The sequence below is a fragment of the Nocardiopsis sp. ATB16-24 genome (genome assembly GCF_030271535.1).
Lineage (GTDB): Bacteria > Actinomycetota > Actinomycetes > Streptosporangiales > Streptosporangiaceae > Nocardiopsis.
The window spans coordinates 1-57,249 of record NZ_JASCXJ010000003.1 but is presented as its reverse complement, the minus strand read 5'-3'; the positions used below and the strand labels follow the sequence as shown (position 1 = coordinate 57,249).

Annotated in this window: 51 protein-coding genes and 1 pseudogene (1 of these 52 only partly in view); 24 read left to right on the top strand and 28 right to left on the bottom strand. The window is 70.0% G+C overall.

The features are described from left to right. From PFX91_RS04505 to PFX91_RS04480, 7 genes are all read right to left on the bottom strand, one after another. Positions 1-341, bottom strand: the 5' end (the start) of a protein-coding gene (locus tag PFX91_RS04505; protein ID WP_285729625.1) for a hypothetical protein. The gene continues 1,798 nt to the left of window position 1, outside the view; only the first 341 of its 2,139 coding nucleotides appear in the window; the start codon lies at positions 339-341; the stop codon falls past the left edge of the window. A 383-nt stretch (positions 342-724) separates the two neighbouring features. Continuing rightward, positions 725-1,030, bottom strand: a complete 306-nt coding sequence (locus tag PFX91_RS04500) for a DUF1416 domain-containing protein (protein ID WP_285729624.1) — start codon at positions 1,028-1,030, stop codon at positions 725-727. After that, on the bottom strand, positions 1,027-1,872 hold the full coding sequence (locus PFX91_RS04495) for a sulfurtransferase (protein ID WP_285729623.1): 846 nt from the start codon (positions 1,870-1,872) through the stop codon (positions 1,027-1,029). The genes PFX91_RS04500 and PFX91_RS04495 overlap by 4 nt, the downstream gene beginning before the upstream one ends. A gap of 506 nt (positions 1,873-2,378) precedes the next feature. Further along, positions 2,379-2,465 carry a putative leader peptide gene (locus PFX91_RS23090; protein ID WP_352231633.1) on the bottom strand — a complete coding sequence of 29 codons (87 nt, stop codon included), beginning with the start codon at positions 2,463-2,465 and terminating at the stop codon, positions 2,379-2,381. 96 nt (positions 2,466-2,561) lie between these two features. Next, a complete protein-coding gene (locus tag PFX91_RS04490; protein WP_285729621.1) occupies positions 2,562-2,906 on the bottom strand; it encodes a thioredoxin family protein in 345 nt (114 codons plus the stop codon). A gap of 107 nt (positions 2,907-3,013) precedes the next feature. Beyond that, complete coding sequence (locus PFX91_RS04485) at positions 3,014-3,712, bottom strand: LmeA family phospholipid-binding protein (RefSeq protein WP_285729619.1); 699 nt, start codon at positions 3,710-3,712, stop codon at positions 3,014-3,016. A gap of 254 nt (positions 3,713-3,966) precedes the next feature. After that, positions 3,967-5,103, bottom strand: coding sequence for a putative quinol monooxygenase (locus PFX91_RS04480; protein ID WP_285729617.1), 1,137 nt, complete (start codon positions 5,101-5,103; stop codon positions 3,967-3,969). A gap of 265 nt (positions 5,104-5,368) precedes the next feature. Here PFX91_RS04480 and PFX91_RS04475 point away from each other — a divergent pair, with 265 nt between their 5' ends. After that, positions 5,369-6,166, top strand: a complete 798-nt coding sequence (locus PFX91_RS04475) for an HAD family hydrolase (RefSeq protein WP_285729616.1) — start codon at positions 5,369-5,371, stop codon at positions 6,164-6,166. Positions 6,167-6,258: 92 nt separating this feature from the next. On the opposite strand, the gene PFX91_RS04470 is transcribed toward PFX91_RS04475, so the two are convergent. The 4 genes from PFX91_RS04470 to hemL form a co-directional block, all read right to left on the bottom strand. Then, positions 6,259-7,200, bottom strand: a complete 942-nt coding sequence (locus tag PFX91_RS04470) for an NAD-dependent epimerase/dehydratase family protein (RefSeq protein ID WP_285729615.1) — start codon at positions 7,198-7,200, stop codon at positions 6,259-6,261. Between the two features lie 224 nt (positions 7,201-7,424). Beyond that, positions 7,425-7,523 carry a 30S ribosomal protein bS22 gene (locus PFX91_RS04465; protein ID WP_013155353.1) on the bottom strand — a complete coding sequence of 33 codons (99 nt, stop codon included), beginning with the start codon at positions 7,521-7,523 and terminating at the stop codon, positions 7,425-7,427. Positions 7,524-7,736: 213 nt separating this feature from the next. Beyond that, positions 7,737-8,372, bottom strand: coding sequence for a histidine phosphatase family protein (locus PFX91_RS04460; RefSeq protein WP_285729614.1), 636 nt, complete (start codon positions 8,370-8,372; stop codon positions 7,737-7,739). Between the two features lie 37 nt (positions 8,373-8,409). Continuing rightward, the gene (gene hemL, locus PFX91_RS04455) at positions 8,410-9,705 is read right to left on the bottom strand and encodes a glutamate-1-semialdehyde 2,1-aminomutase (RefSeq protein WP_285729613.1); all 1,296 of its coding nucleotides are present in this window, start codon (positions 9,703-9,705) and stop codon (positions 8,410-8,412) included. Positions 9,706-9,982: 277 nt separating this feature from the next. Between hemL and rraA the strand changes: the two genes are divergently transcribed. Beyond that, positions 9,983-10,471 carry a ribonuclease E activity regulator RraA gene (gene rraA, locus PFX91_RS04450; protein WP_285729612.1) on the top strand — a complete coding sequence of 163 codons (489 nt, stop codon included), beginning with the start codon at positions 9,983-9,985 and terminating at the stop codon, positions 10,469-10,471. A 95-nt stretch (positions 10,472-10,566) separates the two neighbouring features. Here the strand turns inward: rraA and PFX91_RS04445 are convergent, their stop codons facing one another. The 8 genes from PFX91_RS04445 to PFX91_RS04410 form a co-directional block, all read right to left on the bottom strand. Next, positions 10,567-11,223: a bifunctional DNA primase/polymerase gene (locus tag PFX91_RS04445; RefSeq protein WP_285729610.1), complete on the bottom strand. Its 657-nt coding sequence runs from the start codon at positions 11,221-11,223 to the stop codon at positions 10,567-10,569. Positions 11,224-11,319: 96 nt separating this feature from the next. After that, positions 11,320-12,318 carry a porphobilinogen synthase gene (hemB, locus tag PFX91_RS04440; protein WP_285729608.1) on the bottom strand — a complete coding sequence of 333 codons (999 nt, stop codon included), beginning with the start codon at positions 12,316-12,318 and terminating at the stop codon, positions 11,320-11,322. A gap of 53 nt (positions 12,319-12,371) precedes the next feature. Then, on the bottom strand, positions 12,372-14,060 hold the full coding sequence (locus tag PFX91_RS04435; protein WP_285729607.1) for a bifunctional uroporphyrinogen-III C-methyltransferase/uroporphyrinogen-III synthase: 1,689 nt from the start codon (positions 14,058-14,060) through the stop codon (positions 12,372-12,374). A 91-nt stretch (positions 14,061-14,151) separates the two neighbouring features. Beyond that, positions 14,152-15,114: a hydroxymethylbilane synthase gene (hemC, locus tag PFX91_RS04430; RefSeq protein WP_285729605.1), complete on the bottom strand. Its 963-nt coding sequence runs from the start codon at positions 15,112-15,114 to the stop codon at positions 14,152-14,154. Between the two features lie 4 nt (positions 15,115-15,118). Next, the gene (locus tag PFX91_RS04425; RefSeq protein ID WP_285729603.1) at positions 15,119-16,615 is read right to left on the bottom strand and encodes a glutamyl-tRNA reductase; all 1,497 of its coding nucleotides are present in this window, start codon (positions 16,613-16,615) and stop codon (positions 15,119-15,121) included. Between the two features lie 136 nt (positions 16,616-16,751). Continuing rightward, complete coding sequence (locus PFX91_RS04420; RefSeq protein ID WP_285729601.1) at positions 16,752-17,447, bottom strand: redox-sensing transcriptional repressor Rex; 696 nt, start codon at positions 17,445-17,447, stop codon at positions 16,752-16,754. 305 nt (positions 17,448-17,752) lie between these two features. Then, positions 17,753-18,019 (bottom strand): glutaredoxin family protein, encoded by a 267-nt coding sequence (locus tag PFX91_RS04415; RefSeq protein WP_285729599.1) that lies wholly within the window; start codon positions 18,017-18,019, stop codon positions 17,753-17,755. Between the two features lie 26 nt (positions 18,020-18,045). Continuing rightward, the gene (locus PFX91_RS04410; protein WP_285730068.1) at positions 18,046-18,303 is read right to left on the bottom strand and encodes a MoaD/ThiS family protein; all 258 of its coding nucleotides are present in this window, start codon (positions 18,301-18,303) and stop codon (positions 18,046-18,048) included. A gap of 106 nt (positions 18,304-18,409) precedes the next feature. On the opposite strand from PFX91_RS04410, the gene PFX91_RS04405 reads away from it, so the two are divergent. The 6 genes from PFX91_RS04405 (at position 18,410) to pstB (ending at position 24,828) form a co-directional block, all read left to right on the top strand. Then, positions 18,410-19,174 carry a winged helix-turn-helix transcriptional regulator gene (locus PFX91_RS04405; protein WP_285729598.1) on the top strand — a complete coding sequence of 255 codons (765 nt, stop codon included), beginning with the start codon at positions 18,410-18,412 and terminating at the stop codon, positions 19,172-19,174. Positions 19,175-19,450: 276 nt separating this feature from the next. Beyond that, positions 19,451-20,530: a hypothetical protein gene (locus tag PFX91_RS04400; RefSeq protein WP_285729597.1), complete on the top strand. Its 1,080-nt coding sequence runs from the start codon at positions 19,451-19,453 to the stop codon at positions 20,528-20,530. Positions 20,531-20,646: 116 nt separating this feature from the next. Beyond that, a complete protein-coding gene (gene mshD / locus PFX91_RS04395) occupies positions 20,647-21,639 on the top strand; it encodes a mycothiol synthase (protein ID WP_285729596.1) in 993 nt (330 codons plus the stop codon). 306 nt (positions 21,640-21,945) lie between these two features. Further along, positions 21,946-22,908: a phosphate ABC transporter permease subunit PstC gene (pstC, locus tag PFX91_RS04390; RefSeq protein WP_285729595.1), complete on the top strand. Its 963-nt coding sequence runs from the start codon at positions 21,946-21,948 to the stop codon at positions 22,906-22,908. Beyond that, positions 22,908-23,993, top strand: a complete 1,086-nt coding sequence (gene pstA, locus PFX91_RS04385; RefSeq protein WP_285729594.1) for a phosphate ABC transporter permease PstA — start codon at positions 22,908-22,910, stop codon at positions 23,991-23,993. Before pstC ends, pstA begins: the two co-directional genes overlap by 1 nt. A gap of 55 nt (positions 23,994-24,048) precedes the next feature. After that, entirely contained in the window at positions 24,049-24,828 is a 780-nt protein-coding gene (pstB, locus tag PFX91_RS04380) for a phosphate ABC transporter ATP-binding protein PstB (RefSeq protein WP_285729593.1), read from the top strand. 230 nt (positions 24,829-25,058) lie between these two features. On the opposite strand, the gene PFX91_RS04375 is transcribed toward pstB, so the two are convergent. After that, entirely contained in the window at positions 25,059-25,676 is a 618-nt protein-coding gene (locus PFX91_RS04375) for a DUF47 domain-containing protein (RefSeq protein WP_285729592.1), read from the bottom strand. 410 nt (positions 25,677-26,086) lie between these two features. Here PFX91_RS04375 and PFX91_RS04370 point away from each other — a divergent pair, with 410 nt between their 5' ends. The 3 genes from PFX91_RS04370 (at position 26,087) to purM (ending at position 29,228) form a co-directional block, all read left to right on the top strand. Continuing rightward, positions 26,087-26,563, top strand: a complete 477-nt coding sequence (locus PFX91_RS04370) for a sterol carrier family protein (protein ID WP_285729591.1) — start codon at positions 26,087-26,089, stop codon at positions 26,561-26,563. A 9-nt stretch (positions 26,564-26,572) separates the two neighbouring features. Then, on the top strand, positions 26,573-28,069 hold the full coding sequence (gene purF / locus PFX91_RS04365) for an amidophosphoribosyltransferase (protein WP_285729590.1): 1,497 nt from the start codon (positions 26,573-26,575) through the stop codon (positions 28,067-28,069). Between the two features lie 97 nt (positions 28,070-28,166). Then, a complete protein-coding gene (gene purM, locus PFX91_RS04360) occupies positions 28,167-29,228 on the top strand; it encodes a phosphoribosylformylglycinamidine cyclo-ligase (protein ID WP_285729589.1) in 1,062 nt (353 codons plus the stop codon). Between the two features lie 152 nt (positions 29,229-29,380). Here purM and PFX91_RS04355 read toward each other — a convergent pair whose 3' ends face one another. Then, positions 29,381-29,602 carry a DUF3073 domain-containing protein gene (locus tag PFX91_RS04355; RefSeq protein ID WP_285729588.1) on the bottom strand — a complete coding sequence of 74 codons (222 nt, stop codon included), beginning with the start codon at positions 29,600-29,602 and terminating at the stop codon, positions 29,381-29,383. Positions 29,603-29,835: 233 nt separating this feature from the next. Here PFX91_RS04355 and PFX91_RS04350 point away from each other — a divergent pair, with 233 nt between their 5' ends. Both PFX91_RS04350 and bldC read left to right on the top strand, forming a co-directional pair. After that, complete coding sequence (locus PFX91_RS04350) at positions 29,836-30,687, top strand: DUF8083 family protein (RefSeq protein WP_285730067.1); 852 nt, start codon at positions 29,836-29,838, stop codon at positions 30,685-30,687. Positions 30,688-31,384: 697 nt separating this feature from the next. Further along, positions 31,385-31,588 (top strand): developmental transcriptional regulator BldC, encoded by a 204-nt coding sequence (gene bldC, locus PFX91_RS04345; protein ID WP_013155387.1) that lies wholly within the window; start codon positions 31,385-31,387, stop codon positions 31,586-31,588. A 150-nt stretch (positions 31,589-31,738) separates the two neighbouring features. Here bldC and PFX91_RS04340 read toward each other — a convergent pair whose 3' ends face one another. Beyond that, positions 31,739-33,094, bottom strand: coding sequence for a hypothetical protein (locus PFX91_RS04340; RefSeq protein WP_285729581.1), 1,356 nt, complete (start codon positions 33,092-33,094; stop codon positions 31,739-31,741). 376 nt (positions 33,095-33,470) lie between these two features. Then, positions 33,471-34,724 (bottom strand): cell wall protein, encoded by a 1,254-nt coding sequence (locus PFX91_RS04335; RefSeq protein ID WP_285729580.1) that lies wholly within the window; start codon positions 34,722-34,724, stop codon positions 33,471-33,473. A 521-nt stretch (positions 34,725-35,245) separates the two neighbouring features. On the opposite strand from PFX91_RS04335, the gene PFX91_RS04330 reads away from it, so the two are divergent. From PFX91_RS04330 to PFX91_RS04315, 4 genes are all read left to right on the top strand, one after another. Further along, entirely contained in the window at positions 35,246-36,142 is an 897-nt protein-coding gene (locus PFX91_RS04330; RefSeq protein ID WP_285729579.1) for an N-acetylmuramoyl-L-alanine amidase, read from the top strand. Between the two features lie 79 nt (positions 36,143-36,221). Beyond that, complete coding sequence (locus tag PFX91_RS04325) at positions 36,222-36,539, top strand: hypothetical protein (RefSeq protein WP_285729578.1); 318 nt, start codon at positions 36,222-36,224, stop codon at positions 36,537-36,539. A 28-nt stretch (positions 36,540-36,567) separates the two neighbouring features. Next, on the top strand, positions 36,568-37,338 hold the full coding sequence (locus PFX91_RS04320) for a DivIVA domain-containing protein (RefSeq protein WP_285729577.1): 771 nt from the start codon (positions 36,568-36,570) through the stop codon (positions 37,336-37,338). 217 nt (positions 37,339-37,555) lie between these two features. Beyond that, positions 37,556-38,488, top strand: coding sequence for a M48 family metallopeptidase (locus PFX91_RS04315; protein WP_285729576.1), 933 nt, complete (start codon positions 37,556-37,558; stop codon positions 38,486-38,488). A 28-nt stretch (positions 38,489-38,516) separates the two neighbouring features. On the opposite strand, the gene PFX91_RS04310 is transcribed toward PFX91_RS04315, so the two are convergent. Together PFX91_RS04310 and PFX91_RS04305 are read right to left on the bottom strand one after the other, a co-directional pair. Then, positions 38,517-38,987: an NUDIX hydrolase gene (locus PFX91_RS04310; RefSeq protein WP_285729575.1), complete on the bottom strand. Its 471-nt coding sequence runs from the start codon at positions 38,985-38,987 to the stop codon at positions 38,517-38,519. Between the two features lie 10 nt (positions 38,988-38,997). Further along, positions 38,998-39,587, bottom strand: a pseudogene (locus PFX91_RS04305) (GNAT family N-acetyltransferase). Between the two features lie 125 nt (positions 39,588-39,712). Here PFX91_RS04305 and PFX91_RS04300 point away from each other — a divergent pair. Continuing rightward, complete coding sequence (locus tag PFX91_RS04300) at positions 39,713-40,951, top strand: ROK family transcriptional regulator (RefSeq protein ID WP_285730066.1); 1,239 nt, start codon at positions 39,713-39,715, stop codon at positions 40,949-40,951. Between the two features lie 14 nt (positions 40,952-40,965). On the opposite strand, the gene PFX91_RS04295 is transcribed toward PFX91_RS04300, so the two are convergent. Next, positions 40,966-43,761: a glycoside hydrolase family 3 protein gene (locus tag PFX91_RS04295; protein ID WP_285729574.1), complete on the bottom strand. Its 2,796-nt coding sequence runs from the start codon at positions 43,759-43,761 to the stop codon at positions 40,966-40,968. A 193-nt stretch (positions 43,762-43,954) separates the two neighbouring features. Between PFX91_RS04295 and PFX91_RS04290 the strand changes: the two genes are divergently transcribed. From PFX91_RS04290 to PFX91_RS04280, 3 genes are read left to right on the top strand one after another with little or no spacing between them, the layout of a single operon-like run. Next, complete coding sequence (locus tag PFX91_RS04290) at positions 43,955-45,616, top strand: extracellular solute-binding protein (RefSeq protein WP_285729573.1); 1,662 nt, start codon at positions 43,955-43,957, stop codon at positions 45,614-45,616. Then, complete coding sequence (locus PFX91_RS04285; protein WP_285729572.1) at positions 45,609-46,652, top strand: ABC transporter permease; 1,044 nt, start codon at positions 45,609-45,611, stop codon at positions 46,650-46,652. The genes PFX91_RS04290 and PFX91_RS04285 overlap by 8 nt, the downstream gene beginning before the upstream one ends. Next, complete coding sequence (locus PFX91_RS04280; protein WP_285729571.1) at positions 46,649-47,560, top strand: carbohydrate ABC transporter permease; 912 nt, start codon at positions 46,649-46,651, stop codon at positions 47,558-47,560. Before PFX91_RS04285 ends, PFX91_RS04280 begins: the two co-directional genes overlap by 4 nt. Positions 47,561-47,873: 313 nt before the next feature. On the opposite strand, the gene PFX91_RS04275 is transcribed toward PFX91_RS04280, so the two are convergent. Together PFX91_RS04275 and PFX91_RS04270 are read right to left on the bottom strand one after the other, a co-directional pair. After that, on the bottom strand, positions 47,874-50,594 hold the full coding sequence (locus PFX91_RS04275) for a cellulose binding domain-containing protein (RefSeq protein ID WP_285729570.1): 2,721 nt from the start codon (positions 50,592-50,594) through the stop codon (positions 47,874-47,876). 140 nt (positions 50,595-50,734) lie between these two features. Beyond that, on the bottom strand, positions 50,735-53,035 hold the full coding sequence (locus tag PFX91_RS04270; protein WP_285729569.1) for a glycosyl hydrolase family 95 catalytic domain-containing protein: 2,301 nt from the start codon (positions 53,033-53,035) through the stop codon (positions 50,735-50,737). Positions 53,036-53,117: 82 nt separating this feature from the next. Between PFX91_RS04270 and PFX91_RS04265 the strand changes: the two genes are divergently transcribed. From PFX91_RS04265 to PFX91_RS04255, 3 genes are all read left to right on the top strand, one after another. After that, positions 53,118-55,121, top strand: coding sequence for a beta-galactosidase (locus PFX91_RS04265; RefSeq protein WP_285729568.1), 2,004 nt, complete (start codon positions 53,118-53,120; stop codon positions 55,119-55,121). A gap of 54 nt (positions 55,122-55,175) precedes the next feature. After that, positions 55,176-56,333 carry a xylose isomerase gene (xylA, locus tag PFX91_RS04260; protein ID WP_285729567.1) on the top strand — a complete coding sequence of 386 codons (1,158 nt, stop codon included), beginning with the start codon at positions 55,176-55,178 and terminating at the stop codon, positions 56,331-56,333. A gap of 199 nt (positions 56,334-56,532) precedes the next feature. After that, entirely contained in the window at positions 56,533-57,108 is a 576-nt protein-coding gene (locus PFX91_RS04255) for a hemerythrin domain-containing protein (RefSeq protein ID WP_285729566.1), read from the top strand. Positions 57,109-57,249 lie beyond the last annotated feature (141 nt).

Genomic DNA, 57,249 nt, shown 5'->3' with positions numbered 1-57,249 from the left:
CGGCTCTGGACGAGGGCGAAGGCGAGGGGGGCGGCGATGGCGGCGCAGGCGAGCACACCACCGAGGGCGAGGCTGCCGGGGAGGACCCGCAGCGTCCACAGCAGGGGGAACAGCAGGGCGAAGAGGACGAGCCCGGCCAGGGCGAAGTGGAGGGGGCGGTTGGTCCGGGCCTCGTTGTCGCGTTGGGAGGCGATCCACTCCTCGCTGAGGGTCGCGGTGTCGGCCGGGGTCGGCCGACGCGGCGCCGGTCCCGGTGGCGGCAGGAGCACGGTGTACCGCCAGCCGACGTAGGTACGTCCGCCCTCTCCTGGTGACGCGCCGCCTGCTCGGGGGGTGGGCACCGTCCGAACACCTCCTGTCCGACCGCGGTGGAACGGCCGGAGAATCGTCCACGCCGGACTCCGGCGGGGACCGGAGCGTGGGCAGAATGGTGTCACCGCCCCGTGTGCTTGTCACGGTCCCGCCGGAGAGTCGGGGAGATCGGGTGTGTCCACGGACACGGCGACCCGGGTTCAGTGAAGCAGGGCGGCGGAACGCTTTCCAGCCCCGCCGCGCCCGGGGACCTCGTTCCGCACGGTCGCGGACACGGTCTCCACCCGGGTCGGTCCCGTCCACGACGTGGGCGGGTGGCCGCAGCGCGAGGCGCCGGCGCCGGACGGTTCCCCGTCGGCACCGGCGCCTCGCGCTGTTCCTCGTCTCGGGAGTGAGGAGGCGGACCAGGGCTCTAGGCCTGGACCCGCAGGTCGATGACCTTGCCCACCTCGGCCTTGACGTCGTATTCGCCGGTGAAGCCTCGGGAGGCCAGCACCCGCACCTTCCAGTCGCCGTCGGCGGCGAAGAAGCGGAACGTGCCCTCCTCGCCGGTGGCCACCTCTCCGACGAAGTCGTCGGAGGAGTTGAGCAGTCGGGCGTAGGCCCCGCTCAACGGCTCACCGTCACGCGTCACCGTGCCCTGGATGACCGCCTGGCCACCCGCGTCGACATCGGCGAGTGCCACCCCGCCGACCGGCGCACCACATCCGTTACTCACTTGGGCTCGGCCTCCCCCACCTCGACCGGCACGCCCACCAGCGAGCCGTACTCGCTCCACGAACCGTCGTAGTTCTTGACGTTCGGAATTCCGAGGAGCTCCTTGAGCGCGAACCAGCTGTGGGAGGAGCGCTCTCCGATCCGGCAGTAGGCGATGATGTCCTTGTTCAGGTCCACCCCCGCCTCGGTGTAGAGCTCGCGCAGTTCCTCGTCGCTCTTGAAGGTGCCGTCCTCGTTGGCGGTCTTGGCCCACGGGATGTTGCGCGCCGTGGGGATGTGCCCGCCCACCTGTGCCGCCTCCTGGGGCAGGTGCGCCGGGGCGAGCAGCTTGCCGGTGAACTCGTCGGGAGAGCGGACGTCCACCAGTTCCTTCGTGCCGATGGCCTGGACCACCTCGTCACGGAAGGCGCGGATGGAGGTGTCCTGCTCCTTGGCCTCGTACCGGGTCGGGGTCCGCTCGGGGACCTCCGTGACCAGCTCGCGGGAGTCGAGCTCCCACTTCTTGCGACCGCCGTCCATCAGGCGGACGCTCTGGTGGCCGTAGAGCTTGAAGTACCAGTACGCGTAGGCCGCGAACCAGTTGTTGTTGCCACCGTAGAGAACGACCTGGTGGTCGTTGCCGATGCCCTTGGCCGACATCAGCTTCTCGAATCCGGTGCGGTCCACGAAGTCGTGGCGGACCGGGTCCTGGAGGTCCTGCCTCCAGTCGAGTTTGACGGCTCCGCGGATATGCCCCTTGTCGTAGGCGGACGTGTCCTCGTCGACCTCGACGATGACCACGTTCTCGTCATCCAGGTGAGCCTCCACCCAGTCGGCGTCCACAAGGACGTCGGAGCGGCTCATAGGGAACCTCCTGCTTGTTTCTCGTGCGGTGTCGCGTGTACGTGTCGGTGTCCCCGGACCTCGGGTCCGGGGGTGAGGGTCTTGGTGGGTCTCAGACCGCCCTTCCGCCCGCCGACGGGCGGACGAGAAGGCGGGTGCCGCCGTCGGCGTGGCGACCGGGCATGGCGGGGAACGCGGGGGCGGACGCCGTGCCCCGTGCGAACGGAAGCGTCCGTGCCCTCTTCCAGGAGGGCGCGGAGCCGGCTGCGGGGTGTACGACGTGGGAGGTCGACGGGCCGTGGGCCGATCGGCGCTTCCCCAGGAACGTCGCGGCGATCCACGGCGGAGCCTGGGACCGGAGGGTCCGGGGGCTGCCGGCCGTCGGGGCCGTGACCGATACGGGGGTTGTCAGACCGGCGGCGAGAAGCCGCCCGCGAAGATCGACCTGCATTGCTTGATGTCCCCACATGCGTACACGGAGCGGATACCAGTCGCACGGAGAAGGCGCGGGGCCGAGCCCCGTCCGCCTAGGGACACAGACAGAGCGCGGTGGCGACGCGGCAGAAGTCCACTGCCCGTCGCTTCGTCAGATACGCGCTCGTCAAGGAAGTCACACCTCAGAAGCTACAGTGCCCGTCACACCTTTGTCACGGGTGGGTTTGGTCACAGGGGGGATATCCGCCCCGGTGAGGTGTTCGTCGGGGGTCGGCTCAGGGTATGGCCGCGCCGAGCGCGGCGATGACGTCCGCCTTACGCGGCTGTCCGGCGGCCCGGCACACCGTGCGACCCGCGTCGTCCAGGACCAGCACGGTGGGCGTGCGCAGGATGTCCAGGCGGCGGACGAGGTCGAGCCGGGCCTCGGCGTCCACCTCCACATGGGCCACGCCCTCGACCATGCCGGCGACCTCGTCCAGGATCCGTCTCGTGGCCCGACAGGGCTGACAGAAGGCCGTGGAGAACTGCACGAGCGTGGCCCGGGTCCCGAGTTCGGCGCCGATGTCCTCGGCGGTGAGCGTCCGTTCCTGCGGGCGTGCCTCGCGTCCCGTTCGGTCCATGTCGGCTCCCTTCCTCGACCCGCTTTCGCCTCCGTCGTACCGCGCCTCCGCCGGGCTCCGGTGCTCCGGACGCCGCCGTCCCGGCACGGCGGCGTCCGGAGCGCTCCTCAGGCGGACTCCGCGCCCATGAGCGCGACGTTCTCGGCGTTGCCGCTGACCCGCAACCCGCTGGAGGTGGCCTCCATGTCGGTGACGGTCAGACCGAAGGGCAGCCGGGGCGCCTGGGCGCTGAAGGTGAGCATGCTCGTGGCCATACCGCTGAGATCGGCCGGGGCGTCACCGACCTGGATGTCGACGGGGGTGAGGGTGACGGTGTCGCCCTCCACCGCGAACTCCCCGCCCGCGCTGACCGAGGTGCTCAGGCCGAACTCCGGAAAGGCCAGCTCACCGGTGATACGGGGTTCGCCGCCCTCGGTGGTGACGGTCATCCCCTCGGGCAGGTAGGCGTTGAAGTAGGTGTAGGGGACGGTCAGCGACCCGTCCAACCGTCCGGCCACCACGCTGGGCTGGTCGAGCAGGTCGGCGAGCGGCGCCTCGACGTCGCCGGCGGTGACGTCGATCTGCTCGACGGTGACGTCGTCCATGGTGGCGGAGGCCGCGGTGATGTTGATCTCGGAGTAGGTCCCGCTGATCGCCTGGGGCAGGAAGGCCCAGCCCTCGAAGGCCACCTCCGGCTCCTCGTTCATCTGGAACTGTTCCGCGACACGGCTCGCGAGCATGTTCTGGGCGAAGCTGCGGGCCCCGATGTCGGCCGCCACCGCGAGCGCCGCCAGGAGGATGAGGGAAACGACGAGGAACTTACGCATCGGAGATCCCAGCACACTTTCTTTCGTTCCGGCGCGCTCTCGGCTGGGGGGGCGTCCCGCCGGTCGTGGTCACACGCCATCGATGCCCGACGGGCACCGGTCATGAAAAACCTGTAGGGAAGGGTACTTCACCCTGGTTGGGACGCCGGTGGACTTCTCGCGGTTCATCTCCCCTGGACAAGTACACCGGTTCGAGACATTCCCCGTCGCGGATCCTGGCGACGGCAGGGCCTTCGGAGAAGCGGGAACGGTCCTCAGCGGGGCATCAGCATGGCGGCGAGGCCGTCGCTGGCCGCCGCACCCGAGAGGGAGAGTTCGATCACGTTCGTGGCGACGACGTGCTGGGTGCTGAGACGGGCGAACTCCAGGACGTGCGGCTGCTGCTCGTGCTCCTCCTGCGCCAGCTCGTCGCGGTAGATCGCGTAGACGATGCGCTGTAGCGGGGCGCTGGGCACCGTGTGACAGGCGAACAGCAGCGTGTCGGGCTCGTGCTCGCAGACCTGGGCCACGACGGCGTCGGCGAGGCGGTCGAAGCCCGCGCCCTGCCCCTCGGCGAGGGTGTAGATGGTGATGACGCCCCGCAGTTCGGCGGGGGGAGCCTGACGGACCGGCGGACCGTCGTAGTAGTCGTCGTAGGGGTCGGCTGCACGGCGCTTACGGCGCACGGGCTCCTCCATGAGGTCGTCGTCGAGGTCCTCGTCCGCGTCGTCGTAGTAGTCGTCCTCGTCGTCGTAGCGGTCGCGGCGGGGACGCGCGGCCAGGGCCGCGGCGCCCCACAGGGCGGAGATCGCGCCGAACATCAGCAGCGGCCCCAGTGCTCCCAGGCCCAGACGGCCCACGAGGACGGAGAGCAGCACCGACAAGGCGACCAGTCCCAGCACCGACAGGTCGGTGGTGCGGCTGTCGGAGGCGCGTCTGGCGACCGTGACGGCCGCGGTGACGAGGAGGACGACGACGAACGCCTGTGTGACGTTGACGAGCGTGCGCGGAATGAGGTCGTAGTGCTCGCCCAGGGCGGGGTAGGAGTCGCCGAAACGGGTGCTCAGCCGGTCGACGGACATCACCACCAGGGGAACGATGGTGAGCGCGCTGAGGAACAGGCGCGAGGTGAACCGGCCACGGGGCGAGCGAACGCCGTACTCGAAGGCGCCCCAGGACATGTAGAGCGGTCCGATGAGGCTGATGCCGATCTGTAGCAACCGGAAGGTGAGCTCGCCGAAGTCGAACAGCGCACCGATCACGCCGGCGCTGAGCCCCACCGTGGTCCCCAACGCCGCGATGAGCCACCCGACGGCCGCCACACTGGGGCGGCGCTGGGCATACGCGGCCAACGCGGCGGTGGCGCTCCAGCCCACCAACGCGCTTATGAATGCCAGTCCTACCGTCACCATCCCGACAATGATGCTCCACGTTGGCGGGTGGATGTGTACTCGGTGCAGGTATGGGGGATTCGTTTCGGATGCGATCTTGCAGCAGGGAGGCCACAACGGGGGTCCACACTGTGATCTTCACCACCCGACCTACCGACGCATCCCGGCGGTCGCACCGGAACTCACGGGTGGCCATAGGCTCGCATGCGCGGGGAGCGCCGCCCCGGCGCCGGCAGACCCGTCCACACCGGCGGAACGCCTCCTCCGCCCAAGCCAGGAGATAACCGTGTCACACGACGCCGCGCCCCCACCTCCCCATGGCCGCGGGGCCGCCTTCTTCGACGTGGACAACACCCTGATGCGGGGTGCGTCGATCTACCACTTCGCCCGCGGGCTGGCCTCCCGTGACCTGTTCACCACCCGTGACCTCCTGCGGTTCGCCTGGGGGCAGACGGTGTTCCGGGTGACGGGAAGCGAACAGCCCGAGCACATCAACGCCGCACGCGAGGCCGCGCTGGCCTTCGTGGCGGGACACGACGTGAACGACCTGGTCGCCCTGTGCGAGGAGATCTACGACGAGACCATGGCCGACCGCATCTGGGAGGGCGCCCGGGCCCTGGTCCAGGGTCACCTGGACGCGGGACGCCCGGTGTGGCTGGTGACGGCGACACCCGTGGAACTGGCGCAGATCATCCGGCGGAGGCTGGGGCTGACCGGTGCGCTGGGCACCGAGGCCGAGAACATCGACGGGGTGTACACGGGGCGGTTGAACGGGGACCTGCTGCACGGTCCGGCCAAGGCCGTGGCCGTACGCGCACTGGCGCGGAGGGAGGGGTGGGACCTGGACTCGTGCTCGGCCTACAGCGACTCCTCCAACGACCTGCCGCTACTGTCCCTGGTGGGCCGTCCGCACGCGGTCAACCCCGACCCCGACCTCCTCCGACACGCGCGCACGCACGGATGGCCCGTACACGACTTTCGACGACACCGGACCACGCTGCGGGTGGCCGTGCCGGCCGCCGTGGCGGGGGCCGTCGCCGGCGCGATGGCGCTGCGCGCGGTCAGACATCGCAGAGCGGTCTGAGGAGGAATCCCTCGGACGACCCGAAAGCTCTCAGATGCCCCTGACGGGCGTTCGACCATGTTCTCCGCCCCAAGGGACCTGAAGAGGGTCGCTCAGCGCCCCAGCGTCATCCTGGCGAGCGCGAGGACGTGGACGGCCCGCAATCCTCCGCGCGCGGACGAACGGTCGACGCGGCAGCTGTGGGCGAAGGTCTCGAACGCCTCCGCCGAACTGTAGGCCGGTGACCAGCCCAGGACCTGTTCCAGGGAGTCGGAGTCCATGCCGACGGCGTTCAGACCGGCGTGTACGGCGCGGGAGGCACTGGAGCTGGCGTACTCGATCCGTCCGTGCCTGGCCAGTCCGCGCAGTACCCGAAGGCCTCGGGCCGGGACGGGAAGTCGCTGGCCGCCGACACGACGCAGGCAGTGGGAGAGCGGGACCGAGTCCGCGCCCGCCACGTCGAAGAATCCCGTACCGTCGCTGAGCGCCATGCGCACGAGCGCCTCGGCCCCGTCGTCCTCGTGCAGGAACTGTACGTGCGGGTCCCTGCCGAGCACCGTCGGCACGAACCGCGAGTCCAGGTAACGGGTGAGGGGAGTGCGCACCGAGGGACCGATGAGATTGGCGAAGCGCAGCACCGCCACGGACAGATCCGGACGGCGGCGTTGGAGGCCGCGGGTGTGCCGCTCGACCTCGGCCGCGTCGTCGGCGTCCAAGGTGGCGCTGGAGCGCACCACCAGGCGCCTGATCGTGGAGGAGCGTTGGGCCGCGCCGAGCACCCGCATGGTGCCCAGGAGGTTCTCCTCCCGGTTCGGGCTCCTGTGGGTGTCCAGACCCAGGTGCAGGACCAGGTCGGCCCCCGAGTCGGCGACGATCCCGTCCAGGCTTCCGTCGTGCAGGTCCACGTGGGCGTACTCGATCCCGCGCGCGTCGGCGGGCGGCGGCGAGGAGTCGGCACCGACCACCCGGCGCACACCGGGTTCTTCGCTCAGGGCCTGCGCGACTCTGGCGGCCAAGGGGCTGGAGACCCCGGTGACGAGTACGACACGAGTCATGGCGACACGTTCCTTGGGAGGGGACAGGAGCTGTTCCGGTGGGTCCGCGCACCGCTCGTCCCGAGGGCGGCTCGGCGGTCTCGGCCCGTGAGGCACAACAGCGCCTCGACCAGAAAATTCCCTTGTCCCGGCAAAGGCCGGGCAAGGACGAAGGTGTCTCCGCGTCCGGGGACGTGCCACGGGCACGTCCACGCCCGCGGAGAGACGTTCGCCGCGATGCAGCTCTACTTCTTGTTGCGACGCGCCACACGCGTGCGCTTGAGCAGCTTACGGTGCTTCTTCTTCGCCATCCGCTTGCGTCGCTTCTTGATGACGGAACCCATGGGATCACCTTCTCGCTGAGGAGGGCTACGGACATGCCGGACCGCTGAGCGGTGAGAACCGGCAAGGGGTCCGGATGCGGCTGTCAGGCACCGACGCGCCCAAGGCACGGGGGTGGCCGGTGCGACCGGGATGCACCCTGAGGGGTGCCGCTGGAAGCACACGTCCACCGCACCCGAAGCCCCCAGCTTACCGTTATGAGTGCGCGCTCGGGCTCATGCCCCCGGCAACGGCGGCTCGTCCTTGTACAGAACGGCGGCCGGTTCCGCGTAGCTGACGCTGGTCAACCGTTGTTCGGTGAAGGTCAGCGACGTCACGCTCGCCAGATTGCACTCGCGCAGGTCGGGCCGGTGCCACAGACGCCTGCCCTCGGCCGCGCGCCGGGCCATCCAGATCGGCAGCTGATGGCTGACGCACACCGCCTCCCGCCCCCAGGCGGCGCGACGGGCGACCTTGATGACCTCCACCATGCGGGCCACGATCTCGGTGTAGGGCTCTCCCCACGAAGGCAGGAACGGGTTGTAGACCCGACTGAAGACGCGGGGGTCGCGTACGGAGCGTCGCGACAGCGTCATGCCCTCGAACTTGTTGGCCGCCTCGATGAGGCGGTCGTCCAGGGTGACGGGCAGGCCGGTCGCCTTCTGGAGGGGGACGGCCGTCTCCTGGGTGCGGTCCAGCGGCGAGGAGAACAGGGCGGCGATGTCGTGTCCCTCGAACCACTCCGTCGCCATCTCGGCCATCTGCCGGCCTCGGTCGCTGAGGTGGAAGTGGGGAAGCCTTCCGTAGAGCACCTTGTCCGGGTTGTGCACCTCTCCGTGCCGCAACAGGTGTACGACGGTGGTCGTCGTCATGTTCTCGTCTTTCCTTCGGGGTCGGGGACGGGGTGGGTCAGCCCTGGGCCTCGGCCGCGGCACGGGCCGCCTTGGGCAACGCCGAGACGACCCTGTCGACGGCGGCGTCGTCGTGCGCCGCGGAGAGGAACCACGCCTCGAAGGCGGCGGGGGGCAGGTACACGCCCTGGTCGAGCATGGCGTGGAAGAACGCCGAGAAGACCGCGGTGTCCGTGGTGCGCGCGGTGTCGAAGTCGACGACGTCCCGGTCGGTGAAGAACACCGTGAAGAGGTTGCCGCCGCTGTGGAGGCGGTGGACGACCCCGGCCGCGTCGAGTGCTCGGGACACCTCGTCCCTGACCTGTTCGGAGACCTTGTCGATGTGGGCGTAGACCTCGGGCGTGGCGCCGCGCAACGTGGCGAGTCCCGCGGCGGTGGCCAGCGGGTTCCCCGACAGGGTGCCCGCCTGGTAGACCGGGCCGTTGGGGGCCAGACGGTCCATGATCTCGGCACGGCCTCCGAACGCGGCCGCGGGCAGGCCGCCGCCCATGACCTTGCCGAAGGTCATGAGGTCGGGGGCGACCCCCTCCAGGCCGTACCAGCCCGAGCCGCTCACACGGAACCCGGTGAGGACCTCGTCCAGGACGAGCAGGGCGCCGTGGGCGTGGGCGATCTCCTTGAGGCGGGCGTTGAACCCGGGCTTGGGCGGGACCACGCCCATGTTGGCCGGGCAGGCCTCGGCGATGACGCAGGCGATCTCGTCGCCGTGCTCGGCGAAGGCGTTCTCGACGGCTTCGACGTCGTTGTAGGGCAGCACGAGGGTGTCGGCCGCGCTGGCGCCCGTCACCCCCGGGGAGTCGGGCAGGGCGAAGGTGGCCAGACCCGATCCCGCGGCGGCCAGGAGCGCGTCGACGTGGCCGTGGTAGTTGCCCGCGAACTTGACGACCTTGCTACGTCCCGTGAAACCCCGTGCGAGACGGATCGCGGACATGGTGGCCTCGGTCCCGGAGTTGACGAGACGGACCTTCTCCACGGGGGCGCGTGCGACGATCAGCTCCGCGAGCTCCACCTCACCGGGCGTCGGCGCTCCGTAGGAGGTTCCCGCCGCGACCGCACCGTGGAGGGCCTCCACGACGGCGGGAGCGGCGTGGCCCAGGATGAGCGGCCCCCAGGAGCACACGAGGTCGACGTACCGGCGGCCGTCGGCGTCGGTGAGGTAGGGACCCTCCCCCTTGACGAAGAAGGGCGGTGTGCCCCCGACCGCGCCGAAGGCGCGTACCGGCGAGTTGACCCCCCCGGGAACGACGGCGGAGGCACGCTGGAAAAGCTCTGCTGAAGTCTGTTGAGTACCCACCTCACCAGTGTCTCAGCTGTGTCCCTCGACGGTGCCGTGACCCGCCCCGGGGGCCGGAGTGGGCCGGAGTCCCGTGTCAGTCGCGTATGAGGGCACGGACCAACCGGTGGATCCCGGTGCTGGGATCACCCGTGGACGGCAGGAGTGCCGCGCGCTCGCAGGCGTCCTTCAGCCCGTGGGCGCGATGTCCACGGAGAAGGGGCGGTACCGGCGAAGAGGCCCACGGTACCGACGAGTAATTTGGGGCGCACACCCGTTTTCCGAGACCGGAGCCATCATGACCCCGAACCTCTCCACCGCGGACCTCATCGACGACCACGGCGACACCCTGCGCAGCTGTTCCACACAGTTCCGGCGGTTCGGCGGGCGCACGACGTTCTTCGGCCGCATCCGCACCGTCAAGTGCCACGAGGACAACGGCCTGGTCAAGCAGGTCCTCAACACCCCCGGTGAGGGCGCGGTCCTGGTGGTGGACGGTGGTGGTTCGCTGCGCTCCGCCCTACTGGGCGACATGATCGGCGAGTCCGCCGTGGCCAACGGGTGGGCCGGAGTGGTGATCTTCGGCGCGGTACGCGACACCCGCGCCCTGGGGGAACTCGACCTGGGGGTCAAGGCGCTGGGTTCCAACCCGCGCAAGTCCGTCAAGGACGGCGCCGGACGTCTGGATGTGCCGGTCACCTTCGGCGACGTCACCTTCGTCCCGGGCGAGTGGCTCTACAGCGACGAGGACGGCGTGGTCGTGAGCGCCGAGGAGATCGGGCTCTGAACCCGCCGACCGTGATCGGCTCGGGGGCCGTCATGGGGGTTCGCGCCCGACACCGGCAACTCCACCGGTCCCCGGGCCGGTGGTCGTAGGAACCCCTAGCCGGGGAACTCCTCACTGGCGTCGACGAGGATCGAGAGCACCGCGATGGGGTCGGGAAGGTGCACCGTGCCGCCGCCCGTGTCACGCGGAGGACGGATCCACGTGCCCCGCCGGCCGGAGGGGAGCAGGGACGGGGCACCGAGGACGAAACTGTCGCGACAGTGCCAGCGCAGGCCGGGCATCTCCTCCACGGACTCGGGCACGCAGTCCAGATGGCAGGACCACCACTCGTCCTCGTCCACGGGGGAACGGGTGGCCACGAAGAACAGGTAGCGGGAGGCCTCGATCGCCGCGACAGGGCCCGCGGGGACGCCCGAGCGGTCCATGCGGGCCAACGCCATCACCCCCGCCTCCCTCGGTACGTCGAACACGTCGAACACCCGACCGGTGGGCAGGATGATGTTCGCGTCGGGGGCGGCCGTCCACCATCGGCGGATGGTGTCGGCGTCGGTGCTGGCCTCCATCCCCCAGGCCATCGTCACCGGGTGGGCCGCCGGATCCGGACATCCCATGCGGTCACAGCTGCACGCGCGGTCCTGCCCCGGCGAGGTGCCTCGCGCCACCGGCCAACCGAGCTCGGCATAGCTTAGAGCGGCTTCGAGCATGCCGCCCGCCGCATGACGTCGCCTCCGTCGGTACAGAACCTCGGCCATGAAGCCTCCCCGGTGGTGCTCGTGATCCTGGCGCGGCCTCGTGGTCGTGGGGCCCCGAGCCCGGCGGACCGCGACCGGGACGTGGGCCTGTTCGCGTTACCGCAGCAGGCGGGCGGCCTCGGTCGCCCAGTAGGTGAGGATCTGCTCCGCACCGGCCCTCCGGTAGGAGGTCAGGGTCTCCATGATGACCCGCTCCCGGTCCAGCCACCCTCGCTCCGCCGCCGCCTCGATCATCGCGTACTCACCGCTGACCTGGTAGGCCGACACGGGTACCGGCGAGGCCTCCGCCACCTTGGCCACGATGTCCAGGTAGGCCAGGCCAGGTTTGACCATCACCATGTCGGCCCCCTCGGCCACGTCCAGCGCGACCTCACGCAGCGCTTCGCGCGCGTTGGCGGGATCCTGTTGGTAGCCGGAACGGTCGCCGAACATCGGCGCGCCCTCGGCCGCCTCGCGGAAGGGTCCGTAGAAGGCGGACGCGTACTTGGCCGCGTACGCCAGGATCGGCACCTGGTCGTGTCCCGCACGGTCCAGTCCGGCGCGGATCGCCGCGACCTGTCCGTCCATCATGCCGCTGGGCGCCACCACGGCGGCCCCCGCCTCGGCCTGGGCCACGGCGATGGACGCGTACCGTTCCAGGGTCAGATCGTTGTCGACGTGCCCGTCGGGGCGCAGCGGACCGCAGTGACCGTGGTCGGTGTACTCGCACAGACACAGATCGGCCATGATCACGATGTCCCCGCCGACCTCGGCGTCCAGGTCGCGCAGGGCCACCTGGACGATCCCCTCGGGGTCGTCGGCGGCCGTGCCGCGCTCGTCCTTGTGCCCGGGGACACCGAACAGCATCAGTCCGCCGACCCCGGCCGTCACCGCCTCGTGGGCGGCCTTGCGCAGGCTGTCCCTGGTGTGTTGGACCTGGCCCGGCATCGAGGAGATCGCCACCGGCTCGGAGAGCCCCTCCTTGACGAACATCGGCAGGATGAGGTTCTCCGGGAGCACCCGGCTCTCGGCGACCAGGCGGCGCAGCGCCCGTCCACGGCGCAGGCGGCGCGGCCGGACGACGGGGAAGGCGGCGTCGTTGTGGGAAGCGTTCATCGCGGGGCTCCCGGGTGGGTTCTCACTGTGCTGGTACGGGCGGCTGGGCGGGCTCAGAGCTTGCGACGGCGCCCCCGCCTCTTCTGGCTGGGTTTGAGGACGGGCTTGCCCGCCTCGATGGCCTCGATCCTCTTGGCCGCACCATACTCCGCCAGGGCCTGTGCGAGGGCCGCCACCGAGGCCTTCGGCGCCACCACGTCGACCCGCAGACCGAATTCGATCGCGGTCTGCTCCGTCTCTCGGCCGATGGCGGCGATGACCGTGGTGTTGTGCGGCTTGCCCGCGATCCCCACCAGGTTGCGCACCGTGGAGGAGGACGTGAACAGCACCGCGTCGAAACCGCCTCCCTTGATGGCCTCGCGGATGGGCGCGGGCGGAGGCGAGGCGCGCACCGTCCGGTAGGCGGTGACGTCGTCGACCTCCCAGCCGAGCTTGTCCAGACCCGCGGACAGGACCTCGGTGGCGATGTCGGCGCGGGGCAGCAGCACGCGTTCGATGGGGTCGATCTCGGCGTCGTAGGGCGGCCACACCGACACCAGACCCGCCCCGGACTGCTGTTCCTCCGGCGGGGCCAGGTCGGGCTGGATCCCGAAGTCGCGCACCGCCTGGGCGGTGGCGTCGCCGACGACGGCGACCTTGACCCCGGCGAAGGCCCGTGCGTCCAGGCCGTAGGACTCCAGGCGCTCACGGATCGCCTTGACCGCGTTGACGGAGGTGAAGGCCACCCACTGGTAGCGCCCGGTGACCAGGCCGCGGACCGCGCGTTCCATCTGCTGCGGGGTACGGGGCGGCTCCACCGAGATGGTGGGGACCTCCTCGGGCACCGCGCCGTAGTTGCGCAGCTGGACGGACAGGGCCGGAGCCTGCTCCTTGGTCCTGGGCACCAGGACGCGCCAACCGAACAACGGCCGGTTCTCGTACCAGGACAGTTCGGGCCGGTGGGTCGCGGCGGACCCCACGATCATCAGCGCCGGGGCCGTGGCGTGATGTCCCTTGGCGTCCTTCGCCTTCAGTTCGGCGACCAGACGGGTCAGTGTGGAGGTGACCGTGGTCTGGCGGGTGGTGCCCCCGGCGCGCACGACCGCGACGGGGGTGGTGCCGGGGCGACCGCCCGCGATGAGGGTCTTGCACAGCACGTCGAAGCCGGGGCCCTGGTGCGCGGGGTCCTCGCCGGCGGGTGCGTCGGCGCCCAGGATGATCAGGGTGGCGTCGGCGGCGGCGACCTCGTGCCAGTCGACCTCCTTGCCTCCGTGCGCCCGGGCGTTGAGCACACGCACCTCGGGGTTCTCCGAGCCCAGCAGGGGCAGACCCGCGAAGGTCGGCACGGAGGTGACCGAGGAGACGCCGGGAACGACCTCGACCTCCACGTCCGCCTCGTGGCAGGCGGCGACCAGCTCGGCGCCGCGGCAACCGAAGAACGGGTCGCCCGAGTAGAGACGGACCACCCTCTGACCCTCCCGGGCGTGGGCGATCGCGAGCGTGTCGGCGTCGCCCCCGCACTCCTCCGCCTCCAGCACGGTGACGTCCTTGGAGCAGTGGGAGAGGAGCTCGGCGCGGAAGTCCGCGAGTTCCTCGGCCGCCGGTTCGCTCATCGTGATGACCACGTCGGCACGGCGCAGCATCTCGGCGCCCCGAAGGGTCAGTAGGTCGGCGCCGCCCGGCCCGGCACCGACCAGGGCGACATGCCCGGATCCACGCGGGCGGCGCGGCTCCTCCGGTTGGGGGTTGGCGTTGGCGTTCACGTACTGGCTCCTCATGTGTGCGTCGCCCGCGCCCCGGCGCACGGTATCCGGGGCGGTTGCGGTACGGCGGGCTCCGGCCGCCGGCTCATGGTCAGAGTGCGTCCCTCTCGGCGAAGGCCTCCGCAACGATGCGGTCGGCTCCCTCGTCGATCATGCGGCGGGCCAGGTCCCGGCCGAGCGCGATGGCGCCGTCCAGGCCCTCGGCAGAGGCGAGTTCGACGGTGTGCTCGCGTCGCACGGCCTCGGATCCGTTGGTGGCGACCACCGCGGCGCGCAGGCGCAGACGTCCGGAGTCGGCGTCGTACTGGGCGTAGGCACCGACCGGGGCGGCGCATCCGGCCTCGAGTTCGGCGAGTACGGTGCGCTCGGCGGTGACCTCGACGCGGGTGGCCGGGTGGTCGACCGAGGCCAGGTAGGCGAGGTCGCCGTCACGGCGCTCGACGGAGCACTCCACGGCGAGGGCCCCCTGGCCGGGCGCGGGCAGCATCTGTTCGGGGTCGAAGACGTCCGTGACGTCCTCGACGCGTCCCACCCGTCCGAGGCCGGCGTAGGCGAGGATGACGGCGTCGAGTTCGCCGGAGGTCACCTTGCCCAGGCGGGTCTCGGCGTTGCCTCGGATCGGCACGTAGGTCAGGTCGGGGCGCAGGGCCGCGAGCTGGGCGACGCGGCGCGGGGAACCCGTACCGACCTTGGATCCCGAGGGCAGGTCGGCGAACTTGAGTCCGTCGCGGGCGCACAGGGCGTCACGCGGGTCGTCGCGCTCGGGGATGGCCGCCAGCACGAGCCCCTCCGCCGGGGTGGTCGGCAGGTCCTTGAGCGAGTGGACGGCGAAGTCGATGGCGCCCTCGTTGAGGGCGTCGCGCAGGGCGTTGACGAAGACGCCGGTGCCTCCGAGCTGGGTCAGATGGGCCTTGGTGACGTCACCGAAGCTGGTGATCAGCTCCAGTTCGATCGCCTGGCCGGTGCGCTCGGTGATGGCGTCGGCGACCATCCGGGACTGGCTGGTGGCCATGGTGCTGCGACGGGTGCCGAGTTTGGCGGGTGTGCCGGTCATTGCCTTACTCCTGTGCGGTCGTGGCCGCGGTGGCGGGGCCCGTGGTCGCGGTCAGCGTCTCCTGGGTCCCGGGGTCGAGTGCGAAGAGTTCACGCAGGGCGGTCTCGTAGGACTCCCCGTCCGGTCTGGCGGCCAGCTCCTTGACCCGAACGGTCGGCTTGTGCAGGAGCTTGTCCGCGACACGGCGCATGGCCCGGGCGATCTCCTCACGGCTGCGGTCGTCGAGGTCCTCGGGCAGTCGCCCGTACAGACGCGACAACTCGGACTCCACCACGTCCTTGGCCTGGGAACGCAGGGCGACGACGGTGGGGGCCACCTGGTCGGCGCGGCGGACCGCGCGGAACTCGGCGACCTCCTCGTCGACGATGTCGCGCACGAGGGTGAGGGCGCCGGCCCGCTCGGAGCCGGTCTCGGTGGTGGCGGCGGCCTGACGCAGGTCCTCGATGTCGACCAGGTGCACGCCGGGCAGGTCGCGCACGGCGGGTTCGATGTCGCGGGGAAGGGCGAGGTCGAGGAAGACCAGGGGGCGGGTGCGTCCCGCGGTGGCGGTGGCCACCTCGTCGGTGGTCAGCACGAGGTCCTGGGCGCCGGTGCAGGAGATGACGAGGTCGACCTCGGGGAGGACTCCGGCGGCGTCGGCGAAGGGGACGGCCCGAGCTTCGACGGTCTCGTAGGCCTCGGTGAGGCACTCGGCCAGGCGCGCGGCCCGGTCGAAGGTGCGGTTGGCGACGAAGACCGCCGTCGCGCCCTGCCGGGAGACGGTGTTGGCGGAGAGGGCGCTCATGGACCCGGCGCCCAGGACGAGCACGCGCACGCCGGACAGGGGGCCCTTGGCCGGTCGGGCGAGTCCGGGCTCGTCCCCGGTGTCGCCCGATGCCGTGGACATGGGACAGCCCACGGGCGGCACCGCGCCGACGACCTGGATGGTCTGGTCGGCGGTGGTCTGCGGAGCGCCGGTCGGCCCGAGGCCGAGCCCGGCGCCGGCCACGTCGAGGCCGAAGCTGACCATGTCGGCGCCCGCGTGGTCCAGGTGAGTCTCGGTGTGGGCGCGCTTGCCCACACGCAGGGCGCGCTGGCCGAGGTCGTTGAGGACGCGACCGACGGAACCCGTCTCCTGCCCCTCCTTGAGCGCGTCGCGCACCTGACCGAGGATCTGCCCCTCCCCGACGACCATGGAGTCCAGACCGCAGGTGACCGAGAACAGGTGTTGGACGGCGCGTTCCTCGTAGTGCACGTACATGTGCTCGGAGAGCTCGCTCAGGGGGACGCCGGTGTGCCAGGAGAGGAGTTCGGTGATGGTCTCGACGCCACGGTGGAACGCCGAGACGTCGGCGTAGACCTCGGTACGGTTGCAGGTGGAGACCACCATGACCTCGTTGACGCAGTCGGACCCCACCATCTCCCCGACCGCGTTGGCGCGCGTTTCACCGTTCAGCGCGACGCGTTCGAGCAGTGCCACCGGCGAACTCCGGTGGCTCAACCCCACGGCCAGGACACTCATTCCGCATTCTCCTATGCAGGCACCACACAGCGTCTTCGTACGCCCCGGGGAAACGTCCGCATCCCCTGGGGCCGCGGCGCACGCTCGCTCATCGCCACCGCTCACGCGGGCCGAAAGGCCCTGAGTCATCGAAGTCTCACGTCAGTTCCAGCCCCGCGCGTTCCGCGCCACGGCCGTCGCCGTCTGCCCTGCGCTGCGCGTGGAAGGCGAGGATCTGGAGTTCGATGGACAAGTCGACCTTACGCACATCGACCCCCTCCGGCACGTTGAGAACGACCGGAGCGAAGTTGAGGATGCTGGTCACCCCCGCCTCGACGAGGCGTGTCGCCACGCCCTGGGCGGCGGTCGCCGGTGTCGTGATGACACCGATGGAGACCCCTTTCGAACGTACAACCTCCTCCAAACTGTCAATATGCCTCACGTCCAGGGATGCCACGCTCTGTCCCACCATCCCCGGGTCGGCGTCGAGCAGTGCCGCGATACGGAAGCCACGGGTGCCGAACCCCCCGTAGTCGGCCAGTGCGCGACCCAGGTTGCCGATGCCGATGATGGCCACGGCCCAGTCCTGGGTGAGACCAAGTTCACGTGAGATCTGGTAGACGAGATACTCGACCTCGTACCCCACACCGCGTGTTCCATAGGAGCCGAGGTGAGAGAGGTCCTTGCGCAGTTTGGCCGAGTTGACGCCGGCCGCGGTGGCGAGGGCCTCGGAGGAGACGGTGAGGGTCCCCCGGTCCTGGAGCGCCTGGAGAGCGCGCAGGTAGACGGGGAGCCGGGCCACAGTGGCCTCCGGGATGCCCCTCTCCCGGGGCCGTGGTGGACGACTGGTCACAGGCGGGCGCTCCTGAGCGGCGATCGGTACGGGCTGGCGCGGGACGGGCCGCGGATCCGGCGCCGGGAGCGGGCGGGTCCGGTGCCGTACTCCCCCGGCAGATCTGGAATCCCTAGATTACGCGCTTGTGAAAGCACGCACAAAGTGGGGTCCCTTGTGAGGCCCGGCTCATAAGTTCCCACCGGGAGGAGCCGGCCCACGGAAATCGGAGGATGGCATTCACGGCAATTCAGGACAACCAGAAATTGCACGTAGGTGAGTCCACGAGCGGGTCGGCCTTTCCACTCCGGCGCACGCTCTCTTCCTCACCCTCCGAGCGCCGCCCGCAGCCGATGTTCGTCGACCCTCCAGAAATCGTGCCGACGGCCGTCCACGAACGTCACCGGGATCTTGTCCCAGTACTCCTCACGGTCGGCCTCGCTCACATCGTCGAGTTCTTTGCGGGCCCGACCGACGCCCGACTCCCGGGTGACCCGCTCGATGACCTCCCAGGCCTCCTCGCACAGGTGGCACTCCGGCTTGCCGAGCATCACCACGCGCGCCCGACCCGCCCATGCGGGGGTGTCGACCATGTTCCCTCCCCGGTCTCCGATGTTCCTCATCCACCCGCGAAAGGCGGCAGGACCTCGATCACCGTCCCGTCCGTGACGGTGATCCCCTCATGCGCCCTGCGTCCGACAGGACGCTCGTCGACCAGGAGCGAGGAGGAGGCGAGCACCCGCCGGAAGCGGTCGTCCGGACGCAGCCGACACGCCGCGGTCAGCGCCTCGGCGAGCGTATCCGCATCGACCGTTTCCTCTGCGGTTCCCGCCGCTTCCTTGGCCGATGCCCAGTACCTGATAATGCACTTCGCCATCTGTTGATTATCCTTGTGTGTCTCGGAGGCGACGTAACAGACATCTTCACCGGGGGCAATGGCGCCTTCGATCGCCCGCGTCGCGCGGGATGACGAGAAGAGACGCATGAGCCATCTGCTGCTGTTGACGAACTCGAACGAACCGTCCGACCACGTACTGCCCGCTCTCGGACTCCTCCTGCACTCCGTACGGGTGGCGCCGGCCGAGGCCGGCGCGCTGTTGGCCTCGGGCGCGGGTGTCGGTGTCGGCTCGCCCGTCGATGCCATTCTGGTCGATGCCCGCACCGATCTGGCCGCGGCCCGCGGTTTCTGTCGCCTACTCGACACCACCGGCCTGGGCTGTCCTTTGATCGCGATCCTCACCGAGGGCGGTGTGGCGGCACTGACCCCCGACTGGCGGGTCGACGACTTCGTCCTGTCCACCGCCGGTCCCGCCGAGGTGGAGGCACGTCTGCGGCTGGCCGTCGGTTCGGTCGACTCCGGCCCCGACGACCCCGACGAGATCCGCAGGGGCGATCTCGTCATCGACGAGGCCACCTACATCGCCCGTCTGCGCGGTCGGATCCTGGATCTGACCTTCAAGGAGTTCGAACTGCTCAAGTTCCTGGCACAGCATCCGGGTCGGGTGTTCACCCGGGCACAGCTCCTCCAGGAGGTGTGGGGGTACGACTACTTCGGCGGCACCCGCACCATCGACGTCCATGTGCGACGACTGCGCGCGAAACTGGGTTCGGAGTACGAGTCGTTGATCGGCACCGTGCGCAACGTGGGCTACCGCTTCGTGCCCGGTCCCACGAGCAGGACGAGCAAGACCTCCACGGCTGCGGGAGAGGGCTCCGAGGCGTTGTCCGTCGAGCCCGGCACCACGTAGACGTCCCCGAGCGCGAACCGCCGGACACCACCCGCCCCACCGCCGTCCCGCTCTCGGCCCCGCGAAGAGAGCCCCGCCGAGCGGGGCGGGGGTCACTCATGGTCAGATCTCGTAAGCGGAGAGAGCAGAAAGAGACGTTTCACCACTCGTGTTCGAAGGTTCCAGGTCCTAAGATCGGGGAGGCACCCGCGCCGGGACGTCAGGCGCGGCGAGACCCCCACGGCCGGGTGCGAACGAACGCCTTGGCGCACCGTCCGCAAGGAGGAGAACGCCCTGATGCCCACGACCACCGCGGGTTCCCCGCTCACCCCCGGGCGCCGACGCAGGGGTGTCGCCCTCGGTGCCGCCTTCGTCGGCTCCAGCCTGATCGCCGTGATGTCCCCGGCCGTGGTCTCCCCCGCCCACGCCGAACCCTCGGCCCCTGAGGAGCCCTCTCCGAAGGCGGCGGCCGTCATCGTCTTCGGAACGGACTCCACCGAGGTGAGGCTGGGCGGTACCACACCACCCAATCCCCTCACCGTGACCAACACCGGCGACGCCGGTATCTGCCTGCTCGGGCTGGAGGTGTCCCCCGTCGGGTTCGACGCGCGGGGGTTCGAGCCCCGCCTGGTCGAACCCGGAGAGGACGCGTCCGCCGGCGAGGTGAGCGGCCTGCCGCGCACGACGACCGACGTCGTGGCGACCCTCACCTACGCGCTCGCGGAGGAGGGGACCGCCTGCGCGGAACTCGAACCGGTGACGAGGCACACGGTCTCCAGCGGTACGTGGACCGTGTCCGTGACCACACCGACGCCCACACCTTCGCCGACGCCCTCGCCCACCCCGACTCCCTCACCGACGCCCACCCCCTCACCGACCCCGCCGCCCACGGAGGAACCGAGCCCGAGCCCCACTCCGACGGACCGTCCCGACCCCACCCCCTCGCCGACGACCCCACCCGAGAACGACCGGGACCGCGGCTCGGAGGGCTCCGGCGGCACGGGCGGATCCGGCAGACCCCCGATCGGCCCGTCGACACTCCCGGAGTCCTCGACCGGGGGCGGGGTGGGCGAGGTGCCCATCAGCGAGGTGCCCACCAGCGACACGAGCTTCCCCGAGTTGCCCAGTGGAGAGGCCGACCTGCCGGGAGTCCTCCCCGGGGCCGAGGACCTGGCCGACCTGCCGCTGGTGACCCCCGGGTCCGACGACGACCTCGACGGCACCGAGGTGGCCGCCGACCACGACGACCTGGGGCCGAACATGGCCCCGGCCGTGCTGCTCGCCGCCTTCCTTCTGGCGCTGCTGCTCGCGGCCCCGCTCGCACCGGTGCGGCGTGTCCGCATCGGCGGCTACCAGGGCAAGCGTCGTAGGCAGTAGCGGAAAGCCCGGTGGTCCGCCCGACTCGCGAGGGCCCGGCGGATCACCAGGGCGAACCCTCCTGGGGCCGTGCCTGACGGAAACTTCCCGGCCGCTCCGTCGTAGGCTTTCCATCCATGAGAACCCCGCTAGTCACCGACGACCTGGCCCCGGCCCTGGCCGATCAGGTCCTGGCACTCGCCGAGTCCGCCCGCGCGATCGACGGCGTCGCCCCCTTGTCGGAACACACCCTGCTCCGCATCAGACACGGCGCTCCCTCCGGAAGCAGCCGTTTCCATGTGATCGTCGAGGACGGGCACGCGGTGGGCTTCGCCTTCGTGGAGCGCGCCCAGGGTGAACCCGACTCCGGTGAGGTCGTCGTCGATCCCGCCCACCGCGAGCGCGGTCACGGCACCGCCCTGCTGCGTTCGGTCCGCGAGGACGCCGGAGCCCGGGGCGTACGCGTGTGGGCGCACGGACGCACCCCGCAGGCGGTCTCGGTCGCGCGGAACAACGGATGGAACGCCGTCCGCGAACTCCACAAGATGCGGATGCCGCTGCGCGACATCGCCGCCGACGAGGCGGGCGGCCCCTGGGAGGCACCCGAACTCCCCGAACCACGACTACGGCCCGAGGTGGCCGACCGGGTGCGGTTGCGGACGTTCGTCGTGGGACAGGACGAACAGGCGTGGTTGGAGACCAACGCGCGCGCGTTCGCCGACCATCCGGAGCAGGGCCGGCTCACCTTGGACGATCTGCTCCAGCGCGAGGTGGAGGACTGGTTCGACCCGAACGGGTTCTTCCTGGCCGCCACCAAGGACGGCGGGGTCGCCGGGTTCCACTGGACCAAGGTCCACGCCGACGGAGCCGGACTCACCGACGGCGAGCCCGTCGGCGAGGTCTACGTGGTGGGTGTGGCCCCGGACTGGCAGGGCACCGGCCTCGGCCGCGTCCTGACCCTGAGGGGACTACGTCATCTGCGTGACTCGGGCCTGCCCTGGGTGCACCTGTACGTGGACGGTTCGAACGAGGCCGCCGTGCGGTTGTACGAGTCACTCGGATTCGGCATATGGGACACCGACGTGATGTACGCGCCGCCCGCCGACGAGGCGCCACCGTCTCCCGCCTGACGTGCGAAGTGTCACATTCACCGGCCACTTCCCCTGCCGCCACGAGAGTGCGACATCCCGTTCATTCTCCGTTCACCTTTCCAGGCACAACTCGTCACCTGACACGCCTACCTTCACATTCGGCGTGATACGGCCATCGCGCACCAGGTCCGTGACGGGATGGCGGGCCGAGGTCGCGGATCCGCCTCGGGCGGGTGCCGCGAGCCCTCGGCCGCCACGAGACCGCGCACGTACGAAGGTGCACGGAACGCAACGTATGTTGTCCCGGGCGACCCGCCCTGAGACCTTCCGAACCGGAGTCAACCCATGACGACCACGGACGCGCCCGAGGCGGCACCACCGCCCCGGGGCAAACGCCGGATCGGCGACGTCGCCTTCGCCGGGCTAGCCCAAGGCTCGGGCCTCCTGATCCTGCTGATCCTCGCGGGGGTCGCCGCCTTCCTGATCATCCAGGCCTGGCCGTCCCTGAGCGCCAACACCGCGAACTTCCTGACCACCCGGGAGTGGGCCCCCAACGTCCGCGAGGATCCGGCGTTCGGTGTGGCCGCCCTGGCGTTCGGCACCGTGCTCGCCGCGGCCATCGCCCTGCTGATGGCCCTGCCGGTGGCGATCGGCATCGCGTTGTTCATCGTCTTCTACGCGCCGCGCAGACTGGCGTCGCTGCTCGGCTACCTGGTGGACCTGCTGGCCGCCATCCCCAGTGTGGTCTACGGCCTGTGGGGCATCGGCTTCCTCGCGCCCCAACTGGTCCCCGTCTTCGACGCCATGACCCGCTACCTGGGCTGGATCCCGCTCTTCGCGGGGCCCGCGTCCACCTCCGGTCGCACCATCCTGACCGCGAGCGTGGCCCTGGCCGTCATGGTCCTGCCGATCATCACCGCGATGTCGCGCGACGTGTTCCAACAGACCCCCCAGGGGCACCGCGAGGCCGCACTGGCCATGGGCGCCACCCGGTGGGAGATGATCCGACTGGCCGTGCTCCCCTTCGGCAAGTCCGGCGTGATCGGTGGAGCCATGCTCGGCCTCGGGCGTGCCCTGGGCGAGACCATGGCCGTCGCCATGATCCTGTCCCCCTCCCTGGTCATCTCCTGGAACCTGTTGCAGAGCGGCAACCAGACCATCGCCGCGCACATCGCGCTCCAGTACCCCGAGGCGACCGGGTACGGCGTGTCCGCGCTGATCGCCGCCGGTCTGGTCCTGTTCGCGATCACCCTCGTGGTCAACATGGGCGCGCGCTACGTGGTGGCGCGAGGGAACAAGGAGTCCTGATGAACACGACGACCACCCAGCCCCCCACCCCCGGCCCCGAGACGGGCACGGAACGCGTCGACCTGCGCCGCGGTTCGCTGCCGCGTCACTTCCCCGGGGTGCTGCTCGCCTCGTGCGCGGCCGTGGTCGCCGGGATCCTGCTGCTCTTCGGCACCTTCGGCTTCCTGCTGTGGGGTCTGCTCACCGCCGCCGCCTACGTGGTGATCTCGGTGACCGCGTCGGCGCGTGTGGAGGGCTCACGCAAGGCCAAGGACCGGCTCGTCACCTCGCTGGTCTACGGGTGCTTCCTGCTGGCGATGCTGCCCCTGGTGTCGGTGCTGTGGACCGTGCTCGTCAACGGTCTCGCCCGGTTCGACGGCTACTTCCTGACCGTGTCGATGAACGGCGTGTTGCCGAGCATGGACGCGGGCGGCGCCTACCACGCGATCGTCGGCACCCTGATGATCACCGGGATGGCCACACTGATCTCCGTGCCGATCGGTGTGATGGCCGCCGTCTACCTGGTGGAGTACGCCCAGGGCCGCATGAAGCGGATCATCATGTTCTTCGTCGACGTCATGACGGGCATCCCGTCCATCGTCGCGGGTCTGTTCGTGGTGGCGTTGTGGATGATGCTCTTCGGTCCGGGAAGGACCAACGGCGCGGCGGGCGCGATCTCGCTGACCGTGCTGATGATCCCCGTGGTGGTGCGTTCCAGCGAGGAGATGCTGCGTCTGGTGCCGCAGGACCTGCGGGAGGCGTCGTACGCCTTGGGCGTGCCCAAGTGGCGGACGATCACCAAGGTGGTGCTGCCCACCTCCGCCGCCGGTCTGACCACAGGAATCATGCTCGCCATCGCGCGCGTTATCGGAGAGACCGCTCCGTTGATCCTCACCGCGGGAACCTCGGCCATCTCGATCAACTGGAACCTGTTCGACGGACAGATGATGAACCTTCCGGTGTTCATCTACTCCCAGGTCCGCATGGGCGGCGCCATCAACTACGAGAGGGCCTGGGCCGCGGCGCTGACCCTGATCCTGGTGGTGATGCTGCTGTTCTTCCTGGCCCGCATGCTCGGTCGCCTGTTCGCGCCGAAGGTCCGCTGACCCCATATCCACCGTCCACGCCCCGCGCGCGGAGCAGATTCACGAGGAACTTCCAGTGGCGAAACGTATCGACGTCTCCGGACTCCACGTCTACTACGGCGACTTCCTGGCCGTGGCCGACGTGTCCATGACCATCGAGCCACGGTCGGTGACGGCGTTCATCGGAGCGTCCGGCTGTGGCAAGTCCACCTTCCTGCGGACCCTCAACCGGATGCACGAGGTCACCCCCAGCGCCCGGGTGGAGGGCAAGGTGCTCCTGGACGACCTGGACATCTACGGCCCCGACGTGGACCCGGTGATGGTGCGCAGCGAGGTCGGCATGGTCTTCCAGAAGGCCAACCCGTTCCCGACGATGTCCATCTACGACAACGTCATCGCCGGCGCGCGGCTCAACAACAGGCGGATGAGCAAGTCCGAGGCGGACGACCTGGTGGAACAGTCGCTGCGTGGAGCGAACCTGTGGGAGGAGGTCAAGGACCGGTTGAACAGACCGGGTTCGGGCCTCTCCGGTGGCCAGCAGCAACGGCTGTGCATCGCCCGCGCCACGGCGGTCAGGCCCTCGGTGCTGCTGATGGACGAGCCCTGCTCGGCGCTGGACCCCATCTCGACCCTGGCGATCGAGGACCTCATCCACCAGTTGAAGGAGGACTACACGATCGTCATCGTCACGCACAACATGCATCAGGCGGCACGTGTGTCCGACCGGACGGCCTTCTTCAACCTGGAGGCCCCCGGTAAGCCCGGCAAGCTCATCGAGATGGGCGAGACGAACCAGATATTCACACGGCCGGAGAAGAAGGAGACCGAGAACTATATCACCGGCCGGTTCGGCTGACCCTCCGGCCTGCTCTCATCCCCCGAGAGACGGCCGGCGATCGAGCACCCGCCTCGGCCGACCCTCCGGCCTGCTCTCATCCCCCGAGAGACGGCCGGCGATCGAGCACCCGCCTCGGCCGACCCTCCGCTCCTCGGCCGACCCTCCGCGCACACCTTTCGGCGGGAAGAGGCATGCCTCTTCCCGCCGTCCGGTTCAGGGTCGGGGGAGGGTCTGTCGGGGGAGGGGGCTCAGCTGTTCTTGACCACGATGGTCTCCACCGTGTTCGCGACGTGCTCGAACGCGTCCGCGGCGGCCTCCAACTCCTCGATGACGTCCTTGAGCTTGAGCACGGTCAGGGCGTCGTACTCCCCACTGAACAGGCGGGCGAGGAGCTTGCGGTAGATGCGGTCGGCCTGGTTCTCCAGCTGGTTGATCTCGATCCAGTACCGCGTCAGGTCCTTCAGCGTGCGCAGACGGGGCATCGCCTCGGCCGTCAGTTCGGCGGCGCGCTCCAAGACCTCGATCTGGTCGATGATCCCCTTGGGAAGGCGCTCCAGTCCATAGAGGCCGATCAGATCGACGGCGGCCTCCATGGAGTCCATGACGTCGTCCAGGTTCGAGGCCAGTCGATAGATGTCCTCACGGTGGATCGGTGTCGCCGAACTCTTGTTGAGCCGACGCATGATGGCGTGCGTGGCGTCATCACCGGCGTGCTCACAGGCACGCATCTTCTCGGTGATGGCTTCGCGATCGGCCCCGTCACTTATCAGCTCCACCAGCAGGCGAGCCGCGATGACCAGGTTGTTCGCCGAGTCGGTGAACATCTCGTAGTAACTGTCATCACGCGGGCGCAGGCGCAGGCGCACGTCGTTCTCCCGATGGTGCGGTGGTCTTCCTTGGTGGATGGTAGGCGCGCGGACGAGTCGGTCCGACGCGGTCGGGCAGGGGAGGTCGGTCCGGCGCCGGGATGGATGCACGGGCACGGACTTGTTCACCCTTTGTTCACTTATGAGTTTTGTCGGATGGAACGCCGTGGGGGCACGGGATCCACCGCATTCCTCCCGATCTCGGCACCACCGGGACGGTGGGGGACGCCATCGCGTCCCGCCCCCGCCGACCAGAGGTGCGTTGAGACGGAAATCACTCGAAGGAGCGGAGAACGGTGGAGGGGGTCACCGGCTTTTCCCGATGTCCACCTTCAGGCCATTCGGTGTCAATGGCAAGTATGACCGTTGGTCGGCGGACCGGGGGACCACGGCCCCCTAAGCTTCCGTCCATGTCTTCCGCTCTGGGCGCGGGCGCCATGCGACGCCTGCGCGAGTCCCTGGACGAACAACTCTCCGCGTTGGGGGAGCCCCCCTTCGAGGGGGATGACGAGAGTGCTGTCGCCGCCTGCGTGGAGGCGGTCCTGCGCGCCGAGGAACCACTGCGCGCGGCCGTCAAGGCCGCCGTACGGGGCAGCCTGGCCGTGCTCGCGGCCCGAGCCCCGGGACACAGTCTGGAGGTGCGTGTACCGCCCCATGGCGCCGTCCAGGCCGTGGAGGGACCGCGTCATACCCGGGGCACCCCTCCGGGTGTGGTGGAGACCGATCCCCTCACCTGGTTGCGTCTGGCCGTCGGTCGACTCTCCTGGGAGGAGGCCGTCTCGAAGCACGAGGTGCGGGCCGGCGGCGCACGCTCCGACCTGTCCGTACACCTTCCCCTGTGGCGGGCCGCTCCCCCGGATGGCGCCGACGGCACGGCCAGGCACTAAGCTGTGAGCGTGTCGTATTCCGACGGTCGGCTCTCCATGGACCTCGATCCGCTCGAACGCGGTCCGCAGGACGCCTGCGGCGTCTTCGGGGTCTGGGCACCCGGCGAAGAAGTCAGCAAGCTCACCTACTTCGGTCTCTACGCCCTCCAGCACCGTGGACAGGAGTCCGCGGGCATCGCTCTGAGCGACGGAGATCGGATCCTCGTCTACAAGGACATGGGACTCGTCTCCCAGGTCTTCAACGAAGCGATCCTGGACTCCCTGCGAGGCCACATCGCCATCGGCCACTGCCGCTACTCCACCACCGGAGCGCCGGTGTGGGAGAACGCACAGCCGACCTTCCACACCGCACGTGAGGGAGGTCTGGCGCTCGGCCACAACGGCAACCTCATCAACACGCCGGAACTGGCCGCGATGCTGCCGGACGCCCGCCGGGGCGCCACCACGGACACCGAGGTCCTCACCAACCTCCTGGCCGAGCAGGCCAGGAACGGCAGTTCCGTGGAGGACGCGGCCCTCGACCTGCTTCCCCACGTGAAGGGCGCCTTCTCCCTGGTGTTCATGGACGAGAACACCCTGTACGCCGCGCGCGACCCCCAGGGCATCCGCCCGTTCGTGCTGGGCCGCCTGGGGGAGTCCTCGGGAGCCGGTGGATGGGTGGTGGCGAGCGAGACCGCCGCCCTGGACATCGTGGGCGCCACCGTGGTCCGCGAGATCGAGCCCGGTGAGCTGCTCACCATCGACGAGCGCGGGGTGCGCTCACGTCGCTTCGCCCCCGTCCGCCGTAAGGGCTGTCTGTTCGAGTACGTCTATCTCGCCCGCCCCGACACCACCATCGCGGGCCGCAACGTCAACTCCACCCGTGTGGAGGTGGGCCGCCGCCTGGCCAGGGAACACCCGGTGGAGGCCGACCTGGTCATCCCGGTACCGGAGTCCGGCACGCCCGCCGCGGTGGGGTACGCCGAGGCCAGCGGTATCCCCTTCGCCCAGGGTCTGGTGAAGAACTCCTACGTGGGCCGTACCTTCATCCAGCCCAGTCAGACCTTGCGTCAACTGGGTATTCGGCTCAAGCTCAACCCTCTGCGCGAGGTCATCGAAGGCCGTCGTCTGGTGGTCGTGGACGACTCGATCGTGCGCGGCAACACCCAACGGGCCCTGGTCCGGATGCTGCGCGACGCGGGCGCCGCCGAGGTGCACGTGCGCATCTCCAGTCCCCCGGTGCTGTGGCCCTGCTACTACGGCATCGACTTCGCCACCCGCGCCGAACTCATCGCCGCGAACCTGAGCGTGGAGGAGATCGCCGCCTCGGTCGACGCCGACTCTCTGGCCTATGTGGACCTGGAAGAGCTCGTCGCCGCGACCGAAGTGCCCCGGAACGACCTGTGCCGGGCCTGCTTCGACGGTGAGTATCCGATCGAGGTGGAGGACGACGCCCGCGGCAAGTACCTGCTGGAGAAGGCCTGTGGCACTCCAGAGGGCTCCACGCTGGCGACCAGCGACAAGTAGCCGTCGCGCCGGATCCGGTCGGATCCGGCGTGACGTTCGAGCCGTGCCCGGACGGGGCCGGCCCACACCACCGCAACACAGCACGAGGAGAACTCGCGTGTCAGCCGACAGCACAGCGACGGGCGCCTACGCGGCGGCCGGCGTCGACATCGCCGCCGGCGAGCGCGCCGTCGATCTGATGAAGCGTCACGTGGCGCGCACCCGCCGTCCCGAGCAGGTCACCGACGCCAGCGGCTTCGCCGGCCTGTTCCGTCTCGACACCGGCAGGTACAAGGACCCCGTCCTGGCGACCTCCACCGACGGCGTGGGCACCAAGGTGCTGCTCGCCCAACAGTTGGACAAGCACGACACGATCGGCGTCGACCTGGTGGCCATGGTCGTGGACGACCTCGTGGTCAGCGGCGCCGAACCCCTGTTCATGACCGACTACATCGCCTGCGGCAAGGTGGTGCCCGAGCGCATCGCCGAGATCGTCGGTGGTATCGCGGAGGGCTGCCGCCAGGCGGGGTGTGCGCTGATCGGCGGGGAGACCGCCGAGCATCCCGGCGCCATGGGGCCCGACGAGTACGACCTGGCCGGCGCGGGCACCGGCGTGGTGGAGGGCGACGCCATCCTGGGTCCGGACCGCGTCCGGGAGGGTGACGCCGTGATCGCCCTGGGCTCCTCGGGTCCGCACTCCAACGGTTACTCGCTCATCCGACGCATCGTGGACGAGGCCGGCCTGGACCTGTCCGCCGACGTCCCGGAGGTGGGCGCGACCCTGGGTGAGACCCTTCTCACCCCCACCCGCGTGTACGCCAAGGACTGCATGGCCCTGACCGGGGCGGTGGAGGTGCACGCCTACTCCCACATCACCGGAGGCGGCCTGGCCGCCAACCTGTCCCGTTCCCTGCCCGGCCACCTGGACGCACGGGTGGACCGCGCCACCTGGGCGCCGGCCCCCGTGTTCGGTTACCTCGCCGACAAGGGCGGCGTGAGCCGGGAGGACATGGAGGCCACGTTCAACATGGGCGTCGGCATGGTGGCGGTCGTCGCCGAGGGCGACGCCGAACGCGCGTTGGAGGTCCTGGCCGACCGCGGCGTTCCGGCCTGGCGGCTGGGCACGGTGACGGCCGGGTCCGGGCGAACGGTGCTGACCGGTGAGTACCGGAGTGCGTGAAAAGGGCGCGAATATAGCCGGTGCGAACCACCAGGGGTGGTTCGCACCGGCTATATACACCTGCACGCTACGGCCTCCACGAGGGAGGACCGTGACCGTCACAGGTCAACGGTTGTTGTCCGAGCGACCTGAAAACTTCGTCCGAACAGGCATCACCTGTCGGAGTCCGAGTACTTGTCGGCAAGATCCGCGTAACGGTCGACCAGGTCGTCGTGAGGCTCCTCATAGAGGTCGTTGGAACCCGAAGATCCCGAACGCGCATCCCCAGCGACACCCAGCTCCGACCGCAGCCGATCAAGGTCAGTCCCGCCGGAGCTGTACTTGAGCTTCCTGGCGACCTTCTGCTGCTTGGCCTTGGCTCGGCCGCGCCCCATTGGCTCGACCCCCTCAACGATTGGGTTCCGACGAACCCCAGATCACTTACTAACCCGCATGAACGGGCTGACGGCCGTCAAACGCGACTGACGACAGGCGTCAGCTTACGTACACGTACAACCGTACCTGGTCGGCCCCCGTCGTGCCTACGCCACCCGGGTGTGACGGGTGTACTACGCACGGAACGGCCGCCCACCAAGGGTTCGGCGTGGTGAGTACCGCACACAACGATATGTGCCACGATGCGTTCGTGCTGCCCTACACCACCTACCTCCGTGTCTACCAGCCGATCGACGCGTTCTCTCCCGCCGATCGGGACCATTGGGAACAGTACGCGCTTTCGCCCGATCGCCCAAGGCGCGTCAACGCGCTGGCGGCGGAGCAGGCCGAGAGCCTGGGCCGCCTGCTCACGACACCACCGATGGTGGCACCGGAGCAGGAGAGCCGCAACGCCTACCTGCGCCGGGTGAACGGGCGTCTGTACGTCTGCCCGTGGCAGACACGGCTGCGCTCGTGGCGGGCCTTCAGCGAGTTCACCGAGGCGACGCCAGTGGCGCTGAGTGAGGCGTTCGTCCCGGTTTCGGAGGCCGAGCGGGCGGAGGATCACTACAGAGCGTGGCTGGACTCGGGGGCCCAGGCGCGCCCGGGGATACTGTCGAGCAACTGGGGCGTCCCGATCCCCTGGTTCGTGCCGTTCGGCGCTCAGGAACGGTGCCTCGTGATGTCGGAGGGCTCCACCAGGACGCTGCTGTACCTGACACGGACCTCGTTGGGCATGCGGCGGCTGGAGCACACCCTGGCGGTCCTGCGCGAGCACATCGGCCAGAGCGGCGTGCCGGCCTCGATCGGCAACCTCCAGGACTGGCTGTCCCTGACGGCCCACCCGGACTCGCTGTTGGAACTGGACTACGGAGGTCTGCCGTACCTGCTCAGCAACGACCACCTCGACGAGGACCACTCGGTGGCCGAGGTGGCGGAGGCGGTGGAGTGCCTGGCGTCGGGAGACGCGGACCGGGTGGTGGAGTTGCGGGAGAGGCTCAGTCGACGATGGAGGTCGGTACGTGCTCTGGAGCACGCCAACTGATGGTCACGCTATCGCCAGGTTTTCGTGGACGCCCACGTGCCTTCCGTCGTGTCCCGATGACCCGTTCTCCCCCGCGCCACGCCGGTGGTCAACCTGGTACACCAGGTTTCTCGGCCCTCTTCGAAGAACTTTCCGCATGTGACAACGGTGCGAGCCCGGACGTCGCCCACGCACGACATCAAGAGGCGTGAAACTGGGCATAACGCCCGATAGGGATCGGCGTAGACTGTAGTAAGTCGATCACTCCACGAATGCAGAGCGAGCAGGAAACCCTTACCGCGTGGGCTTTCCGCGCGACCGAGCCCCAGCGGTCGAGCCGGAGGAGTCCGTCTCCCCCAGTCCGGCCGCATCCTCGCGCACGGCGGCCGACCGGGACTCGCGAGCCCCCCACCAGAGCGTGGGCGTCGGTTTTCGGTCAGCCCCCCCGTAGCACTTCGGGCACTCCGGATCGAGAAAAACGAGGCCGGAGAACGAAGTTTTGACCGAATACGCCACATGACACTAAACGTGTCGCTAGAATCACTTAGCGTGACGCGGCCACGGGCGGCTTTCTGGCCTCCCGCATGCAAAGTTGCTTGGTGTGGCCGTACAATCACCTCGGGTGATGCCAATATAGGCCTAGAGGGAATATTGGACATCCGGGCCAAGCGCCAGGATTAAGGATCAGCACACAGATCCAGGAGGAGAGGCCGTACACATGTCAACTCGCACGCCCGAGGCGGAGCCCCTGTTGACCCCCGCCGAGGTTGCCACCATGTTCCGCGTGGACCCCAAGACCGTGACGCGCTGGGCGAAGGCGGGCAAGCTGACCTCGATCCGCACCTTGGGCGGCCACCGCCGCTACCGCGAGACCGAGGTCCGTGCCCTGCTGGCCGGCATCCCCAGCCAGCGTACGGAGTGAACTCCCCGTTCTGCGCCGGCTCCGGGGGGGACGGCCGGACGGGCTCCGGCCGCTGACAAGGCAAGGCCGACAAAGGCCGAAGGCGGATCCTTGCAGAAAGGATCCGCCTTCAGCGTGTCAGGGCGGGGACATCGTCCCCTCCGACGAGGACTAGTCCCCGATCCGGTCGTCCATGGCGGTGGTCCTTCCCCGGGCCAGGAAGGTCGCGGCCGAACCGCTGACGACCGCCACCACCGCGGCGGTGACCAGTGCGGCCAGTGAACTGCCGGTGGTCGCCAGTCTGCCGTCCCGCCCGGCGACCTCCTCCTCGGCTCCGCGGTCCTCGCCACCCCTGTCCCCCGGCACCGGTGACGTGCTCGCGGCGTGGACGGAACCGACCGCCCACGCGTCGGCGAACTCCACCGCGAAACCCTGCTCCTCCTCGTCCTCGCCCACCTGGACCCACACGGTCATCCGACTACGGACCCCCCGACCCTCCCAATCGGGGTCATCGTCGGCGAAGGCGGTCTCGTGAGCCGCGAAGGTGACGCTGACGGGTACCTCCAGCACCACGTCACCGTCCTGGTCGAACACCTCCAGGAGGTCTTCCACGACGACACCGTCACCGCCCGCCTCCAGCGACCCCAGCGCGACCCCGAACGCCGTCAGGTCACCGTGCGAGAACGACGTCTCGGTCACGCCCCCGTAGCCCGCGGTGGCCGTGCTGGTCACGTTCGCGAGGGTGAACTCCACGGCGTTGTCGTCGGCCGAGACCAGGTCCGCGACGGAGCCGTCGAGAACGAACGCGTCCGTGTCCCCACCGGGAAGAATGGCGTCCGTGTCCCCATCAGGAAGGACGGCGTCCGTGTCCGCGCTCGGAAGAGCGGAGGGAGGGTCGGTCTCCGCGGGATCCTCGAAAGGAGCGTCGGTGGGGGCGCTGCTCTCCCTGAGCTCCCGCTCGCCCTCGGCGTCACTCTCAGGAGCCCCCTCGCCGGCATCGTCGCCCGCGGACCCTCCGTCTCCGCGCAGGGGCTCCCTGTCCCCCGGCACGGGCTCCCCTCCCGAAGGCTCGGCGCCCTCCCTCTCCGTCTCCGTGGGCTCCGCCTCCGGTGAGGGGGTGGGAGGCAGGGAGGGAGCGGTGAGGTCGGCCTCCGGCGGTACGTCGATCATCCCGTGCTCGGCGAGGGCGGCGACGTCCATCCGAAAGGACGCCCACCTCACGGTGGAGACCGCTCGCGCGCCCGTGCCGTCGACCACGCTGCGGCTCTCCCCGTCGATCCGCAGATGCTCCCTCATCGGACCGTGGACGTCCTCGGCCGTGGCGCTGCTCTCGGTCTGTCCACCGAAGCTGACGGCGGTCGAGTACCCGGTGACGACGTCTCCGCTGGTCACCCAGGACTGAGCGTTGCCCCAGACGACCTGGTCGGCGGTGGCCGGGAGCGCGGGCGTCGCACCCATCACGCCGAGCGCGACGAACAGGGCACCGCCGGTGAGGAGGCGGCGGGCGGTCAGCTTGGCGGGAGACACCACAACACTCCTGTTGTATCTGGGGGATACCCGACCCGGAGGAGGATCGGCCCGTGCCCACCGCGGAGGGCGGACAGGGTGTGCGGGCCGGCCGGGGGCGGCCGGTCGCGGCGTGTGGGACGGAGTGTGGTGGGACCCTTCCCGCCCCGGAAGGGAGCCGGCGCACGGCGCGTGGAGGAGCCGTTACACGAGCCTAGTCCCTGTATCACAAATCGGAAACCGTCTGTGGCCCGGTGGCCCGGCGCGTCCGGGCACCGACGATCGGTCTAACGAAGGGTGGACGGCGGGAAGTTCCGCGGTGGTAGGAAAAACGGAAAGGCCCCGGGAACGTGGTTCCCGGGGCCGGATCGACTCAGAGTCGACCGTCGAGCGTGGCTCAGCTCTCGCTGTTCTCCGTGGTGGACTCGACGGCGCTCTTCTTGCGGCGCGCGAAGTAGGCGGCGACGCCACCACCGGTGGCGATCGCGGCACCGGCGGCGATCAGACCGGCGAGCGGGCTACCGGTCCGGGCCAGGGACTCGGTCTCCTTGGGCTCGGGCTGGGGCAGCTTCTCGGTGTCGCGCTTGGGCGGGTTCTTGTCCTCGCCCTCGTCACCACCCTTGTCGTCCTTGTCGTCGCCCTTGTCGTCGTCGCCCTTGCCACCGTCGTCGCCACCGTCGTCGGTGGACTCGACGCCGATGCCCGCGTAGGACACGCCCAGCACATAGCCGCCGCTGAACTGCTCGGGAACGGTGATGTCCATCAGCAGGGCGGTGTAGGCGTCCTCCCAGAGGTAGCCCGCGTCCTCGAAGTCGTAGCCGTCATCTTCATAGTCCAGGTCCACCTTGGCGCCGAGGTCGTTCACGGCGTAGTGGATGTCACCGGCCTTGTAGGTGTTGGAGGGCTCACCACTCCAGCTCTGGGTGGTGGTGACGCTCGCACCGCTGATCGTGACGTCGAGGACGATCTTGTCGCTGCCGGAGACCGTCTCGCTGTTCTCCTCGTCCAGCGTGACCGAGACACTGTCCTCGGCCGGAGCCGGGGAGGTCTCCTCCTCGACGGCGCCACCCTCGCCACCGTCGGCGTCGCCCGTGTCGGCGTCGCCCTCGCCGGTGTCGCCGCCGTTCTCACCCTCGGCGGGAGCGGGATCCTCGGCGGGCTGGTCGGCCTCGTCGGTCTCCCCGGCCTCGTCACCCTCCTCGCCCTGGGCCTCGTCGGTCTCCTCGGTCTCGTCGGACTCGTCGGCCTCCGTCTCGGCCTCGTCACCCTCCTCGCTCTGGAGCTCGACCTCCTCGATGATCTCCTCGACGTCGGCCTCGGTGAGCACCAAGCGGGCGCTGTTCACCGTGGTCGTGGCGGTGGAACCACCGGCGCCCACGGAGGCCGTGGTGGAGACGTCGACGCTGAGGTACTTGTCGATCGAGAAGGATCCGCCGTTGGAGTCGCTGGAGGACTCGCCCTGCGGAGTGATGTAGGTCTCCGCCACGGCGAACCCGCCCGGCACCTCGGCGTAGGCCCAACCGACGACCTGGGCGTCGGCCGCGGCGGGAAGGGCCGTGGCGATGCTCAGGGCGCCCAGAGCGGCGAAAGCGGCACCGCCCTGGAGAACGCGGCGTGCGGCAATACGGGTGTTCTTCAAGTCAATCCTCATTCGGATCACCACAGCCCGATCATCGGGCTGCCTGGATACGCGCACCACCGCAGACTCAAAGGGGTCCGGGGACGCGGAACACGAACCAGGGTCGGATGGGGGAAGGCAGGGTCGCGCAGAGGGTCCACTGCCCGCGAAAACAGGGAGGACACGGCTGAGGCCACAGAACAGGAGCCTCATGAGGCCGCGTTCGAATCACTTCCCATTTCCTGACCAAAACCTTACACACCTCGAAAGGGGGAAAACCCCCAAAGGCCATCACAAAAAGGTCACAGAAGATTTCCTGCTACCCTGAGCAGGACGAATTCGGCATTTTTCAAAAAACTTCATAAACGCTGTAAACCGAATGGCCTCTGGCGCGTCTTACATAGAAGACCATCCCGAGAGAAGGGCGTGGAGACGCCCTTGCGCGCCCTCCCCTCACGAGCCCGACCCGGACGCGATCGGACAGGTCCCGCCACACCTTCCCACGACACCCTCGGGGGTACGTCGCGGGCCCCTTGAGCCACTAGGTTGTGGACATGCCCGTCTCCGCACCGCCAGGGCCTCGGAGCCGCGCCACCCGCGCCCTGCCCCTCATCTCTCTCGCGTTCCTCCTCACCGCCGCCTGTTCGACGGTTCCAGGAGGCTCGCCGAGCACCGACCCCACCGCGGCGCCGCCCCTCCCCGGACCGGAGGACCGCACCGACTCCGCCGACGGCCACGACTCCCCCGAGAGCGCGGAGGGCACCAGTGGCGGGCCCGTCGGCGAGGGCCCCCTCGGCACCCGCGTCGTCGTCATCGACCCCGGCCACAACGGTGGCAACGCCGCCGCACCGGACCGGATCAACGCGATGGTCCCCGCGGGCCCCACGAAGAAGGCCTGTGACACCGTCGGCGCCCAGACCGCCGGCGGGTACGCCGAACACGAGTTCAACTGGGAACTGTCCCTGCTCGTGAAGGAGAGGCTGGAGGCCGACGGGGCCACCGTCGTGCTGACACGCGAGGACGACGAGGGCGTCGGCCCGTGCATCGACGAGCGCGCGCAGATCGGTAACGAGGTCGACGCGGACGCCGCGGTGTCCATCCACGCCGACGGCGGCCCCGAGACCGGGCGCGGCTTCCACGTGATCACCCCCGGCGAGGTCAGCGGCTTCACCGAGGAGATCGTGGAGCCCTCCCGTCTCCTGGCCGAGGACATCCGCCGTGCTTACCTGGAGGACAGCGACGTCCCCTACGCCGACTACCTCGCCGACGAGGGGCTCGACGAGCGCACCGACCTGGGCGGACTCAACATGTCCACCGTGCCCAAGGTCTTCCTGGAGACGGGCAACATGCGCAACCCCCAGGACGCCGCTCTCATGGAGGACCCCGCGTGGCGGGAGCAGGCCGCCGACGCCATCGCCCGAGGGCTGGCCTCCTACCTCATGCGTCAGTAGGGCGTCCTCGCGCGTCCGCACCCGGCCGTGAGGACCCTCTCCTGTGGCGCACACCACTCACCGTGGGCATAATGCCCCCATGACATCCCCCGTGCCACAACCCCTCCCCGACTTCGACATCGTCCTACGCGGATACGACCGTCGGCAGGTGGACGAACTCATCGATCGCGCCAACTCCACCGTGGCCGCGCTCACCGGAACCCCGGTCTTCGCGATGCCTACGCCGCTCCCCGGACAGCCCGCCCGACCCTCTGCGGAGCCGATCGGCTCCGAGGAACTGCGCACCGCCACCCTGAGCCTGGTCCTGCGCGGATACGACCGCCACCAGGTCTCGGACACCTTGTCCTACCTGGTAGAACAGCTGGCCGAAGCCGAATCACGCAAAGCTCGGGGATAACCCCCCCGACCACCTCGTGAACTGCACAATGGGGACCATGCCTCTGACACCGGCGGACATCCGCGAAAAGAAGTTCCACACGGTGCGTCTACGCCCGGGTTACAACGAGCAGGACGTCGACGAACTCCTCGACCGGATCGAGGCGACACTCGTCGCTCTGGAGGGTGGACCGCGCAAAGGACCCCTCATCACGGCCGAAGAGGTGCGCAACTCGCGGTTCCGCACCACGAGGCTCAGCCCGGGGTATCGCGAGGACGAGGTCGACGACTTCCTCGACCTCGTGATCGCCGACCTGACCGAGCGCGGCCTCGGGCGCCCCGGCGACCAACGACACTCACCACCCCTGCCGCCCCGCCACGGGAGCGATCCCGCCGCCTCCCGTGGGACACCGGAGACGCACGGACGAGCCGAGCGGTACGAGGCGGGCGGGCCCGAGCGCGCCGCCCGGTCCCGGGCCGGGTCCTCTCACGCCCGGAGCGGGACGCCCCACCCACGGTCCGGGCCGCCCCGGCCCGCGCTGATGACGCCACGGGACATCCGGGAACAACAGTTCGCCACCACCCGGCTGACCACGGGATACAACGAGCAGGAGGTCGACGACTTCCTGGACCGTGCCGAGTTCACGCTGGACATGCTCCAACGGGGACGGCCCGACCAGGCCACCCTCACCGCGGCCGAGGTGGAGAGGGTCCAGTTCGCCACCACGCGGGCCAGGCCGGGGTACGACCCCGCCCAGGTGGACCACTTCCTGGACGTGCTCGCCGAGGAGTTGCGCCGGTACGAACAACCGCACTGGTGACGCCGCCGCGTGAGCGGGCGAGACGGGCTCCCGGGGCCGGCGCGACGATCCGTCGGTCCCGGCCCGGTCGGCACCGCGCCCTGGCGCGAAGGGCCTCCTGCCCAGACACGCCGTCGCTCGCGAACCCTCTTCCGAAGGACAGCGGAAAGTAATATTTGGACACAGGGAGTAGTCACCCCCCGTTGTTCCGCAGACCGCGCCCCGAGGGGAGGCAGCCATGTCCCACGCGATGCCCCCGGAGGGACGCACTTCCGTCTGTCCGGCCCATGGCGCGCCCGGCTGTTCCTGGCCTCGGGACCTGGAAGGGGACCCGTTCCCGTCCCTTCGGGGCCATGTCGGTGGACCGTGTCGGCTCGACACCGACGAGGAGGTCGTACCCGCGTCCGCCCACCCTTGGGAGCTCCCACTGCTGGCCGTGTGCGTGGGCGTGACACTGCTGATGGCCGCCGGGGCGGTCCACGCGGTATGGCTCATGACCGGCTCGTGGACGTGGGGCCTCGTCGCGCCCGCCGCCGTACCCGTCGTGTGCTGGAAGGCCCGAGGGCTGTTGTACGCACGACGAAGGGCCGAGTTCGTGCGGATCTCACCCACCCAGTTCCCCGAGGCGCACCGGTTGGTGTCCTCGCTGTCCACCGAGATGGGGCTGTCCCGGGTGCCGGAGGCCTACGTACGCACGGGATGGTGCCCTTGGGGGACGGACGCCGCCGGGCACGGGCTGCGCAGGTATCTGGTGCTGTCGGAGGAACTGTTCGACTCCGACGGCAGGGTCCGCGACCCCGAGGCGCTGGCCTTCCTGGTCGCTCACCAACTGGGCCACGTGGTCGCCGGACACACCGGGTTCTGGCGGCGGGTGGCGACCCTCGGCGCGGAGCTGATCCCGGGGCTGGGGTCCGCGCTGTCACGGGCGATGGAGTACACCGCCGACGACCACGCCTACGCGCACGTCCCCGAGGGCGCGCACGCCGTGCGGATCCCGGCCGGAGGCGGACGCCTGTACACCCGGGTCAACATGGGCGAGATGGCGGCCCGGGCCCGCACCGATCGCGGCTGTTCACTGTTGCTGTACCACCTGCTGGTCCGGCGACCCGGCAACACCCGTCGGATGGCGGCTCTGCGCGACCGACGCAGGCGGGGCCGGGTGTTCCTCTGAGGGACGCACCGGCACGTCCCCCGGTCGTTCAGACGACGTAGTGGGGGTCCGGCCGGTCCTGACGCGCGTAACCGATCCTGTCGACGATCCGTCGGGGCAGGTCCGGCAGGTCGTCCGGAGCGAACCAGCGCACGTCCAGGCTCTCGTCACCGCCGGCGTCGAGGGAACCGCCCACGGGACGACAGCGGAAGGCCAGGTCGAGGAACTGCACCCGGTCCCCGTTGGGGTAGGTGAAGGGTTCCTGGGCGACCACGCTGGAGAGCCGCTCCACCACGACCTCCAGACCCGTCTCCTCACGGACCTCACGGACCACGGCCCTGGCGGGCTGTTCCTCCGGTTCCAGGATGCCGCCGGGTGTGCACCAGCGCCCGTCGTCGGCACGCCGGTGCAGGAGGACGCCGCCCTCCTCGTCGAGCACCACCCCCGTCACCCCGACCAGGGGCAGGAGTCCGTGACCGACGTGCTCGCGCAGGGCGATGAGGAACTCGGGAACGGGCATGGGCCCGAGACTAGCGGCTTCCTTCCGTGGAGGGAACGCGCAGCTCGGCGTACTCCTCGGCCAGGATCGACATCAGTACCGTGTCGTGCCACGCACCGTCCTGGCGCAGGGAACCACGTCGCACGCCCTCCCGCACGAAACCGGACCGCGCGTAGGACTTCTGCGCGCCGACGTTGAAGTCGAACACCTCCAGGGACACCCGGTGCAGTCCGGCCACGGTGAACGCGTACTCCAGGACCAGGTCGGTGGCCTCCGTTCCGTAGCCCCTGCCGGTGTCGGACACGTGGTGGAGCGCGATCCGGTGGCCCGCGCCGGCGTTGTCGGGGTCCGGTTCGGTCAGGGCACAGTGCCCAGACAGGCGCCGTGTTCGGAGAAGACCACCCAGTCGGCCCGGTCGTGGTGGGCGGGACGGGTCGCGGCCCGACGACGCAGTTCCTCCTCCGTGAACTCGCGGTGCGTGCCGGTGAGGCGGCGCACCTCCGGGTCCATGTTCGGCAGGGGTTCGATGATGTGCTCACCGGTCACGGCGTCGAGCGGTTCGAGTCGGACCCTCGCCCCTGTCAGGACGGGCTGGTCTCGGAAGAGATCGGCAGGCACCATGGGCCGGATCACACCAGAGGAACGGCGAGGGCGCAACCACTCCGTGAGGCGGGTACGAGCATCCCGGTACGATCCGGACACGGCGTGCGGCGGCGGAGGAGGAGACCAGCGTGGCTTCGGGAACAATGGGCTTCCAGACCGTCCGCGAGACGAACCTGGGGGTCGTGCTGCGCACGGTCCGCGAACTGGCCCCCTGTTCGCGCGCGGAGGTCGCCTCGGCCACCGGGCTGAACAAGACCACCGTCTCCAGTCTGGTCACCGACCTCATGTCACGCGGCCTGGTCCGGGAGACCGGCCGCAACTCCCGGCAGCGGGTGGGTCGCCCCGGTGTCCTGCTGGCCCTGGACGACTCCTCGATCGCGGCGGTCGGTCTGGAGGTCAACGTGGACTACCTGTCGGTGGTCGCCGTGGACCTGCTCCAGCGCGAGCTGATCAACCGCCATGTCCCGTTCGACGCGCGTTCCGCTGGCGCGGAGGAGTCCGTGCGTCGTATCGCGCACACCCTCGGGACCACGCTCACCGACCCGGCGCTGGGCGGACGTACCCCCGTGGGGGTGAGCGTGGCGGTCCCGGCCCTGATCGACTCCCCCTCGGGAACGGTGACGCACGCGCCCAACCTGGGCTGGCGGAACCTGCCGTTGCGCGCGCGACTCCTGGAACTGCTGCGCGAGGAGGGGATCGAGGGCGTCCCGGTACGGGTGGACAACGACGCCAACCTGGGCGCGGTGGCCGAATACCGCGTGGGTTCGTTCGCCGGCACCGCCGACCTGGCGTATCTGACCGGCGAGGTCGGCATCGGCGCGGGCCTGTTGACGGGGGGCGAGCCTCTGCGCGGGGCCGGCGGATTCGCGGGCGAGGTGGGGCATCTGCCGTTGCTCCCCGACGGGCCGGAGTGCGCGTGCGGCGGACGGGGCTGCCTGGAGGCGTTGGCCGGGATCGACGCGATCCTGCGCGAGGCGGTCCCCGACCGGGTTCCGGACCGTCCCTTGTCCGGCGGCGACATCGCCGCACTGGTGGAGGTGGCCGTGGAGCGCGCCGGCGAGGGCGACGCCACGACCGTGGACGCGTTGGAGCGGGCGGGCGGCTGGTTGGGCCGAGGACTGGCCGTGCTCATCAACATCACCAACCCGGGCCTGGTGGTGCTGGGGGGCTACTTCGTGCCCCTGGGCCCGTGGCTGCTGCCCCCTTGTCGGAGGGAGGCGGTGGCGACCGCGTTCGCGCCGCAGGCGGGCGGTTGCCGGATCGAACTGTCGTCCCTGGGGTTGAGCGCGGCGGCCCGGGGCGGGGCCACCGCGATGATCCACTCGCTCGACGCGGGACTGCTGCCCCTTCCCGAGCCCCGCGTCCCCACCGCCCCGGCCTGACCGTCACGCTCCCGTCAGCGACCGGTGAAGGCCATGGTCGCCACCGCCGTGCCCGGTTCGTCGAAGACCAGGTAGACGTCCCGGACCCCCTCGGCGCCGACCACGGAGGCGGTGACCTCGACGAAGTCGTAGCGGTCCCCTCCCCCCGTGACGTCGACCACGGCGATGGTCGGCCCGCTCTCGGGATCGTCCAGCCGCATCCGGAGCACGCCCGCACGTTCGGCGTTCACCATCAGCCGGCATCCGGTGATCCCGCCCGCGAGGTCCACGTCGCGGAAGGCCGCCCACGCACCCGCCTCGCCTGAGCGCACCACGTCGCCCCGTTCGGGGGTGAGCGGACGCAGCAGCGTCCCCCGGGCCTCGTCGTAGTCCGCCGCCGACCACGCGGTGAAGGCGTCGCGGGGCGCGATCACCTCGCCCGGCACCTCCAGGGCGGCGGTGAGGCGGATGTCGGTGGCCGACCGTCCGATGAGGACCTCGCGCGGGGCGTCCTCCACCACGAAGCGGTTCCGGATGGTGTCCCACAACGCGAGCCGGTCCACGTCGAAGGTCACCTCGGCCATGACCCTGTGTCCCGGCTCCACCCGTACCCGGGCGAATCCGCGTAGTGCGCGCGAGGGGGTGCGCACCCGGGAGACCAGTTGGCGGGTGTAGACCTGTACGACCTCCTCGGCGGGCCGTGTTCCGTGGTTGGCGACCATGACGGTGACGGTGACCCTGCCTTCCTCGACCCCGACCGTCGGCGACGCGTACTCCACCCGTGTGTAACCGAGTCCGTGCCCGAACGGGTAGAGCGGTTCCCCCTCGAAGTACAGGTAGGTGCCGCGCGCGCCGATGATGTCGTAGTCGAGGATGTCGGGCAGCTCCTCGACCGACCGGTACCAGGTCTGGGTGAGCCGCCCCGCGGGCTCGGCGTCGCCGAAGAGCACGTCGGCCAGCGCGTGACCGTACTCCTGGCCGCCGTGCGCCGACCACAGGATCGCCGGGACGTGTGCGTCGGCCCACGTGAGGGCGAACGGGCCTCCGCTGACGAGCACCAGGACCGTGGCCGGGTTGGCCTCGTGCACCGCGCGCAGCACCCGTTCCTGGGCGGCCGGCAGGTCCAGGTCGGTCCGGTCCTCGGTCTCGCGGCCGTTGACCATGGGGTGGTCACCCAGGACGACCACCGCGACGTCGGCGGTGGAGGCCACGCGGGCGGCCTCCACCGCGCCCGAGCCCAGTCCCTCGATCGTGAAGGGGGACGCCTCGCCCTCGGTCAGTCCGAGGGTGCGTCCGTCCCCGACCAGACCGACGCGGCGTCCCGTGTGCACCTGGACCAGGACGAACCGTCCGGGCCCGACCTCCTCCATGCGGAAGGTCTGGCGCACCTCCCAGGTGCCCGGACCGGGGGCGGTGCCGGCCAGGGTGCCGCCGGGCCCCTCGTCCAGACATCGACCGGTCACCGTCGAGCGCAGCACGAACGCCCCACCGCCCCAGTCCATGAGGTCGAACGCGCTCCCCTGTTCGCCCTCGGACGCCGGCCGTAGCGGCGCGCCCCCGCCCGGGTCGAGGACCGCCTCGCCCCCGGGAAGACGCAGGCGTACCCGGTCGACGCCCTCGCAGAACACCGTCGTGACACGCTCGGCGATCCCGGCGCGCGCGGTGACGGCGTAGGGCAGTGTCCCGCTGTACCAGTCCTCCAGCACCGTGTCCCCGAGTTGCCCGATGACGGCGATCCGGCGCACGTCGCGCAGCGGCAGCGTCCCCTCGTTGCGCAACAGCACCAACGAACGGGTGGCCGCCTCCCTGGCCAGGGACCGGTGTCCGGGGGTGTCGAAGGCCCCCGCGTCCGCGAGTGCGCCCTCCTCGTCCGCCCGCGTGTCGAACTCGCCGAGCCGCATCCGGACGGAGAGCACGTGCCGTACCGCACGGTCGACGTCGTCCTCCGTGAGCAGCCCGCGTCGAAGCGCCTCGGTCACGTGTCCCAGGGTGGCCTCGGGCCTGTCGTCGTCCTGGGTGAAGCTGTCGAGCCCGGCCCGGATCGCATGGGCGTAGGCGGTGGGAAGGTCCGGGTGGAAGTGCTGGGCCTCGGTGAGGTTGGCCGGGGCGTGGGCGTCGCTGACCACCAGCAGGTGGTCGGGTGCGGCGGGACGCAGGACCTCGTCGATCAGCGGGCTCAGGTGTGCGGGACGCCCGTTGACCAGGTTGTAGGAGGGCATGACGGCCACGGCCGCCCCGTCGGCCAGGGCCGGCAGGAAGGCCGGGAGTTCGTACTCGCGCAGTACCCGTGGCGGCAGGTCGCTGGAGGTCTCGCAGCGTCCCTCCTCGTTGTTGTAGGCGAGGAAGTGTTTGAGGGTCGGCGCGGTGCGCAGGCGGGGGCCGTCGCCGGCAAGTCCCCGGGCGTAGGCGGCGGCCAGGAGACCGGTCAACCACGGATCCTCGGAGTAGCCCTCCTCGTTACGGCCCCACCGGGGGTCGCGCAACGGGTTGACCACCGGTGCCCACACGTTGCGTCCGGCACCGGCGTCCTGCCGGGCGAGGACCTCGTCGGCGGTGGCCTCGCCCACGCGACGGACCAGGTCCGGATCCCAGGTGCTCGCCAGACCGAGGGCCTGGGGGTGGACGGTGGCGGGGCCGAGCCAGGCCAGGCCGTGCAGTGCCTCGGTGCCGGTGCGGAAGGGGCCGATCCCCAGGCGTTCGATCGGCGCCTGGTGCTGGTGGAGCAGACCGAGCTTCTCCTCGGTGGTGAGGCGACCGATCAGGTCGTCCAGGCGGTACTCGTCCGGCAGGTCGGGATCCCGGTGGGGCGGGACGGTCGAAGGGGAGCTCATGGGGGTGTCCGCCTCTCGTGCACAGGGCATTGTCCTGAGAAATCGAAACGCTTCGACTTCGACACCGAAGGACCTTGTGCGCCACATCACAGTGGAGTAATTTGTTTGCCTCAACGGCCAACCAATTCATAGCAAAATGGCCCTTCGTTTCCTACCCCCCGGGCCGCGGCCTGATCGACCGAAGGAACGAGCTATGCCCCCCTCCCCCCTGCGTCCGGCGATCCATCGCCGCCGCTTCCTCGGCCTGGTGGGCGCCTCCACCGCCGCCGCGCTCACCGCGGGAACCCTCTCCGGCTGCGGTTCGGGCGGTGGCGGCGGTGGCGGCGGTTCCGCCTCTGAGGCCACCTCACTGGACGACCTCATCCCCACGTACATCCCCTTCGACGGTGTCTCCCCCGACATCGAGGGGTTGCACGGCGCCCCCGACGGGTTCACCTCCTATCCCGACACCCTCGTCACGGCCGTGCCGGAGCCCCTCGGCAGAGGTGGTCACTACACGGCCATGACGCCCATGTGGGGGCCGATTCCGCCGGGCCTGGGCGCCAACTCCTTCTTCGACCACGTCAACGGCCGCATGGGCGCCACGGTCGAGTTCAACTTCCAGGACGGCAACACGATCATCGACAAGATGAACGCGGTGGTGGCCGGCCGCGACGTCGCCGACATCACGATGTTCCCGGACTGGGTCATCAACCTGATCCCACAGTTCAACCGGGCCGTGGGAGAGCTGTTCGAGGACCTGACCCCCCTCCTGGCCGGCGACGCCGCCGCCGACTATCCGATGCTCGCCAACCTGGACGGTGACGCCTGGCGCTGGAACGTCTTCAACGGCCGGTTGCAGGGCGTGCCCTGGCCCTCCGAGCCCTTCGGCAACTGGGTGCTGTACCGGCGCGATCTGCTGGAGGAGTACGGCATCGAGCCGCCGAGCAGTCCCGACGACCTCTTCGCGATCGGTGAGGAGGTCAACGACCCCGACAACAACCGCTGGGCGTTCGGCGACTTCAACCTGAGCATCCGGCAGGTCTTCGGCGCACCCAAACAGTGGCGTTACGAGAACGGCGACCTCGTCCACATGTTCGAGACCGACGAGTGGCGAGCCGGCGTCGAGTACATGCGCAAGGTGTTCGACGCCGGCCTGGTCCACCCCGACATCGTCGCCAAGGCCGACAACTCCAAGGAACTACTCAACTCCGGCCAGATCATCTTCAACCAGGACGGGCTCGGCGCCTGGCACGAGGCCTACATGCAGATGCTCGGCGACGACCCCGGTTTCCGCCTGGACCTGATGCCGGTCTTCGGGGCGGGGGACAGGGACCCCGTCATGCACCGCAACGACCCCTCCAGCCAGTCGGTGTTCGTACGCAAGGGGATGGAGCCGGAGGAGGTCGAGGAGATCCTCGGCATCCTGAACTTCTGCGCCGCGCCCTTCGGCACCCGGGAGTACATGGACTACCGCTACGGCGCGGAGGGCGTCCACCACGAGCTCGACGACGACGGCGCCCCACAGCTCACCGACCTGGGCAACTCCGAGGTCAACGACGGCTACTACTTCCTGAGCGGACGGCCCCCGGCCGTCACCGAGAGCCAGTACCCGGACTTCGTCCAGTGGAAGTGCGATTGGTACGACCGCGCCGCCCGGTTCGCCGAGGAGGACCCCTTCGCGGGCATCCGCATCCAGCGTCCCGAACGCTTCTCCGCGGCCGAGACCCCCATGACCGACAAGGTGGAGGACATCATCAGGGGCCGTGAGGGCCTCGGGGCACTGGACAAGGCCATCGCCGACTGGCGCCGTGACGGCGGCGACGAGGGGCGCGAGTTCTACATGGAGGTCCTCCAGGAGCACGGCCGTGACTGAACGGACCATGGTCCCCGGCACGAGGCCCTCACCGGCCCCCGGGCCCCGTCGGCGCGGTGGTCGGCGACGACGGCCCCCCGTCGTCCCCGACCACCGGGGCGCACGTCCCTCCCGGAGGAGACAGGGGCCTTCGTTCTCGGCACGGCTGCGCCGCGACTGGCAGCTGCTGCTGATGACGCTCCCGGCGATCGGGCTGTTGGCGGTGTTCCACTACACGCCGACCCTGGGCAACGTCATCGCCTTCCAGGAGTACAACCCCTGGGACGGCGTGCTCGGCAGCCCGTGGGTGGGCCTGGCCCAGTTCGAGCGACTGTTCACCGACGCGCGTTTTTGGAGCGCGGTCGGCAACACCCTGGTGATCGCCACCGTCCAGCTGGTGTTCTTCTTCCCCATCCCCATCGCCCTGGCGATCCTGTTGGACGGCGTCATGACGCCCAGGCTGCGGCTGGTGCTCCAGAGCATCGTGTACATGCCGCACTTCTTCTCCTGGGTCCTGGTCGTCACCCTGTTCCAGCAGATCCTGGGCGGCGCCGGGCTGTTCTCCCAGATGCTGCGGCGCAACGGCCACGCGCCCCTGGAGATCATGACCGACCCGGACGCGTTCCTGTTCGTGGTCACCTCCCAGATGGTCTGGAAGGACGCCGGGTGGGGGACGATCATCTTCCTGGCCGCGCTGGCGGCCGTGAACCAGAACCTGTACGAGTCCGCGGCCGTGGACGGGGCCGGCCGATGGCGGCGCATGTGGCACATCACCCTGCCGGGTCTGCGTCCGGTGATCGTCCTACTGCTGATCCTCAAGCTCGGCGACATCCTCAACGTCGGCTTCGAGCAGTTCTACCTCCAGCGGGACGCGTTCGGTTCGGCCGTCTCCGAGGTACTGGACACCTTCATCTACCACCAGACCCTGGTCACGGGGAACTACAGCGCGGGCGCGGTCGCGGGCCTGGTCAAGGGCGTGGTCGGACTGATCCTCATCGTGCTGGCCAACAAGCTGGCCCACAAGATGGGGGAGAACGGAATCTATCGACGATCATGAGCACACTGTTCACGGACCGCCCCGTGTGGGCGGAGCGCCCGAGCCTTCCGGCACGCGCGGCGAAGAACACCTCGCTCGCCGCCATCGCCGCCGTCGTCGTCTTCCCGCTCTACGTCGTCGTCCTGACCAGCCTGTCCCCCGCATCGGCGGTCAACGAGGCGGGCGGCCTGGTCCTGGTCCCGCAGGGGATCTCCTTCCAGGCCTACGCCGACCTGTTCGGCGGCGGCGTGGTCACCAGGGCGGTCCTGGTGAGCCTGGGTGTCACGGCGGTGGGGACGGCGGTCAGCCTGGCGGCGACCGTCCTGGCCGCCTACGGGCTGTCCCAACCGGGCTCGCTGTGGCATCGGCCGCTGTTGTTCGCGATCCTGCTGACCTTCCTGTTCGCCCCGGGGATGATCCCGCTGTACCTGCTGGTGAGCGAGGTCGGGTTGATCGACAGCTACTGGTCGCTGATCCTGCCCACGGCGGTGAACGCGTTCAACCTGGTGGTGATGCGCGCTTTCTTCATGAACCTGCCCCAGGAGATCGGCGACAGCGCACGCGTGGACGGGGCGAGCGAGTGGACCATCCTGACCCGGCTGGTGCTGCCCATGTCCAAGGGGGTCACGGCGGTCATCGCCCTGTTCTACGCGGTGGGCTACTGGAACGCCTTCTTCAACGCCATCCTCTACATCAACGACAACGCCAAGTGGCCGCTGCAACTGGTACTGCGCCAGTACGTGCAGCAGGGTCAGCAGCTCAGTTCCAACTCGGTGATCGGCGACGCCGTGCAGGGGACCGCGTCGGCGCCCAACCTGGCCATCCAGATGGCCATCGTGGTGGTGGCGCTGGTGCCGGTCACGTTCGTCTACCCGCTGGTGCAGAAGCACTTCACCAAGGGCGTCATCATCGGCGCGGTGAAGGGCTGAGAACACCGCCCCCGACCCCTTCGCCCCCGTGGTCCTCCTCCTCCGGGACCCGGGGGCGAAGGTCCGGACGTGTTCGTCGGGCAAGGACGGACCCGGCGCTCCGGGGTACGTAACGCGCGGTCGATGGTGTCGGCGAGATGTCGTCTGACTTCGGACATGGTCGCGATCATGGGCTCTTCCACGAAACCCATGGACCTGATGTACACCTGTTTCCACCTCGGTCCGTGCGACCCTCCACCGACAGGTGTGACAGGGCGCGGGGGCCGGGGTCGCCTCTTTCGCGACCCCGGCCCCCGCACGGCACGCCGGAACGTCAGCCGCAGGCCACGCCGTTCACGGTGAGCGCGGTCGGACTCGCGGGCTCGCCGTCGACGACGCCGTTGAAGCCGACGCGCACCGAGCCCCCGGGTTCGATCCGGGCGTTCCATCCGGCGTCGGTGACCCGGACCGAGGCGCCGTCCTGCTCGTGGGAGCCGTTCCAGAGGCTGGTGATCTCCTCACCGGCACCGAACTCCCAGGACACCTCCCAGCCGTCCATCGCCCGGGAGCCGGTGTTGGTCACCGTCACCCCCGCCTGGAAGCCGCCGGGCCAGGTGTTGTCGATCCGGTACTCGGCCCCGCAGTCGTCCGGCTCCGGGGTGGGATCCGGAGAGGGATCCGGGGAAGGGTCGGGAGACGGCTCCGGAGTGGGCCCCGGGCCGGGCTCGGCCCCGCCGTCGACGAGGTCGCCGTAGACGATGCCGCGCCCGTTGGTGCCGATGTAGACACGGCCGTAGACGTTCGGGTCCCCGGTGACGACCGCGCCCGTCCAGGCCCACTGGTGCCGGTCGTCGTTGATCCGGACCCAGCTGCGGCCCGCGTCGTCGGACCGGAAGATGCCGCGTACGCCGTCGATCCTGGAGCTGGTGTAGACGGCCGGGTAGTCGCCGCCCGGCGCGGGTGCGCCGAAGCCGACCGCGTCGCCCTCGTCCACCGCCTCGATCCGGTCGAAGTCGGCTCCGAAGTCCGTGGTCCGCCACATGCCGTAGTCCTCACCCGTGCCTCCGGCCACCCACACGTCGCCGCTGTGACCCGGGACCGCGCCGAAGCGGATGTTGCCCTGGGCCGGGAGTCCGTCGAAGCCCGCGGTGAAGGAGGCACCGCCGTCGGTGCTGGTGTAGAAGGTGCCGCCGGAGACCGCGTAGAACACGTCGGGGTCCACCCGGTCGGCCTCCACCCTGGCACCCTGCGGGACTCCCGAGGAGGCGGTCCACGACGATCCGGTGGTCGTGGAGAAGTGAACGCCGGTGCCGTCGGGGCTCCACACGATGGTCGAGCCGTCGGCCCCCACAGCGACCGTGCCGCCGCCGCTCACCCCGCCGGGTTCCTGTCCTCCCCACCAGCTGTCGCCACCGTTGGTGGAGATGCCGATGTGGGAGTTGGCGTCGTCCTCGGCGTCACCGGTCCGCACGATCACCGAGGGGTTCAGCTCGGCGAAGTCCAGGCTCGTGCCGTTGCCCCAGTAGGGCTGCTGGTGCATGCGGTCGGGCACGGTGTCCAGGTCGTGGTGGGTGAAGCCGCCGATGTCGAGCAGCACCGAGTGCAGGGGGGCGCCCTCGGGCGGGCTGATCAGGTCGTTGACGGCCGTCTCCTCCAGTCCGTGCACCTTCACCTCGATGTCGAAGGTGGCGCCGGCGTCCCATGCGGTGAGGTTGTCGCTGCCGTAGATGGTGGCGCCCGTGCCGTACATGAACCGGTCGGAGTCGAAGGGGTCGATGGCCATCCCCTGGCTCATCCAGCCGAGTTTGGGCTGGGTCTCGGGCGGCTCTCCGCCGCCGCCGAAGTCCAGCCAGGGCGCACCGGAGATGTCCATGTCGTAGCGCGTGACGCGTTCGGGGTAGGAGCCCCAGTCCCATGCCTGGGTCCAGGTCTCGCCTCGGTCGGTGCTGCGGTAGATCTGGATGTCCGGCCACCAGGAGATCTGGGTGGTGACCATGAGCGTGTCCGGGTTCTGCCGGTCGATGGTCAGTCCGCCGTAGCCGAAGTGGTTGTCCTCGCTGTCGGAGGGGACCGGACTGATGTTCTCCCACTCCCCCGAGGCCAGGTCCATGCGCCACACGTCACCGGAGTCGCCGTCGTAGGGACCCGGGGTGCTGGTGGTGGCGACGTAGAGCTGGTCGCCCTCGTGGTCCACGACCGCGTGCGCGGGCAGGTGACCCGTGGGCGCTCCGGGAACGGGTTCCCAGCTGCGCCCGCCGTCCCGACTGCGGTAGACGGGGTCGTCCAGGTCGGCCACGCCCACGTAGACGTCCTGCGTGGGCTGTCCGGGCGTGCCGCTGTCGGGGTCGAAGACCACCCAGGTGACGCCGATGACGTCGTCGTGCACGCCCCACTCGTCGTCGGGGTCCTGAACGTAGTCGCCCGGGTTGGGGAACTCCGTCACCTCCGCCCACGTGGCGCCGTGGTCGGTGCTGCGCCACAGGCCGTGGCCTCCCCGGGCCCCGAAGTAGACGATGCTGTTGTCGTTGGGGTCCACCATCAGGCGCTCGCCCAGACCCCGGCCGGGCATGTTGCCCCCGAGCTTGAAGGGCAGCTCGGTGGCCTCCCAGCTCCCTCCCCTGTCGTCGGAGCGCAGGATCGCGCCGTTGTGGGGATCCCAGTCGTTGGTGTAGGTGCCCACCGCCGCGTACACCCGGTCGGGGTCGACGGGGTCGGTGGCGATGCTGACGACGCCCGTCCACCCCCACTGGTCCCAGCCGACCCAGTCCAGCAGGGGGATCCAACGTTCGGTGTCGGGGTTCCAGCGGTAGGCGCCGCCGATGTCGGTGCGGGCGTAGGCGAGTCCCGGTTCGGTCTCGTTGAAGACGATGCCGGGAACGAAGCCGCCTCCGGCGATCTGGACGTTGTCCCACGCGTAGGCGCTCCGCGTCGTCTCCGCGGGGGCGGCGACGGCCGTGGTGGCGAGGGTGGACATGGTGAGTGCCGTGGCGGCCGAGAGGGCGAACAACGGTAGGCCCCTGGCACGTCCGGAGGACCGTTGCGGTCGGGGAGGCATGTGCGGGCTCCTTGGGGATTCGGGGGGTAGGGCCCGCCCGGGAAAGGAGATCTCCGGACGGACGAGAATTCCCCATTAGTCTGGATAGGCCTCCGACACAGCGGCAAGGGGTCCTTTCGAGAAATTTCGAAGCGCTTCGACTACCGACCGGCGACCACACCGAATTGCAGGGTCGTCACCCGATCCGGCGTCAGGAACACCCTTTGTCCGCCCCCGCCCGGAGTGGTGATCACGGTGTGGCGGGGCTCCACCGAACGCAGCCGCGCGCACGCCCGACCGTCGGACCATTCCATGCGGTCCACGATGACCCCGCCGCGTACCCGCAGCCCCTCCACCCGGCCCGAGCCCCACTGGCGGGGAAGCGCGGGCAGCAGGTCCACGTAACCCTCACCGGATCTGGCCAGCATCGTGGCCACGACCGCGGGGAAGCCGCCTCCGATGTCCACGTTGAACAGGCTGCCCCGGTTGTGGGTGGGCACCAGCGTGGGCCGCCAGTAGCGCGTGGCCAGCAGGGCCAGGGTCTCGTGGGCCTCCGCCGCCAGACCGAGATTGGCCGCGGCCAGGCCCAGCTGGACCAGTCCGAAGGCCATCTCGTCGGACTCCTGCCCGCGCCACCACCCCAGTCGCGCACGCACCGCCGCGACCGCCGCCGCGCGCATACGGGGCGCGGCGAAGGCCGGATCGGGTTCGTACCAGAGCGGATAGAGGTGGGAGGCGTGTCGGTGACCATGCCGTTCGGTCTGGGCCAGCGGCCCCGCCGGGCCGGCCCATTCGGCGAGCTCACCGCCGGCCGCGATCCGGTAACCGGGCAGGCGCGCGCCCAGGCGGACCCAGCGGCGGGCGCCCGGTTCGCCCAGAACGCGGTGCGCGCGCACCAGGTTGCGGACGAGGTCACGTACGACCGCCACGTCCATGGTGGCGTTGACCGTGGCCTGACCGTCGCCGTCCCCCGGGGTGTTCTCCGGTGAGTAGGAGGGACAGAAGCCCTCGTCGGTGAGGAAGTCCTCGTGGAACTCGGCCGCCGCGGTGAGGAAGGGCAGGGCTCTCTCGCGCAGGAATCCTCGGTCGCGGGTGTGGGAGTAGTGGTCCCAGTACAGGCGGGACATCCACGCCGCCCCGGCGGTCCAACACGTCAGGCACCACTCGGGTCCGAAGTGGTCGTGCCGACCGGAGGTGGAGGCGTGCGCGGGCAGGAGGACGCCCCCACAGTCGTAGAGCCGCCGGGCGTTCTGGGCCAGATCCTCCGCCATGCCGTCGAGCAGGTCGAACAGACCGGTCATCAGCTCGGGCGTGCCCGTGGCGTGCAGGGCCGCGACGGCCGAGGGCAGGTTGCCGTCGAAGGTGTACCCCGAGCGCCACGGGGGGTCGTAGGTGCCGCTCCACACGCCCTGGAGGGTGGGCGGCAGCTCACCACAGCTGGAGATGATCGCGTACCGGCCGGCGTCGGTCAGTCTGGTCACCAGTTCGGGGGTGGGGCCGCAGGCCGAAAGCTCCTCCCCGAGGAGGTCGGACACGCCGGGGTCGGTGCCCAACTCCAGGCGGAAGCGGTCCATGAGGGCTCCGTGCACCGCGCGGTGGCGTTCGAGCATCGGGGCGAACCCCTCGTCGCCTCCGACCTCCCCGCCCTTCGTACCGTCGTCCGCGTTCCGTCCGACCCGCCCACCGGAAGCGGTGGTCCCTCCCACCACCCGTGCGCGCGGCGGCCCGGCCTTCTCCACCGTCACACGCGTCACGAGCCGCAGTCTGCGGACCCCTCGCAGTTCCAGACCCTCGTCGCCGACACGGACCCGCCCTTCCTCGGCGGTGACCGCACAGGTCACGGTGTACCCGTCCAAGGCGCCGTCCGGACGTTCGGGAAAACCGACCCTCAGGGCGAGCAGTCCGGGAGCGACCTCCGTCCGGGACGTCAACGCCACCGGTGGGGTCTCCTCCAGCGGAGAAAGGCGCAACGTTCCGTCCAGGCCGTGCGGTGAGGCGATCTCACCGATCACCGCCCCGTCGACGCGGGAGGCGAAGGTCCGGTGCTCGGTCCCGTCCGGCAGCAGCTCGGTGACCAGTCCCGTGTCCAGGTCACAGGTACGCGTGGGGACGTCCTCCCCGGGAGTCAGGGGCGTGAACGACAGCACGGCGGCTCCCACGAGCGGGTCGATCCACCGGGTGTCGGTGTAGCCCTCCTGTGCGGCCACCTCCACGATGCGCGTGGCGGCCTCCCTGGAGCGACCTTGGAGAAGGAGGGCCCGCAGCTCCGGCAGGACGCGTGCCGTCGCCGGGGCGGGCAGCGGTGCGGTGACGGGCAGGAAGAGTCTCTCGTGGCCGAGGGTGAGGCGGATCCGGTCGGAGGTGGAGTGCACGAGCGCTCCCAGAGTTCCGCTGCCGGTGATCAGGGCGTCCTCCCAGGTCCGGACGGGATGCCGGGTGCGGACGTGGCGGGGTGTGGGCATGGGTGCTCCTCGTGTGGGGGTGTCGCCGGGACGCCTTTGGCCCTACTTTGTTGGCGCACACACCAAAGCAGAAGGAGCCACCATGTCCACTCCGCTCTGGTTCGGCGGCGACTACAACCCCGAGCAGTGGCCCGAGGACGTCCAGGTGGCGGACGTGGAACTGATGCATCGGGCCGGGGTCAACCTCGTGACGGTCGGCGTGTTCTCGTGGTCCCTGCTCGAACCCCGGGAGGGCGAGTACCGGTTCGCGTGGCTGGACCGGGTGATGGACCGGCTCGGGGAGAACGGGATCGGGGTCGCCCTGGCCACTCCGACCGCCTCCCCTCCCCCGTGGTTCGGTCTGGCCCACCCCGACGCGATGCCGGTGACCGCCGACGGCACCCGGCTCACCCACGGCAGCCGTGACACCTACGACGTGTGCGCCCCCGCCTACCGCGAGGCCAGTGTCCGGATCGCCCGTGCTCTGGCCCAGCGGTACTCCTCCCATCCCGCGCTGCGGATGTGGCACGTGCACAACGAGTACGGCACCTGGTCGCACTCCGAACACACCGCCAGGGCCTTCCGCGACTGGCTGCGCGGGCGCCACGGCGACCTGGACGGGCTCAACACGGCGTGGACGACGGCCTTCTGGAGCCAGCACTACTCGGAATGGGAGCAGATCCAGCCTCCCCGCGCCACCCAGTACCTGCCCAACCCCGCGCACGTCCTGGACTTTCGGCGTTTCCTGTCGGACGCGATGCTGGAGCACTTCCTGGCCCAGCGCGAGGCGCTGCGCGCGGTACGGCGGGAGGTACCGGTCACGACCAACCTGGCGTTCGGCGACTGGGTCCCGGTGGACCCGTGGCGGTGGGCCGAACACCTGGACCTGGTCGCCGTGGACGACTACCCCGACCTCACCGGTTCCGGCGCGGCGGAACAGACCGCCTTCGCCGCCGACCTGGCGCGTTCGTGGGCGGACCGGGTACCGGGGCCGGGTCGCCCGTGGCTGCTGATGGAGCAGGCGGCCGGGGTGACCTACACCGGGGAGGTCACCCGACCCAAGGCCGCCGGTGAGACCGTGCGGCACAGTCTGGCGCACGTGGCCCGAGGTTCGCGGGGCGCGATGTTCTTCCAGTGGCGGGCCTCGCGGGGCGGCGCCGAACAGTGGTACTCGGGGATGGTGCCGCACGCCGGAGCCGACTCGCGGGTGTTCCGTGAGGTGTGCGAACTGGGGAACCTGCTGCCCCGGCTCGCGGAGGTGCGTGACGCCGACGTGGTCGTCGACGCGGCCCTCACCTGGGACCCGGAGTGCTGGTGGGCGTTGGGCGGCCCCTCGTTGCCCTCGCGGAACGTGGACTACCTGGAGTCCGTGCGTCAGGTTCACCGGGTGCTGTGGCGGTCGGGACGCACGGTGGACGTGGTGCGCCCCGACCGCGAACTTCCCCGGGTGCCGCTGCTGGTGGTGCCCGCGCTGTACCTGCTGTCGGACGAGGGCGCCGCGCGGCTGGCCCGCTACACCGAGGACGGCGGAACGTTGGTGGTGACGTATTTGAGCGGGGTGGCCGATCCGGACGGGACCGTGCGCGTGGGCGGATATCCGGGTGCGTTGCGCGACCTGTTGGGCGTGCGCGTGGAGGAGGTGTACCCGATGCCCTCCGGTGAGTCGGTGGGCATGGACCTGGGATCGGTGCGGGAGGAGGTCACCCTGTGGAGCGAGCACGTCCACCTGGCGGGGGCCGAGGCGGTGGCGCACTACGCGGGCGGACCGCTGGACGGGCTTCCCGCAGCGACCCGGCGACGCCACGGGGCGGGCGAGGCCTGGTACCTGTCGGCGCGGCTGACGGACCGGGGTCTGGCCCGACTCCTGGCCGAGGCGGCGGGAACGGGGCCGTTCCCCGAACCGGGACTGGACGTGGTGCGACGTGTGGACCGGGAGGGAGCGTGGGTGTTCGTCACCAACCACGACGACCGACCACGGCGGATCGACCCGACGCGGTTCGGCCTGGACGCGGGCGCCCACGACCTGGTGTCGGGCGCCTCCGCGGAGGGGATGACCCTGCCCGGAGGCGGTGTGGCGGTGCTGCGCGGTCACCCCGTTGACAATTAGTTGGGAGTCTAGACAAACTAGGCGGAGCGCTGCGCCTATCCAGGAGAGACGATCATGAACGACTACCGGCCCGTACCCGAGGACAGGTTCACCTTCGGCCTGTGGACCGTGGGATGGCGTGGACTGAACACGTTCGGCGACTCCGTGCGCCCCGCGCTCGACGCGGCCGACACGGTGCGCCGCCTGGCCGACCTCGGCGCGTACGGGGTCACCTTCCACGACGACGACCTCTTCGCCCCCACCAGCTCCGACTCCGAACGCGAGGCCGTCCTCAAGCCGTTCCGGGCCGCTCTGGAGGAGACCGGTCTCACGGTGCCGATGGCGACCACCAACCTGTTCAGCCATCCGGTGTTCCGTGACGGCGGGTTCACCTCCAACAGTCGCGACGTGCGCCGTTACGCGATCCGCAAGGTCATCCGCAACATCGACCTGGCGGTGTCGCTGGGCGCGAGGACCTACGTGTTCTGGGGCGGTATGGACGGCGCCGAGACGGAGGCGGGCAAGAACGACGCCGCCGCCCTGGACCGGCTGCGCGAGGCCTTCGACTTCCTGGGCGGCTACGTGCGCGACCAGGGCTACGACCTGCGCTTCGCCATCGAGCCCAAGCCCAACGAGCCGCGCGGCGACGTGCTGCTGCCGACCGTCGGGCACGCACTGGCCTTCATCAACTCGCTGGAGCACTCCGAGATGGTCGGGGTCAACCCCGAGGTCGGCCACGAGCAGATGGCCGGGCTGAACTTCGCACACGGGGTCGCGCAGGCCCTGTGGGCGGGCAAGCTGTTCCACATCGACCTCAACGGGCAGCGCGGCGTCAAGTACGACCAGGACCTGCGCTTCGGCGCCGGCGACGTGAAGGAGGCGTTCTTCCTGGTCGACCTGCTGGAGAGCGCCAACTACGACGGCCCCAGGCACTTCGACTTCAAGCCCCCGCGGACCGAGGACATGGACGGCGTGTGGGAGTCGGCCGCGGCGTGCATGCGCAACTACCTCATCCTGCGTGAGAAGGCCAAGGCCTTCCGCGCCGACCCCGAGGTGATCGAGGCTCTCAAGGCCTCCCGCGTCCCCGAACTGGCCGAGCCCACGCTGGGCGAGGGCGAGTCGCCGTCCGACCTGCTCGCCGAGGAGATCGACCTGGCCGAGGTGGGCGAGCGCGGCTACCACTTCGAGCGCCTGGACCAGCTCGCCCTGGAGCACCTGCTCGGCGTGCGCTGACCCGGACCGGACCAAGAGCCCCCGCGGGGCCCGCCGACGCGTCGGCGGGCCCCGCGCCGTGTCCGGGGTGGTGTGCGGAGTCCGGGACACGGCCAACTCCGCGTCAAGGATGCGATGGAGCGCGGAAACGGTGTCTGGGGACGGCGACGGCGGGTAGTGGCGTGGGTCGCCGGCACCCCGTACCGAAGCGGAGGCGACCATGGCCGACGACGCCATCACCCTGATCATCCGCGACCACCGGAGGATGGAGGACCTGTTCGACCGACTCCAGACCGAACCCGAGAACAGGCCGCGGCTGTTGGAGGAGATCGAGGCCGTTCTCACCGCGCACAACCGGGCGGAGGAGGACGAGGTCTACCCGGTCGTGGTCCGCACGACCGGTGAGGTCCCCCAGGTCCGCCACAGCGCGGAGGAGCACCAGGAGGCCGAGGAGATCCTGACGCGTCTGAAGGACTGTGACCCCAACAGCGAGGAGTTCGAGGAACTGCGCCAGGAGTTCGTCGACGAGGTGAAGCACCACGTCGAGGAGGAGGAGAGCGAGATCCTGCCGGCCCTGGAACGCGCCGTGGGCCAAAAGCGCGTGCGGGAGTTGGGGAGGGCCTTCTCCGAACGACGCGAACAGGAGCTGAGGCGTTTCGGCCTCGGCGGCGCCTCCGGGCGGATCCCCCGACAGCGGGAGCTCTACGAGGAGGCGAAGCGGTTGGACATCAAGGACCGCTCCAAGATGAACAAGGAGGAGCTCGCCGAGGCCGTCCAGAGGGCCAAGAACCGCTGAGCTCGGGCGGAAAGCGAAACGGCCCCGCCGGGCATGAACCCGGCGGGGCCGTCACGTGTGCTGAATCGGTACGGCGGTCGCCTCACGGCGCGGGGCACAACACGGCTCCTGCCACCCTTACGGGCACGGTATTCCGTGAAG

Bases quoted from the DNA above. Each gene is read 5' to 3' on its own strand.
- PFX91_RS04495 (WP_285729623.1), bottom strand. From the start codon at position 1,872: ATGAGCCGCTCCGACGTCCTTGTGGACGCCGACTGGGTGGAGGCTCAC.
- PFX91_RS04490 (WP_285729621.1), bottom strand. From the start codon at position 2,906: ATGGACCGAACGGGACGCGAGGCACGCCCGCAGGAACGGACGCTCACC.
- PFX91_RS04485 (WP_285729619.1), bottom strand. From the start codon at position 3,712: ATGCGTAAGTTCCTCGTCGTTTCCCTCATCCTCCTGGCGGCGCTCGCG.
- PFX91_RS04480 (WP_285729617.1), bottom strand. From the start codon at position 5,103: ATGGTGACGGTAGGACTGGCATTCATAAGCGCGTTGGTGGGCTGGAGC.
- PFX91_RS04470 (WP_285729615.1), bottom strand. From the start codon at position 7,200: ATGACTCGTGTCGTACTCGTCACCGGGGTCTCCAGCCCCTTGGCCGCC.
- PFX91_RS04465 (WP_013155353.1), bottom strand. From the start codon at position 7,523: ATGGGTTCCGTCATCAAGAAGCGACGCAAGCGGATGGCGAAGAAGAAG.
- PFX91_RS04460 (WP_285729614.1), bottom strand. From the start codon at position 8,372: ATGACGACGACCACCGTCGTACACCTGTTGCGGCACGGAGAGGTGCAC.
- rraA (WP_285729612.1), top strand. From the start codon at position 9,983: ATGACCCCGAACCTCTCCACCGCGGACCTCATCGACGACCACGGCGAC.
- PFX91_RS04445 (WP_285729610.1), bottom strand. From the start codon at position 11,223: ATGGCCGAGGTTCTGTACCGACGGAGGCGACGTCATGCGGCGGGCGGC.
- hemB (WP_285729608.1), bottom strand. From the start codon at position 12,318: ATGAACGCTTCCCACAACGACGCCGCCTTCCCCGTCGTCCGGCCGCGC.
- hemC (WP_285729605.1), bottom strand. From the start codon at position 15,114: ATGACCGGCACACCCGCCAAACTCGGCACCCGTCGCAGCACCATGGCC.
- PFX91_RS04425 (WP_285729603.1), bottom strand. From the start codon at position 16,615: ATGAGTGTCCTGGCCGTGGGGTTGAGCCACCGGAGTTCGCCGGTGGCA.
- PFX91_RS04415 (WP_285729599.1), bottom strand. From the start codon at position 18,019: ATGGTCGACACCCCCGCATGGGCGGGTCGGGCGCGCGTGGTGATGCTC.
- PFX91_RS04410 (WP_285730068.1), bottom strand. From the start codon at position 18,303: ATGGCGAAGTGCATTATCAGGTACTGGGCATCGGCCAAGGAAGCGGCG.
- PFX91_RS04405 (WP_285729598.1), top strand. From the start codon at position 18,410: ATGAGCCATCTGCTGCTGTTGACGAACTCGAACGAACCGTCCGACCAC.
- PFX91_RS04400 (WP_285729597.1), top strand. From the start codon at position 19,451: ATGCCCACGACCACCGCGGGTTCCCCGCTCACCCCCGGGCGCCGACGC.
- mshD (WP_285729596.1), top strand. From the start codon at position 20,647: ATGAGAACCCCGCTAGTCACCGACGACCTGGCCCCGGCCCTGGCCGAT.
- pstC (WP_285729595.1), top strand. From the start codon at position 21,946: ATGACGACCACGGACGCGCCCGAGGCGGCACCACCGCCCCGGGGCAAA.
- pstA (WP_285729594.1), top strand. From the start codon at position 22,908: ATGAACACGACGACCACCCAGCCCCCCACCCCCGGCCCCGAGACGGGC.
- PFX91_RS04370 (WP_285729591.1), top strand. From the start codon at position 26,087: ATGTCTTCCGCTCTGGGCGCGGGCGCCATGCGACGCCTGCGCGAGTCC.
- PFX91_RS04355 (WP_285729588.1), bottom strand. From the start codon at position 29,602: ATGGGGCGCGGCCGAGCCAAGGCCAAGCAGCAGAAGGTCGCCAGGAAG.
- PFX91_RS04350 (WP_285730067.1), top strand. From the start codon at position 29,836: ATGTGCCACGATGCGTTCGTGCTGCCCTACACCACCTACCTCCGTGTC.
- bldC (WP_013155387.1), top strand. From the start codon at position 31,385: ATGTCAACTCGCACGCCCGAGGCGGAGCCCCTGTTGACCCCCGCCGAG.
- PFX91_RS04335 (WP_285729580.1), bottom strand. From the start codon at position 34,724: ATGAGGATTGACTTGAAGAACACCCGTATTGCCGCACGCCGCGTTCTC.
- PFX91_RS04330 (WP_285729579.1), top strand. From the start codon at position 35,246: ATGCCCGTCTCCGCACCGCCAGGGCCTCGGAGCCGCGCCACCCGCGCC.
- PFX91_RS04325 (WP_285729578.1), top strand. From the start codon at position 36,222: ATGACATCCCCCGTGCCACAACCCCTCCCCGACTTCGACATCGTCCTA.
- PFX91_RS04320 (WP_285729577.1), top strand. From the start codon at position 36,568: ATGGGGACCATGCCTCTGACACCGGCGGACATCCGCGAAAAGAAGTTC.
- PFX91_RS04315 (WP_285729576.1), top strand. From the start codon at position 37,556: ATGTCCCACGCGATGCCCCCGGAGGGACGCACTTCCGTCTGTCCGGCC.
- PFX91_RS04310 (WP_285729575.1), bottom strand. From the start codon at position 38,987: ATGCCCGTTCCCGAGTTCCTCATCGCCCTGCGCGAGCACGTCGGTCAC.
- PFX91_RS04300 (WP_285730066.1), top strand. From the start codon at position 39,713: ATGGGCTTCCAGACCGTCCGCGAGACGAACCTGGGGGTCGTGCTGCGC.
- PFX91_RS04295 (WP_285729574.1), bottom strand. From the start codon at position 43,761: ATGAGCTCCCCTTCGACCGTCCCGCCCCACCGGGATCCCGACCTGCCG.
- PFX91_RS04290 (WP_285729573.1), top strand. From the start codon at position 43,955: ATGCCCCCCTCCCCCCTGCGTCCGGCGATCCATCGCCGCCGCTTCCTC.
- PFX91_RS04280 (WP_285729571.1), top strand. From the start codon at position 46,649: ATGAGCACACTGTTCACGGACCGCCCCGTGTGGGCGGAGCGCCCGAGC.
- PFX91_RS04275 (WP_285729570.1), bottom strand. From the start codon at position 50,594: ATGCCTCCCCGACCGCAACGGTCCTCCGGACGTGCCAGGGGCCTACCG.
- PFX91_RS04270 (WP_285729569.1), bottom strand. From the start codon at position 53,035: ATGCCCACACCCCGCCACGTCCGCACCCGGCATCCCGTCCGGACCTGG.
- PFX91_RS04265 (WP_285729568.1), top strand. From the start codon at position 53,118: ATGTCCACTCCGCTCTGGTTCGGCGGCGACTACAACCCCGAGCAGTGG.
- xylA (WP_285729567.1), top strand. From the start codon at position 55,176: ATGAACGACTACCGGCCCGTACCCGAGGACAGGTTCACCTTCGGCCTG.
- PFX91_RS04255 (WP_285729566.1), top strand. From the start codon at position 56,533: ATGGCCGACGACGCCATCACCCTGATCATCCGCGACCACCGGAGGATG.